General features: G+C 69.6%; 52 protein-coding genes (2 of these 52 running past the window's edge). 21 read left to right on the forward strand and 31 right to left on the reverse strand.

The genetic code is table 11. The features are described from left to right. The 5 genes in view from ASG62_RS01680 to ASG62_RS01700 are tightly spaced (at most 8 nt apart) and all read right to left on the reverse strand, a layout consistent with a single transcriptional unit that may run on beyond the window. Positions 1-654 carry the 5' portion of a branched-chain amino acid ABC transporter permease gene (locus ASG62_RS01680; protein ID WP_056694424.1) on the reverse strand. 336 nt of this gene lie to the left of the window's left edge, so only the first 654 of its 990 coding nucleotides appear in the window; its start codon is at positions 652-654; the stop codon falls past the left edge of the window. Continuing rightward, positions 651-1,538: a branched-chain amino acid ABC transporter permease gene (locus ASG62_RS01685; RefSeq protein WP_056694422.1), complete on the reverse strand. Its 888-nt coding sequence runs from the start codon at positions 1,536-1,538 to the stop codon at positions 651-653. Before ASG62_RS01685 ends, ASG62_RS01680 begins: the two co-directional genes overlap by 4 nt. Before the next feature lie 5 nt (positions 1,539-1,543). Beyond that, on the reverse strand, positions 1,544-2,257 hold the full coding sequence (locus ASG62_RS01690) for an ABC transporter ATP-binding protein (protein ID WP_056694420.1): 714 nt from the start codon (positions 2,255-2,257) through the stop codon (positions 1,544-1,546). Further along, positions 2,250-3,083, reverse strand: coding sequence for an ABC transporter ATP-binding protein (locus tag ASG62_RS01695; RefSeq protein WP_056694418.1), 834 nt, complete (start codon positions 3,081-3,083; stop codon positions 2,250-2,252). Before ASG62_RS01695 ends, ASG62_RS01690 begins: the two co-directional genes overlap by 8 nt. A gap of 8 nt (positions 3,084-3,091) precedes the next feature. After that, the gene (locus ASG62_RS01700; protein ID WP_056694955.1) at positions 3,092-4,297 is read right to left on the reverse strand and encodes an ABC transporter substrate-binding protein; all 1,206 of its coding nucleotides are present in this window, start codon (positions 4,295-4,297) and stop codon (positions 3,092-3,094) included. Positions 4,298-4,625: 328 nt separating this feature from the next. On the opposite strand from ASG62_RS01700, the gene ASG62_RS01705 reads away from it, so the two are divergent. Next, positions 4,626-5,537 (forward strand): LysR family transcriptional regulator, encoded by a 912-nt coding sequence (locus ASG62_RS01705; protein WP_056694416.1) that lies wholly within the window; start codon positions 4,626-4,628, stop codon positions 5,535-5,537. A 100-nt stretch (positions 5,538-5,637) separates the two neighbouring features. On the opposite strand, the gene ASG62_RS01710 is transcribed toward ASG62_RS01705, so the two are convergent. The 18 genes from ASG62_RS01710 to ASG62_RS01795 form a co-directional block, all read right to left on the reverse strand. Next, the gene (locus ASG62_RS01710; protein ID WP_056694414.1) at positions 5,638-6,300 is read right to left on the reverse strand and encodes a hypothetical protein; all 663 of its coding nucleotides are present in this window, start codon (positions 6,298-6,300) and stop codon (positions 5,638-5,640) included. Continuing rightward, on the reverse strand, positions 6,297-7,010 hold the full coding sequence (locus tag ASG62_RS01715; RefSeq protein ID WP_082537176.1) for a S1 family peptidase: 714 nt from the start codon (positions 7,008-7,010) through the stop codon (positions 6,297-6,299). Before ASG62_RS01715 ends, ASG62_RS01710 begins: the two co-directional genes overlap by 4 nt. Positions 7,011-7,027: 17 nt before the next feature. Further along, the gene (locus ASG62_RS01720) at positions 7,028-7,561 is read right to left on the reverse strand and encodes an RT0821/Lpp0805 family surface protein (RefSeq protein WP_056694409.1); all 534 of its coding nucleotides are present in this window, start codon (positions 7,559-7,561) and stop codon (positions 7,028-7,030) included. A gap of 55 nt (positions 7,562-7,616) precedes the next feature. Next, a complete protein-coding gene (locus tag ASG62_RS01725; RefSeq protein WP_056694407.1) occupies positions 7,617-11,318 on the reverse strand; it encodes a tubulin-like doman-containing protein in 3,702 nt (1,233 codons plus the stop codon). Positions 11,319-11,534: 216 nt separating this feature from the next. Then, entirely contained in the window at positions 11,535-12,014 is a 480-nt protein-coding gene (locus ASG62_RS01730) for a hypothetical protein (RefSeq protein ID WP_156381914.1), read from the reverse strand. Between the two features lie 43 nt (positions 12,015-12,057). After that, entirely contained in the window at positions 12,058-13,551 is a 1,494-nt protein-coding gene (locus tag ASG62_RS01735; protein ID WP_056694404.1) for a hypothetical protein, read from the reverse strand. Continuing rightward, positions 13,551-14,948 (reverse strand): hypothetical protein, encoded by a 1,398-nt coding sequence (locus tag ASG62_RS01740; RefSeq protein ID WP_056694401.1) that lies wholly within the window; start codon positions 14,946-14,948, stop codon positions 13,551-13,553. Before ASG62_RS01740 ends, ASG62_RS01735 begins: the two co-directional genes overlap by 1 nt. A 1-nt stretch (position 14,949) precedes the next feature. Then, positions 14,950-15,399 carry a hypothetical protein gene (locus ASG62_RS01745; RefSeq protein ID WP_156381915.1) on the reverse strand — a complete coding sequence of 150 codons (450 nt, stop codon included), beginning with the start codon at positions 15,397-15,399 and terminating at the stop codon, positions 14,950-14,952. A 766-nt stretch (positions 15,400-16,165) separates the two neighbouring features. Further along, the gene (locus tag ASG62_RS01750; protein ID WP_056694397.1) at positions 16,166-16,624 is read right to left on the reverse strand and encodes a YeeE/YedE family protein; all 459 of its coding nucleotides are present in this window, start codon (positions 16,622-16,624) and stop codon (positions 16,166-16,168) included. A gap of 3 nt (positions 16,625-16,627) precedes the next feature. Then, positions 16,628-17,053, reverse strand: coding sequence for a YeeE/YedE family protein (locus ASG62_RS01755; RefSeq protein ID WP_056694953.1), 426 nt, complete (start codon positions 17,051-17,053; stop codon positions 16,628-16,630). 2 nt (positions 17,054-17,055) lie between these two features. Continuing rightward, positions 17,056-17,481: an ArsR/SmtB family transcription factor gene (locus ASG62_RS01760; protein ID WP_056694395.1), complete on the reverse strand. Its 426-nt coding sequence runs from the start codon at positions 17,479-17,481 to the stop codon at positions 17,056-17,058. Between the two features lie 102 nt (positions 17,482-17,583). Beyond that, positions 17,584-19,017 carry an NAD(P)(+) transhydrogenase (Re/Si-specific) subunit beta gene (locus ASG62_RS01765; protein ID WP_056694393.1) on the reverse strand — a complete coding sequence of 478 codons (1,434 nt, stop codon included), beginning with the start codon at positions 19,015-19,017 and terminating at the stop codon, positions 17,584-17,586. A 14-nt stretch (positions 19,018-19,031) separates the two neighbouring features. After that, positions 19,032-20,600, reverse strand: a complete 1,569-nt coding sequence (locus tag ASG62_RS01770) for a Re/Si-specific NAD(P)(+) transhydrogenase subunit alpha (RefSeq protein ID WP_056694391.1) — start codon at positions 20,598-20,600, stop codon at positions 19,032-19,034. 59 nt (positions 20,601-20,659) lie between these two features. Further along, complete coding sequence (locus tag ASG62_RS01775; RefSeq protein WP_056694389.1) at positions 20,660-21,583, reverse strand: sugar kinase; 924 nt, start codon at positions 21,581-21,583, stop codon at positions 20,660-20,662. A gap of 122 nt (positions 21,584-21,705) precedes the next feature. Further along, positions 21,706-22,716: a zinc-binding alcohol dehydrogenase family protein gene (locus ASG62_RS01780; protein ID WP_056694386.1), complete on the reverse strand. Its 1,011-nt coding sequence runs from the start codon at positions 22,714-22,716 to the stop codon at positions 21,706-21,708. Positions 22,717-22,904: 188 nt separating this feature from the next. Then, positions 22,905-23,939 carry an aldo/keto reductase gene (locus ASG62_RS01785; protein ID WP_056694385.1) on the reverse strand — a complete coding sequence of 345 codons (1,035 nt, stop codon included), beginning with the start codon at positions 23,937-23,939 and terminating at the stop codon, positions 22,905-22,907. A gap of 28 nt (positions 23,940-23,967) precedes the next feature. Then, a complete protein-coding gene (locus tag ASG62_RS01790; protein ID WP_082537175.1) occupies positions 23,968-25,305 on the reverse strand; it encodes an MFS transporter in 1,338 nt (445 codons plus the stop codon). 133 nt (positions 25,306-25,438) lie between these two features. Continuing rightward, positions 25,439-25,837 carry a MarR family winged helix-turn-helix transcriptional regulator gene (locus ASG62_RS01795; protein ID WP_156381916.1) on the reverse strand — a complete coding sequence of 133 codons (399 nt, stop codon included), beginning with the start codon at positions 25,835-25,837 and terminating at the stop codon, positions 25,439-25,441. 148 nt (positions 25,838-25,985) lie between these two features. On the opposite strand from ASG62_RS01795, the gene ASG62_RS01800 reads away from it, so the two are divergent. Next, positions 25,986-26,573, forward strand: coding sequence for a MarR family winged helix-turn-helix transcriptional regulator (locus ASG62_RS01800; RefSeq protein ID WP_156381917.1), 588 nt, complete (start codon positions 25,986-25,988; stop codon positions 26,571-26,573). Beyond that, a complete protein-coding gene (locus ASG62_RS01805; protein WP_056694383.1) occupies positions 26,566-27,282 on the forward strand; it encodes a haloacid dehalogenase type II in 717 nt (238 codons plus the stop codon). Before ASG62_RS01800 ends, ASG62_RS01805 begins: the two co-directional genes overlap by 8 nt. Before the next feature lie 97 nt (positions 27,283-27,379). Here ASG62_RS01805 and ASG62_RS01810 read toward each other — a convergent pair whose 3' ends face one another. From ASG62_RS01810 to ASG62_RS01820, 3 genes are all read right to left on the reverse strand, one after another. Further along, positions 27,380-28,879, reverse strand: a complete 1,500-nt coding sequence (locus ASG62_RS01810; protein ID WP_056694382.1) for a tripartite tricarboxylate transporter permease — start codon at positions 28,877-28,879, stop codon at positions 27,380-27,382. Positions 28,880-28,889: 10 nt separating this feature from the next. Further along, positions 28,890-29,363 carry a tripartite tricarboxylate transporter TctB family protein gene (locus tag ASG62_RS01815; RefSeq protein WP_056694380.1) on the reverse strand — a complete coding sequence of 158 codons (474 nt, stop codon included), beginning with the start codon at positions 29,361-29,363 and terminating at the stop codon, positions 28,890-28,892. Positions 29,364-29,427: 64 nt separating this feature from the next. Further along, entirely contained in the window at positions 29,428-30,408 is a 981-nt protein-coding gene (locus ASG62_RS01820) for a Bug family tripartite tricarboxylate transporter substrate binding protein (protein ID WP_056694378.1), read from the reverse strand. Between the two features lie 368 nt (positions 30,409-30,776). On the opposite strand from ASG62_RS01820, the gene ASG62_RS01825 reads away from it, so the two are divergent. From ASG62_RS01825 to ASG62_RS25210, 7 genes are all read left to right on the forward strand, one after another. After that, on the forward strand, positions 30,777-32,255 hold the full coding sequence (locus tag ASG62_RS01825; RefSeq protein WP_056694376.1) for a sugar ABC transporter ATP-binding protein: 1,479 nt from the start codon (positions 30,777-30,779) through the stop codon (positions 32,253-32,255). A gap of 74 nt (positions 32,256-32,329) precedes the next feature. Next, a complete protein-coding gene (locus ASG62_RS01830) occupies positions 32,330-33,334 on the forward strand; it encodes an ABC transporter permease (RefSeq protein ID WP_413814167.1) in 1,005 nt (334 codons plus the stop codon). Positions 33,335-33,443: 109 nt separating this feature from the next. Continuing rightward, on the forward strand, positions 33,444-34,427 hold the full coding sequence (locus tag ASG62_RS01835) for a substrate-binding domain-containing protein (protein WP_056694372.1): 984 nt from the start codon (positions 33,444-33,446) through the stop codon (positions 34,425-34,427). Positions 34,428-34,521: 94 nt separating this feature from the next. Continuing rightward, the gene (locus ASG62_RS01840) at positions 34,522-35,295 is read left to right on the forward strand and encodes a GolD/DthD family dehydrogenase (protein WP_056694370.1); all 774 of its coding nucleotides are present in this window, start codon (positions 34,522-34,524) and stop codon (positions 35,293-35,295) included. 156 nt (positions 35,296-35,451) lie between these two features. Further along, positions 35,452-36,447: a dihydroxyacetone kinase subunit DhaK gene (locus ASG62_RS01845; RefSeq protein ID WP_056694368.1), complete on the forward strand. Its 996-nt coding sequence runs from the start codon at positions 35,452-35,454 to the stop codon at positions 36,445-36,447. Positions 36,448-36,461: 14 nt separating this feature from the next. Next, a complete protein-coding gene (dhaL, locus tag ASG62_RS01850; RefSeq protein WP_056694366.1) occupies positions 36,462-37,109 on the forward strand; it encodes a dihydroxyacetone kinase subunit DhaL in 648 nt (215 codons plus the stop codon). A gap of 105 nt (positions 37,110-37,214) precedes the next feature. Then, entirely contained in the window at positions 37,215-39,326 is a 2,112-nt protein-coding gene (locus ASG62_RS25210; RefSeq protein ID WP_082537173.1) for a bifunctional sugar-binding transcriptional regulator/dihydroxyacetone kinase subunit DhaK, read from the forward strand. A gap of 105 nt (positions 39,327-39,431) precedes the next feature. Here the strand turns inward: ASG62_RS25210 and ASG62_RS01860 are convergent, their stop codons facing one another. Genes ASG62_RS01860 through ASG62_RS01870 form a run of 3 tightly spaced genes read right to left on the reverse strand, consistent with a single transcriptional unit; the run spans position 39,432 to position 41,580 of the window. Continuing rightward, entirely contained in the window at positions 39,432-39,914 is a 483-nt protein-coding gene (locus tag ASG62_RS01860; protein ID WP_056694364.1) for a hypothetical protein, read from the reverse strand. Beyond that, a complete protein-coding gene (gspM, locus tag ASG62_RS01865) occupies positions 39,911-40,477 on the reverse strand; it encodes a type II secretion system protein GspM (protein ID WP_056694363.1) in 567 nt (188 codons plus the stop codon). The genes ASG62_RS01860 and gspM overlap by 4 nt, the downstream gene beginning before the upstream one ends. Next, the gene (locus tag ASG62_RS01870) at positions 40,474-41,580 is read right to left on the reverse strand and encodes a hypothetical protein (RefSeq protein WP_056694361.1); all 1,107 of its coding nucleotides are present in this window, start codon (positions 41,578-41,580) and stop codon (positions 40,474-40,476) included. The genes gspM and ASG62_RS01870 overlap by 4 nt, the downstream gene beginning before the upstream one ends. Positions 41,581-41,771: 191 nt before the next feature. Here ASG62_RS01870 and ASG62_RS01875 point away from each other — a divergent pair, with 191 nt between their 5' ends. The 7 genes from ASG62_RS01875 to ASG62_RS01905 all read left to right on the forward strand — a co-directional run bounded on the left by ASG62_RS01875 (position 41,772) and on the right by ASG62_RS01905 (position 49,466). Then, a complete protein-coding gene (locus tag ASG62_RS01875) occupies positions 41,772-43,487 on the forward strand; it encodes a GspE/PulE family protein (RefSeq protein ID WP_056694359.1) in 1,716 nt (571 codons plus the stop codon). Then, positions 43,484-44,698, forward strand: coding sequence for a type II secretion system F family protein (locus ASG62_RS01880; protein WP_056694357.1), 1,215 nt, complete (start codon positions 43,484-43,486; stop codon positions 44,696-44,698). The genes ASG62_RS01875 and ASG62_RS01880 overlap by 4 nt, the downstream gene beginning before the upstream one ends. Continuing rightward, positions 44,695-45,138 carry a GspH/FimT family pseudopilin gene (locus ASG62_RS26920; protein WP_056694356.1) on the forward strand — a complete coding sequence of 148 codons (444 nt, stop codon included), beginning with the start codon at positions 44,695-44,697 and terminating at the stop codon, positions 45,136-45,138. The genes ASG62_RS01880 and ASG62_RS26920 overlap by 4 nt, the downstream gene beginning before the upstream one ends. Then, the gene (locus ASG62_RS26925) at positions 45,135-45,515 is read left to right on the forward strand and encodes a prepilin-type N-terminal cleavage/methylation domain-containing protein (protein WP_056694354.1); all 381 of its coding nucleotides are present in this window, start codon (positions 45,135-45,137) and stop codon (positions 45,513-45,515) included. Before ASG62_RS26920 ends, ASG62_RS26925 begins: the two co-directional genes overlap by 4 nt. A gap of 1 nt (position 45,516) precedes the next feature. After that, a complete protein-coding gene (locus tag ASG62_RS01895) occupies positions 45,517-46,182 on the forward strand; it encodes a hypothetical protein (RefSeq protein ID WP_056694352.1) in 666 nt (221 codons plus the stop codon). A 175-nt stretch (positions 46,183-46,357) separates the two neighbouring features. Further along, positions 46,358-48,436: a type II secretion system secretin GspD gene (gspD, locus tag ASG62_RS01900; protein ID WP_156381919.1), complete on the forward strand. Its 2,079-nt coding sequence runs from the start codon at positions 46,358-46,360 to the stop codon at positions 48,434-48,436. A 4-nt stretch (positions 48,437-48,440) separates the two neighbouring features. Continuing rightward, positions 48,441-49,466 carry a type II secretion system protein GspK gene (locus tag ASG62_RS01905; protein ID WP_056694348.1) on the forward strand — a complete coding sequence of 342 codons (1,026 nt, stop codon included), beginning with the start codon at positions 48,441-48,443 and terminating at the stop codon, positions 49,464-49,466. Here the strand turns inward: ASG62_RS01905 and ASG62_RS01910 are convergent. Continuing rightward, positions 49,463-49,936, reverse strand: a complete 474-nt coding sequence (locus tag ASG62_RS01910) for a prepilin peptidase (protein WP_056694346.1) — start codon at positions 49,934-49,936, stop codon at positions 49,463-49,465. The genes ASG62_RS01905 and ASG62_RS01910 overlap by 4 nt on opposite strands. 131 nt (positions 49,937-50,067) lie before the next feature. On the opposite strand from ASG62_RS01910, the gene gspG reads away from it, so the two are divergent. From gspG to ASG62_RS01925, 3 genes are all read left to right on the forward strand, one after another. Next, positions 50,068-50,511 carry a type II secretion system major pseudopilin GspG gene (gspG, locus tag ASG62_RS01915; RefSeq protein WP_056694345.1) on the forward strand — a complete coding sequence of 148 codons (444 nt, stop codon included), beginning with the start codon at positions 50,068-50,070 and terminating at the stop codon, positions 50,509-50,511. 214 nt (positions 50,512-50,725) lie between these two features. Then, a complete protein-coding gene (locus ASG62_RS01920) occupies positions 50,726-53,980 on the forward strand; it encodes a ricin-type beta-trefoil lectin domain protein (RefSeq protein ID WP_056694344.1) in 3,255 nt (1,084 codons plus the stop codon). A 152-nt stretch (positions 53,981-54,132) separates the two neighbouring features. Then, positions 54,133-54,723 (forward strand): SCO family protein, encoded by a 591-nt coding sequence (locus ASG62_RS01925; protein WP_056694342.1) that lies wholly within the window; start codon positions 54,133-54,135, stop codon positions 54,721-54,723. Between the two features lie 23 nt (positions 54,724-54,746). Here ASG62_RS01925 and hutC read toward each other — a convergent pair whose 3' ends face one another. Then, positions 54,747-55,475, reverse strand: a complete 729-nt coding sequence (gene hutC, locus ASG62_RS01930; RefSeq protein ID WP_056694340.1) for a histidine utilization repressor — start codon at positions 55,473-55,475, stop codon at positions 54,747-54,749. Between the two features lie 145 nt (positions 55,476-55,620). On the opposite strand from hutC, the gene hutF reads away from it, so the two are divergent. Next, positions 55,621-56,186, forward strand: partial view of a formimidoylglutamate deiminase gene (hutF, locus tag ASG62_RS01935; RefSeq protein ID WP_056694339.1) — the beginning only. 805 nt of this gene lie beyond the right edge of the window; 566 of the gene's 1,371 nt are visible here — the first part of the coding sequence; it begins with the start codon at positions 55,621-55,623; its stop codon lies off the right edge, out of view.

Consider the following 56,186-nt stretch of genomic DNA (forward strand, 5'->3'; position numbering starts at 1 on the left):
GAGCTTGTAGGCGTTGACGGAATAGCCGAGCGAGATGGCGCGGCTCTCGTTCTCGCGGATCGAGCGCAGGATCGTGCCGAAGGGCGAGTTGACGATCCGGTAGATCGCGAAGATCGCGGCGAGGAAGGTCGCGAGCACGAAGAAGTACATGGCGATCGGGTCGGCCAGATCGACGAGGCCGAGGAAGCGCCCGCGCGGCACGCCCTGCAGCCCGTCCTCGCCGCCGGTGAAGGGCGCCTGAAGGCAGAAGAAGAACACCATCTGCGAGAGGGCGAGCGTGATCATGGCGAAGTAGATGCCCTGCCGCCGGATCGCCAGCGCACCGATGACGAGGCCGAGGGCGGCCGCGGCCGCGGCGCCCACGACGACGCCGAGTTCCGGCGTCAGCCCCCATTCCTTGACCGTGTAGGCGGTGACGTAGGCCGCGCTGCCGAAGAAGGCGGCATGGCCGAAGGAGAGAAGGCCGGTATAGCCCAGAAGCAGGTTGAAGGCCGCCGCGAAGAGGGCGAAGCAGAGGATCTTCATGAGGAAGATCGGGTAGAAGAAGAAGGGCGCCGCCGCGAGCAGCCCGACCGCGACGAGGAGAAGCCCGAGCCTCAACCCGTTCGAGGCCGGACGCTCCCGCACCGCGCCGGTTGCCGCAACGCTCGTCATGCCGTCCTCCCGAACAGGCCGGCCGGGCGGATGAGAAGCACCACGGCCATGATCACGAAGACGACGATGTTGGACGCCTCGGGATAGAAGACCTTGGTCAGCCCCTCGCAGAGGCCGAGCAGATAGCCGGTCGCGATGGCGCCGCCGATCGAACCCATGCCGCCGATGACGACGACCGCGAAGACCGTGATGATGATGTTGGTGCCCATGAGCGGGCTCACCTGATAGATCGGCGCCGCCAGGATGCCGGCGAGCCCGGCAAGGCCCGAGCCGAACCCGTAGGTCAGCGTCAGGAGCAGCGGCACGTTGATGCCGAAGGCGCGCACCAGCTGCGGGTTCTCGGTCGCGGCGCGCAGGTAGGCGCCGAGCCGCGTTTTCTCGATCAGCGCCCAGGTGACGAGGCAGACGAGAAGCGAGGCGACGACGATGAAGCCGCGATAGTTCGGCAGGAACATGAAGCCGAGATTGGTGCCGCCGGACAGAAGCTGGGGCGGCGCGTAGGGCTGGCCGGAGGCGCCGTAATAATAGCGGAACGTGCCCTCGATCACGAGCGCGAGGCCGAAGGTGAAGAGAAGGCCGTAGAGCGGATCGAGATCGTAGAGCCGGCGCAGCGCGACTCGCTCCACCACCGCGCCGATCAGGCCGACGACGAGCGGCGCGAGGATCAGCGAGGGCCAGAAGCCGATGCCCGTCACCGAGAGGAAGAGATAGCCGACGAAGGCGCCCAGCATGTACTGCGCCCCATGGGCGAAGTTGATGATGCGCAGGAGCCCGAAGATGATGGCAAGGCCCAGACTCAGCATCGCGTAGAAGGAGCCGTTGATCAGCCCGACGAGAAGCTGCCCCAGAAAGGCCTGGACGGGAACGCCGAAGATCATCGTCATCCCGGTCAAACTCCCAGCGTTTCGGTCATCTGCGTCATCCGGCTCGGCAGCTCGCCGACGGGGAAGCCGTCCAGCACGCGCCCGTGGTCCATGAGGTAGAAGCGGTCCGCGACCTTGGCGGCGAAGCGGAAGTTCTGCTCGACGAGCAGCACCGTCATGCCGCGCGCCTTCAGCACCTGGAGAATCTCGCCGATGCGCTGGACGATGACCGGCGCGAGCCCTTCTGTCGGCTCGTCGAGAAGCAGGAGCTTGACGCCCGAGCGCAGGATGCGCGCGATGGCGAGCATCTGCTGCTCGCCGCCGGATAGCTGCATGCCGCCGCTCTGGCGCCGCTCCTTCAGATTGGGAAAGAGCGTGTAGATTTCCTCCACGCTCATGCCGCCCGGCGCCACGATCGGCGGCAGCATGAGGTTTTCCTCGACGGAGAGGCTGGCGAAGATGCCGCGCTCCTCCGGCACGAAGCCCATGCCGAGCTTGGCCACGCGGTGGAGCGGAACCTTCAGGAGATCGCGGCCCTCGAAGAGGAGCGTGCCGCTGCGCTTGGAGAGAAGCCCCATGATGGCGCGCAGCGTCGTCGTCTTGCCGACGCCGTTGCGCCCGAGCAGCGTCACGGTCTCGCCGGGAAAGATGTCGAGATCGACGCCGTGCAGCGCCTGGCTCTCGCCATACCAGGCATTGAGGCCGCGAACGGCGAGAAGCGGCTTGCCGCCGTCAGACATGGTCGGTTCCCATATAGGCCGTGCGCACGCGCTGGTCGGTGGAGACGGTGCGATAGTCGCCCGCCGCCAGAATCTCGCCGCGCTGGAGCACGGTGACGCGGTCGCAGAGATCGGCGACGACCTTCAGATTGTGCTCCACCATCAGCACCGCATGGCTCTTGGCGACCTCCCGGATGATGGCGGCGATGACCTCCACGTCCTCGTGCCCCATGCCCGCCATCGGCTCGTCAAGGAGCAGAACCTTGGGTTCGAGCGCCAGCGTCGTCGCGATCTCGAGGACGCGCTTGCGCCCGTAGGAGAGGCTGGCCGCCGGGCGGTCGCGCGCTTCCGTGAGACCCACGGCCTCGATCAGTTCCATCGCGCGCGCGTTCAACCGGTCGAGGCTCGAGAGCGGGCGCCAGAATTGGACGGCGAGCCCGCTCTGCCGCTGGAGCGCGACGCGGACGTTTTCGAGGATGGTCAGATGCGGAAATGTCGCCGAGATCTGGAAGGAGCGCACCAGCCCCATGCGCGCGACCTTGGCCGGCGCCGTCTTCGTGATGTCCTCGCCCATCAGCGAGATCGTGCCGGAGGTCGGCTGCAGGAATTTCGTCAGAAGGTTGAAGACGGTCGTCTTGCCCGCCCCGTTCGGCCCGATCAGCGCATGGACCTCGGCATGCCCGACGTCGAGATCGACCTTGTTGACCGCGGTGAAGGCGCCGAAGTCGCGCCGGAGCCCCCGGCAGGACAGGACGGCCTCGCCCTTGGCGAGCGTCCGGCCGGGCTCGGCGGCCCCGGCGGCCCTTGCCAGGACGCCGGGGCTTGCAGATGGGATGGCGGTGCTCATGCCGGCGCTTACGGAGTGACCAGCGGGCAGTTGCTCTTGGCGGGGTCGAGATAGGCCGTGTCGCCGGGCACGGTCGCCAGAACCTTGAAATAGTCCCAGGGCTTGGTGCTCTCGGACGGCTTCTTCACCTCGAGAAGATACATGTCGTAGATCATGCGGCCGTTCTTGGCGACCTTGCCGCCGCGCGCGAGGACGTCGTCGACGGGCATCTCGTGGAGAGCGGCGGCGACCGGCTCGGTCGCGTCGGTCTTGGCCTTGTCGATCGCCTTGAGATACTGCAGCACCGCCGAATAGGTGCCGGTATGGATCATGTTCGGCATGCGCTGCGTGCGCTCGAAGAAGCGCTGGCCGAAAGCACGCGATTCATCGTCCCGGTCCCAGTAGAACCCTTCCGTCAGCGACAGGCCCTGCGCGGCTTCGAGGCCGAGCCCGTGGACCTCGGACAGGGTGAAGAGGAGCGCGGCGAGCCGCTGGCCGCCCGCCACGATGCCGAACTCCGCCGCCTGCTTCACCGCATTGGCCGTGTCGAGGCCGGCATTGGCCATGCCGATCACCTTGGCGCCCGAGGACTGGGCCTGGAGCAGGAAGGAGGAGAAGTCGGTGTTCGACAGCGGATGGCGGACGGAGCCGAGAACCGTGCCGCCGCTTTCCTTGACGAAGTTCGAGGTCTGCTCCTCCAGCGAATAGCCGAAGGCGTAGTCGGCGGTGAGGAAGAACCAGGTGTCGCCGCCCTGCTTCACCAGCGCCCCGCCGGTGCCGACGGCCAGCGCGTGCGTGTCGTAGGCCCAGTGGAAGCCGTAGGGGCTGCAGGCCTTGCCGGTCAGGTCGATCGTCGCGGCGCCCGTGACGATGTTGATCTTCTTCTTCTCCTTCGACAGGCCCTGCACGGCCAGCGCCACGGAGGAGGTCGTCAGTTCCATGATGGCATCCACCTGTTCGGTGTCGTACCACTGGCGCGCGATGTTGGAGGCGATGTCGGGCTTGTTCTGGTGATCGGCGGTGATCACCTCGATCTTCTTGCCGAGCACCGTGCCGCCGAAATCCTCGACCGCCATCTTGGCGGCCTCGAAGGACCAGCGGCCGCCGAAATCGGCGTAGACGCCGGACTGGTCGTTCAGGATGCCGATCTTGACGATATCGTCGGAGACCTCCTGCGCCGCGGCAGGCATCGCCGCGGCCGCCGCCAGCGCGGTGGCCGCGCCTGCCAGGAACATGCCCTTCAGTCTGCCGGAAATCGTCATCGCTCTCCCTTTCGCCCAATCCATCGATCGCGTCTCGGGACGTCGCAGGGCCGGCATCGTCTCCGCGCCCCCGTCCTGCGATCCGCAAGGGTCAAGGCGGCATCGGATGGACCGGCCGTGATCGTCCTCCCCGCTTTTCCGCCCGTCGTTCGCGCGCGTTAAAAGCCCTCGCCGCCCTTCGGCCTCCCAGCGGAACGGCGGCGACAGGGAAAGGCTAACACCAAGGAAGATGCATCAGAATGGCGTTTTTCGTACAGCCATTGTACGAAAATGCACAGGGACACGATGCTGAGGACGCCGTATGCGGTTCGACTGGGACGACCTGCGCCACTTCCTGGCCGTGGCCCGCACGAGCCAGCTCTCGGCCGCCGCGCGCCGGCTGCGCAGCAACCATGTCACCGTGTCCCGCCGGATCGACCGGCTGGAGCAGGCGCTGTCCATGCGCCTTTTCGAGCGCTCCTCGCGCGGCTACACGCTGACCGTTCTCGGCGAGCGCCTCGTCGCCCATGCCGAGCGCATGGAGCGGGAGGTGGAAAGCTTCGGGGAGACGATGCTCGGCGCCGGCGAATGGGCGCGCGGCGTCGCCCGGCTCTCGACGCCGGAGGGCTTCGGCAATTTCTTCCTGGCCGAACGCCTGCCCTCCTTCGCCCGCGCCCATCCCGGTCTTCTCGTGGAGTTCGTGACGATCCAGCAGATCGTCTCCCTATCGCGCCGCGAGGCCGACCTTTCCGTGACGCTGCACGTGCCGAGCGCCGGCCCCTACACGAGCGAGCGCGTCGCGGGCTACCGCCTCTTTCTCTACGCCTCGCGCGACTATCTCGCCCGGCACGGTCCGATCGGCACGCGGGCGGAGGTGAACCTCCATCCGCTCATCGGCTATGTCGAGGACATGATCTTCACGCCGGGCCTCGACTATCTGTCCGAGATCCTGCCGGGCATGCGCGCGGGCTATCAGAGCTCCAGCATCCAGGCCCAGCTTCAGGCGACCCTGGCCGGTTTCGGCATCGGCATCCTGCCCTTCTTCATCGCATCCCGTCACGCCGATCTCGTGCCCATCCTGCCGCGCGAGCTTCATCTGGAGCGCGACTACTGGATGAGCGTCCACGAAGACCTCGCCGCCGCCCCCCGCATCCGCATCCTGGCGGACTTCATCCGGCGTCAGGCAGCGGAATTCGGCCCCCGATTCCGGGGAGAGGCGCTGCTCGGCACCTGACGGCGGCGGCGCTCTTTCCCGTCGGTGGAATGGCATCGGCCGCCGCCATGCCATGTCGGTTGGCGCGGGAGGCCAGCGGTCCTTGTCGGGGCCGCTTGTCTCAGAACGACGAGGACCCGCAGGCGGCGAAGCGCGTTCTAGGCTCGGCGGCACAGGTGCCTGTGCGGTTCGATCGCTCCACCGTGGTGCGCAGGGCGCCGATATCGGCGGGCGTGATGTCGCCGTTGTCGGCCTGCTGCGTCTGCGCGTCGCGGCGGAACTCGCTAAGGGCCGCCATCGTCCTGTCGGCATCGGGCGTGCCGAACTCGTCCGGCAGATAGGCGAGCGCGGCGAGGTAGGAGGCCGCGCGCTGGATGAGATCGGGATCGGGCCCGGAGCGCCGCACACGATCGAGCGAGATCGAGCCGTCGGAGCGCCAAGTCGAGAAATCGGCGGAGCTGGCGCAGCGCCGGCCGGAATATTCGTAGATCGCCCGCCCGTCGTCTCGCGTGACCGTCAGCTCGAAACCGCGGCAGGGATCGTAGCAGCCTGCGCCGCAGATCTCCCCGGTCGACCGGGACACCGCCTTCTGCGGAACGACGTTGATGGCGACGTCGCGCCCGAAGGAGCGGGAATTGTCCGATCCCGACCGCGCGGTGCTCAGCGTCTGGTCGACGAAACCGACGACATCGCTCCACTGGTCCGACGTCAGTTCCTCCTCGGCCCGCACCGTCGAGGCAGAGAAAAGGAAGAGAAAAGCGGCAAGGCAGCGAAGCGCGGTCATTGGCAGCGGATCTTCACGACGGCATCCTCCGGGCTCGACGCCTGCAATGCTGTTCCAAGGTCTGGCGCGCCCGTCGGCGGCTGCGCGAAGAAGCGCCGCATCCGGTCGGAAAGGCCGGTGTGGGAAAGCGCCACGACATCGCGCGGCGGCCTGTCGAGACGGCCGACGACGATACCGGCAAGCCGGCGTTCCTTGTCGAAGACCGGAGCGCCGGAAGCGCCGGCCACGATATCGGCATCGAGCTCCAAGACCGGAATGCCGGCCTCGTCGAGCGTCGCGCCGTGAAACGTGGCGGCATAGGTGACGGGCCGCCGGCCGCCGACGCGATCGACGGGAAAGCCGACGATGGTCATTCCGTCTCCCGGCCGCGGCGCGGGCGCCCGGCCGAGGACGAGATGGCGCGACGCCGCCCCCTCGACGATGAGGACGGCGGAGTCGCGGCGCGGCTCCGAAGCTTCCAGCCTCGCGTTCATCGTTCCGATCCGGCCGTTGGTGACGGCGAAGTTCCTGCATCCGACGAGGACATGAGCACTGGTCAGAACATGGTTCGGCGAGATGAAGAACCCGCTTCCGACAGCCGACGAGCCCTTCTCCATGGGAGCCCGCTCGACCGCACGGACCATGTCCTGCAGGGAGGGCGCGCGCTCGGCCGCTCCAGCCTCGCCAAGCCCGGCGAGACAAAATCCCGCCAAGCCTGCCAGCCCTCTCATGAGCCTCGTCGTCTGCCTCACTTCCAGCTGCCGTCGGCCTGGCGGCAGAGCTTCGTCTCGTCGGAGATCGGCTCGCCGTCCTTGAAGTAGGTCTCCTTCATGACCTTGCACTCTTTGTTCTTCACGACGCCGCGCAGCGGCGTGATCGTGCCGCGATTGCCGGTGTCGGGATTGTTCCAGGCGACCTGCTTGGGCGCGGCGCGCGGGGCGGCGCGATTCTGGCCTCCGATGCTCGAGCGCGCGGCCTGCTGGTCCTGGTATTCCTCGTCGCGGATCGCCTCCATCAGGGCGGCCTGACGGCGCTCGCGATCGCGCGCGTCGATCTGCGCGCCGATCGTGCCGCCGACGACGGCGCCGGCCGCCGTGATGAGCGCGCACTGGGTGGCATTTCCGCCGGCCAGCGCGCAGCCGACCCCACCGATCAGCGCGCCGGCGCCGGCGCCGACGACGGTGTTCTGCCCGACCCCCTGGCCCGTCTGGCAGGCACTGAGCGTGGCAAGGGACATGGCGAGGGCCGTGATGCGAAGGAACGATGCGCGATGAGCCAGCATGGGTCGGATCTCTGTTGGGTTGCGAAATGGAAGGCGGACGAAACTTACGACCCTGTCAGGGTCGCGGAGGCGGCGGAGGCGGCGGAGGCGGTGCGACCGAAGCGCCGGCGGCGCTCGGCAGGAGACGGGCGAGCTGTGGAACGCCGGCGGCGGAGACCCAGGCGGAGCTGCCCTCGGGACAGACCATCATCTCGCTCTTCAGCTGGCCGAGCTGCGCCAGCATCTCGAAGGCGGAGAGATCGTAGGGGCCGACGACCTGGCCCTCCGAGTTGAAGAGCCAGAACCGCCCGCTTGCGACGGGTGGCGGCGGCGGGAAGCCGGCGGGCGCCGCCGGTGCGAACGACGCCGGCTGGATCGCCGAGGGGATCGAAGCCGCCGCTGCCGGAACGCTCTCGCCGGCGATCAGCGAGCGAAGGGACGCATCCGAGAAGGCCGGCCAGTTCAGCGTCCGCTTGTGCGTCGCGCGCAGATCGGCGGGATCGTCGGGATTGCGGCCGACCTCGGTATCCTCGACATCCCCGATCGTGCCGAAGATCGTCGTGGTCCAGCGCTCGATCGTCTTGAAGACGCGGTCCGCGGCCTCGTCCTCGGCAACGCCCAGCGGCACCTCGCCCGCCGTGCGCCGAGCGCGCTGCAGGAACTCGGCCTCCATCCGCAGGCAGACATGGTTGCCGATGCCGCCCCGGCGGATGGTCGGCCCCCGCTCGGTGGATTCGAAGCGCCTCGGCGTGTAGACGCGCTCGGCGAACCAACGCGCCAGCGCCGCGAGCCCGACATATTGAGCCGAGGTCAGCCCGTCCTCGACGCGCGCGATGCTGTCGAGCAGCTTGGACTGCTGCCCCGTCTGGAAGCCCCTGCGCCGCAGGTGCTTCTCGTCGCCGACCGGGTCCCAGTGATTGCGGCCGATCTCGATCTCGTAGGCTCCGCGTCTCTCGTTGAAGCGCAGGGCACCGAAGAAGACGCCCTTGAGGAACAGTTCGATCCGTTCGCGCAGGAGGTCGAGCTCGGCATTGGTCGGCACGAGCGGATCGGGAAACCTCAGATCGTCCTTGTGATTGTGGAGCGGGAGCCCGTCCGGCTTGTTCTGCTCGCGCAGATAGGACGGCCGCCATTCCGAACGGATCGGCGCGATGGCATCGAGCGGAAAGCCGGACAGCTCGCAATAGCAGACGATCCGCCCCGGAACGCCCGACTCCTCGTAGGAGACCGAGGTGAGGCCCGACTGTCCGGGCAGGCGCGACAGCACCACGCTGTTGAACTCCTCCCGAAAGCCCTCGACGCCATCGACGGCGATGAACATCTTGTAGCGCTCGTTTTCGGGGCGAAAGCCGCGGCTGAAATCGGTGTAGATCCAAGGCATCGCGCGAACGATCAGGAGATCGAGCAGCCGGCGCTGCTCCATCTGCGGCAACTGGCGAAGCGCATCCGTGACGGAGGGAATGCGCGCGCGCTGGCCGCCGAGCCGGCGGTTCGTGACCGCCCGGAGCAGGCCGAGGATCTCGATGCGCCCGTCGTCGGTCTCGAGCTTGGCGAAGATCTCCCGCGAGCCGCCGACGCTCTCGAAGGCCTCGCGCGCCCATGCGATGTGATTCTGGGTGCTCTCCTGCGCCAGCTCGATGCCGGAATCCTTGAGGACGAAGAACGTGCCGCCGTCGCCGCGCTTCAGCGCGTCCTGAAGCTTGGCCGTGTCGGCGTCGATGACGGCGACGAGGCCGCGCACGCGCTTGCGCCCGGTCTGGAACTCGCCGATGAGCCCTGTCCAGATCGTCTCGCCGGCATCGTCGATGCCCTGCTGGTCGCCGAGGAAGGCCGAGGCGGTCCGCAGGAGCGTGATCGCCTCCTTGCAGGCGATCGAGCGCAGGCGCGCCTGGAGGGCGGCGGTCAGATCCTCGCGGACCTGGTTGAGATAGCGCTCGCTGGCCTTGCGCCCGCCGCCGGTGAGGATGTTCCCCGAGGCGGCCTGCTGGAGGCGGTCGATCGAGGCTTGGACCTGCTGCGAGGTCAGTCGGTTGGCGCGCTGGGCATAGGCCTCCTCGGCGAGCGTCAACCGGGCAATCGAACCCTGGCCGGGCTCGTCCAGCCGCCGCTTGATCTCGCTGACGAGGCCGATCGTGTATTCGAGGCCGCCGCGCTCCTGATCGTCGAGAATCTGGTAGAGCGTGGCGCGCAGGCTCCCGTCCTGCACGCCCTTGGCGAGGAGAAAGGTCTCCAGCCGCTCGCGCGCCTTGGCGATCTCGGCCCCCTTCGGCCCGTAGGTCCCGCTCTGGCCGACGCGCCCGTCCACGTCCCGCACGCGCAGCTCGACGATCCGGCGAAGCTCAGCCTCCCAGGCCTTATGGTCGGGAATGCGCGCCTGGATGCCGACAAAATCCTGCTCGATCTCGAGCGCCAGCATGTCGGCGATGGAGCTCTTGTCCTCGCGGCGCGACAGGAGATCGACGAGTTCGAAATCGGCGATCGGCGCCTGCTCGAAGGAGGCCCGCCGGTCGTAGTCGTCGACGAAGGCCTTGAGCTTGACGCCGAGCCGATCGCGGAGGAAGGCGTCGCGCTCCTCGGTCGTCGGCTGGCGCGCGCCGCCGCCGGCCAGCGCCATGCCGAAGAAGCTCTTCACCATGGCCGCGTTGTTGCGCGACAGGTGCTCCTCCACCTGCACGCTCGCCTTCGACATCAGCGTCGTCTGCCCGATCGCGGAATAGCCGCGCGAGAAGAAGAGGCCGTCCTTCAGCCAGCCCGGCAGGTTCGGCACGTAGCTGCCGAGCTTGTGCTGCTGCTGGTTGACGGCAACGGACCGCTTGCGGCGCGCGAAGTCGCTGGAGCCGAAATCCTCGAAGAGAATGTCGGCGACCATATCGAAAATGTCGTTCTTCTCGCCCGTCTGCTGGCCGGCGATGTTCTGGCGGTCGAAGAGGAAGACGTCGTTATAGGGCGTCTTCACCTCCGGCAGGGGCTTGTCGTAATCCGTCCAGCGCTGGGTATAGGCCGGATCGCTCGTGCCGCGCATGGCGTATTCGAGCTCCGACAGAGCCGCGTAGGTGTTGGCGAAGACGCGGTCCTTGTTGGCGTCGCGATAGCCGCCGGGCAGCATGAGGAAGAGGTCGAGCTGGTCGATCTTCGGCGTGCGCAGCGACCGCAGCGCGTAGCCCGCGTCGATGAAGGCGCCCGAGCCGGTGCCGCCCGCGCTGGAGGCGACGACGACGACGCGCAGCTTCGTGCCGGTCTTCAACCCGAGGCTGCGCAGGATGGATTCGTTCGTGACGTTCTGCGTGACCCGGTCCGCCTGCGTGCGCACCAGATTGATGAAGTTGGTGTATTCGTCGAAGAACAGGAGCCGGGAGATCGAACGGATCTGGCCTGCACCCTTTTCCGTGTCGATCCGGTGGAGGTCGCCCTGCGGCAACCATTCCCGGATGATCGGGTAGTTCTCGATCTCCGTCATGTAGTGGCCGACATCGACCTTTTTCTGAATGGTCTCGCCGCCCTTCGAGAAGGCGACGCGCGCCGCCATGATGTCCGTCGCCCCGGCCCGGCCGCTTTCGCGCGCCTCGGCCGTGTCGGTGTCGAAGTAGACGAAGCGGGCCGGCGGAAACTCGTCGAGGCTCGAAATGCTGCGTCCCGACCAGTCCGCCTGAAGGATGCGGCGGCGCAGGCGCAGAAGTATCTCCATGCCCGTGCCCCCGAGGGCCACGAAGACCGTCGGCATGACGTCGAGGAGCGTATCGGGCTTGCGCGGCCCTTCGGCGGTGGCAGTCTCGCTCATCGCGTCATCCTTTGGCGGTCGGCAGGTATCGATGCGGCGCGCCGTCGGGCGATCGACGGGCGCGGGTCCGGGGCAGGTCCTGGGCGGCGGGCGGGCCCGGTCCCGAAGGACGGAGCTAGAGTTTGTCAGGGATAAGTGGGAACCGGTTATCCCGAAAAGACAAACGAAAACAAAGGAGTCTAGAGTCTGTCTGGTTCAGTGTGAACCTGACAGACTCTAGCGGCGCGTCTTCAGCGCGACGCTGCGCTTGCGCAGGAAGAGGACGAGAAGAAGCAGCGAGACGACGCCGGCCGGGCCGATCAGCACGAAGCGCGTCCAGAGCGTTCCGATGAAGGCGGCGATGAGAACGAGACTGGTGAAGGCGAGGAAGGCGAAGAGAAGCCACCCCGCTTCCGAAGCCGGACCGGGCGCGGCGTAGCGCGCCTGAAGCCCGCGCGTGACCGAGAGCTTCACGGCGAAGAACACGCCGAGGAGAAGGACGAACACGACGCCGCCGGCGACGAGCGCGTTCGTGGAGACGTCGCGCGGCAGGAGAAACGGCGGAAGAGCCGTGCCGACCTCGGTCCGCGCTTCGGGCTGCGTCGCCTGCGGCTGCACGGACGCAGGCGGGGCGGCCGGCGCGCTCGACGGCGCCGGCGCGGCCCTGGCGGCGCCCTGGGGCGCGGGGATGCTGAAGTCGGCCTGGGCCAATCTCATCGGCGCGTTCGTCATCGTCGAGGGTTCCAATCGAAGCGGCAGGTCAGGTCGAGGGGTGGATGGACGGGGCGCCGAAAAGCCTGCCCGTGACGCGGTGGCGGCTGCCGTCCAGCCCTTCGACCGTCACCGCCTGCCCCGATCTCAACAGGAGGCGATGGGAGCTTCCGCCGGCTGCCACCGTGTAGGTCCGGGCTCTTGTCGCGAGCCAGACGAGGGCGCCGACGGCGGCGAGGAGAGCCAGAAGCGCGCCGGCCGCGAGATAGAGGGGCAGCGAGGAGAAGCGCACGACGAGCCTCATCGGGACGTCGGTCACGGCGCTGTCGATCGCCTCGTAGTCGAAGAAGATGCGCGGCAGCTGCTCCTCGACGAGCTGGCGCTGCCCATCCCCGAGAAGGCTGCCGCCGAAGACGGCCGCGGCCTTTTCCACGAAGGCGTCGTCGAGATCGTATGAAAGATCGTTCAGCGCGATCCTGAGCCGTCCGTCGATGACGGCCTCCGTCTCGAAGAGACCGGCAAGACCGGGCGGGCGCTCGAAGGGCGGCAGCGAGAGGGTGAGCGCGACGGGCGCGGAGATCGCCCCGGCCGCAAGGTCCTGGATCTGGGGCGGATCGGCGCTGGCCTGCGGCCCGTTCTCGGCGGCCCCGCTATCCCAGCGCGTCGTGACGGTCGCGCTGACGATCTTCTTGGGATAGGCGACGTTGCGAACCTGCCCGCGCACCGTGAGGACCCGGCCCGCCTCGGCCGCCAGATCGTCGACCACGACGATGCCGTCCTGCATGCGGGCCGTGACGCCGTCTCCCAAACTCTGCGCGTCGAGGATCAGCTCGACCGCCTCGGGCGCGACGGGCTTCAACGAAACCGGCGGATCGGCGAAGAGACTGCGAATGGGCGTGCCCGGCGCGATCACGACATCGAGCGCGCGCGCCGCCGTCTCGCCGTAGGCGATGGCATAGATGATGAAGCCGTTCTCGGAGAAGTTCGGCCCGACGACGCGCATGCGCAAGGGAAAGGAGACGATGCGCGTGATGAAGTCGGACTGGCGCAGGAGATCGTAGAAGCCCCGCGTGTTCTCCATGACGTTCTGGCTGTTGTCGGGCGAGTTCTTGTTGTTCGTGACCATCCAGATCACGCCCTCCTGCCCCTGCAGGATGGTACCGAGCGTGCTCTTGAGAGCGCCCAGGAAGTCCGCGTCGGCATAGCGACCATTGGCTCTGCGCGGCACGTCGATGCGCGACACCGCCTCGAAGGCCGCATCCGACACGGCGCCTTCGAAGACGACGTCGGGCGAGCGACGCCCCTCGATCTGCCCGTCCTGATTGAAGCTCGCGATGGTGATAGGAACGCCGGTCAACTCGCTGGACCGCACCAGATGGGTGACGAGGTTGAGGAACTGCGAGGTCTCGTCCTTGTAGAACGGCTCCATCCAGCCGGAATTCTGAACGAGATAGACCTGCCGCACCGTGCCTTGGGCGGCGGCGGAGGAGATCCAGCCGAAGAGGGCGAAGACCGTGGCGAGCAGGAACGCGGCAGGACGCATCACTCGAGTTCCCATCTGTAGAAGGCGCCGTTGACCGCGCTGCCGACGATGAGATGACGATCGGTGCGATAGGCGAGGATGTCGAAGCGGTTGCGCAGCTGTGCGCTGGCCTTCAGAGAGATGACGCGCGCGCCGGACTGCCAATGAAGCGTCGAGGTGCGGATGCGCTCGGCGCTCGTGCTGAAGAGCCCGGCAATGTCGCCGTCGTCCACCAGCGCGACGAGCGTTCCCAGATTCTTGCCGTTGGCGCCCTGGTCGTAAGCCAGCGGGAGGAGGATACGGCCGGCGCCGGCTTCGATCTGGAAGGAGACCGGGTCCTCGTCCCACGGCGTTTCGAACACGCTCCGGCTGAAGAAGCTCTGCTGCCCGGCACTGACATGCGGCCCGCTGAGCGGCGTCGTGCGCGGCGAGCGCGTCAGGCTTCGATAGGCGAAATGGGACTGCGTCTCGACGAGGACATGCAACGTGTTGCTGCTGTCGCGCAGCGGCCGCGGGCCGAGCACGGCCTGGACTCCATCGGGGAACGGTCGCACCTCGCAGGTGCGCTCCCCGTAATCGGAGCTCATCAGGATGTAGGAATGCGCTCCCACCCAATACGTGTCGGGCAGTTGCGAGGGCACCTGCACCGGAACGGAGAAGGCGAAATCCGAAGCGTTCGGGACGCCCGCGACCTCCATCGTCCCCCAGCGCCGTTCACGGGACCAGAAGACCTCGATCGAAATGCGCCCTTCGACGAGCATCGGAAACGCGATGCCGCCGTTTTCGATCGCGACCGGCGAGCCACAAGGCCGCCCTTTGGGAGCCGGCGGCGAATGGAGAACCATCCGGGGCAGCGAGCCGGACATCTCGCAGACGACGAGCCGCTGGCCGAAGACGCCGGCAAATCCGTCGCGCGTGGCGACGACGGAAAACGCATGGGCGGGCAGGTCGGGCGGCGCCAGCCGGTCCAGCTCGATCCAGGCGCCGGTCCGGCACTGGAAGAAGAGAACGCCCTGCGCCGTCAGGCAGAAGAGCGTCGTCGGATCTCCGCACGCGAAGAGGGCGACGATTCCCGCCGGCATGGCGACCGGCGCACGGGACTCGACATCGGGCGAACGTCCGCCGAGATCGAGATCGGGAAGCCCGTCCGCTCGCAGATACGGCGCGCCGAAGGGCGCATCGAGCCCGGCACGCCGGACGAGAGGCCGTCCGGTCTCGGGATCGAAGCGGAAATGCGGCGGGAAGACCCGCCCTGTCCGCTCGTCGAGTTGGAGGTCGAGAAGATCGAAGGAAGCATCGCTCGCCTCGACCATCTGGTCGCCGGATCGCAGGCCCACCAGCGATCCGCCGTCGAACGACCATTCCAGATCGTCCGCGCCCGACCGCGCCTGCCGCCAGATGCCGTTCTCGACGACCATCTCAGTTTCCCACCAGGCTGCGATTTCGGGCGGAGACGATATCGACGGTCGTCGGATCGGCGACCGCCCGCAGATCGACCTCGGAAAGCCCGCGAAGATCCAGCTCGACAGGGGTCGATCCGTTCACGACGTAGAGCTTGCGGCCGGCGCGGATGCGGAACGGGCCTTTACCTTCGAAGGAAACGGACGCTCGCTCGCCGCCGGCGCCGAGGCTGACCGTCTTCCACGCCTTCGTCAGGCGGACGGACGAGCGCGACGGCTCGGCCGGCGACGAAGGCTTGGCGGCCGGAACGGAACTGCGCGCCGTCGGCGCAGGCACCGAGGCCGGAGCGGCGGGAAGAGCGGGCGCGGCGGCACCCGACGGGCTTCCGGCGACGTCCCTCACCCGCGAATCGGTCGAAGTCGAGGGCGAGTGCCGGGAGAACAGGGCCGCGGCGATGATTGCGATCACGACCAACGCCGCGAACCGCCGCTTGGCTTTCCCGCCCTTTTGCGCCGGAACCGTATTGTCCGGACCGGAAGGACGGGAAGCGTCGCGAGCGGGCTCGACCGTCCCGCCCGCATCCGGCGCGGATACGGCGACAAAGGACGGCACCGCAGCCGATACGGCGCTTGGTGCCGGAGACGAGGGAGAGCGGGGAGACGAAGGAGCCGGAACGGCCGCGCGCAGCTCCTTCGACCAATCGACATCGTCGAGAAGGTTCGAAACGTCGGGCGCCGCCGCTACGACTTGCGGAGCGCTGCAGAAGGGACAGAAATCGACCTGAAGCTGCAGGTTTTCCCGGCACGAGGAACAGACCGACGGAGGACGCGATGCCGATCCCTTCGGCTCTCCTGCGTCACCGCCCGACATGGAAAATCCCCGCCTTGGCGGCAGGCCCCGGCATCGACGATCGAGAGCGAAGACGTAAGGTTTTCGGCGTGGATTCGAGACAGATGCTTCCGGCTTCCGGGGCGCGGCCTACACACCGTGCGAGCTTCGTCGCACCGTCTCCGCGAAGGGCTTCACCCGTGCCGATCATCAACCCTCAAACCACGCCGTACGCTCGATCGTCAGCACACGCCGATCGCCCCGACGAGTTTGCTAGCATACGCCTTAAGATTGTCAATATTCTGGTTGTGCACTCCATCTCATTGTTCGACCTATGGTCATGTTGTGTGACTTTATGGCCTTAGCGGCGGCGGCGGGCGCGACCGTGCCGCGCCGAGCCGGCCGCTCACGCGTCGGCGGTTCGGGACGTGGAGGCGGGTCCCGGCGCGGGTTTCGGGGCGGGGAGGAGGCGGAAGAGGACCATGCCGGCGGCCATCGCGGCGACGAAGACGACGACCTCGCCCGGCACGAAGCCGAGGCTGGCGAGCGCCGGGCCGGGGCAGAGGCCGACGAGGCCCCAGCCGATGCCGAAGAGCGCAGCGCCCGAGAGAAGCCGCGCATCCACGTCGCGCCGGGTCGGCCATTCGAAGCGGGGCGCGAGGACCGGGGCGCCCATGCGGCGGGCGAGCGCGAAGGCCGGCGCCGTGACGAGGATCGCGCCGCCCATGACGAAGGCAAGGCTCGGGTCCCAGTCGCCCGCGACGTCGAGGAAGCCGAGCACCTTGGCGGGATCGACCATCTGCGAGACGACGAGGCCGGCGCCGAAGACGAGGCCGGCGAAGAGAGCGAGGAGGATGCGGCTCATGGCTCAGGCTCCGACGACATGGCGGGCGAGGAAGACGGTGGCCGCCGCCGCCGCCATGAAGGTGACGGTCGCGACGATCGAGCGCCCCGAGCCGCGGCCGATGCCGCAGACGCCGTGGCCGCTCGTGCAGCCGGAGCCGAGCCGCGTGCCGAAACCGACGAGAAGCCCGCCGGCGACGACGACCGGCAGCGCCGCATCGACCGAGACGGCCGGCATCTCGTAGCCCGAAAGGACGAGAAGCGGCGCTGCCGCGAGGAGCCCGACGAGGAAGGCGATCTGCCAGCCGAACTCGCCCGCCGCCGGCCGCAGCGCGCCGCCGAGAATGCCGCTGATCCCGGCGATGCGGCCGTTCATCAGGAAGAGGATGGCGGCGGACAGGCCGATCAGGAGACCGCCGGAAAGCGCGGATACGGGTGTGAAATGCTCCATCGTCATCGATCCTCGTTCTGGGCGCGGGCGTTTTCCCGGGCGCGGGGCTTCGTTTCAGCCGGGACCGGCGCCGGCGGACGGGCGGCTTCCGCGGGTGGGTGAAGCGGGGGCGGGCAGAACAGGCCGTGCAGCGTCGCGAACAGGGCCTCGATGCGCGGATCGCAGACGCGATACCAGAGCGTCTGCCCCTCCCGGCGATAGGCGACGATGCCCTTCTCGCGTAGCACGGTCAGATGCTGCGAGAGCGCCGATTGCGACAGGCCCACGGCCTCCGCCAGAGTGCCGACGCTCCCCTCGCCCCATTCCACGAGCTTGCAGAGGAGCATGAGGCGGCGCTCGTTCGCGACCGCCTTCAGGATCGCCGCCACTTCGCCGGCCTTGTCCTCGAAGGCCTGCAGGTTCTCCGTTCCGAATTCGTCCAGCTTCATCAGAGAAGTCTAATATAGAGTTCTCTAATATAAAAGCCCAAAAAGAAGGTCCCGCGAGGATCGGCCGCCATGGGCCGGCCCCGCGGGACCTTCGACGCGATCTCAGATGAGCTTGAGGATCTGGTCGATCGAGGCCTTGGCGTCGCCGTAGAGCATCCGCGTGTTCTCCTTGAAGAAGAGCGGGTTCTCGATGCCGGAATAGCCGGTGCCCTGCCCGCGCTTGGAGACGAAGACCTGCTTGGCCTTCCAGACCTCGATCACCGGCATGCCGGCGATCGGCGAGTTCGGGTCTTCCTGTGCCGCCGGATTGACGATGTCGTTGGAGCCGACCACGATCGCCACGTCCGTCGAGGGGAAGTCCTCGTTGATCTCGTCCATTTCCAGGACGATGTCGTAGGGCACCTTGGCCTCGGCGAGGAGCACGTTCATGTGCCCGGGCAGGCGGCCGGCCACGGGGTGGATGGCGAAGCGCACCGTCTTGCCCTTGGCGCGCAGGCGCTTGGTGAGTTCCGAGATCGAGCCTTGGGCCTGCGCCACCGCCATGCCGTAGCCTGGCACGATGACGATCGAGTCCGCATCGTCCAGCGCCTGGGCGACGCCCTCGACGTCGATCGCGACCTGCTCGCCGGTGATCTCGGCCGCCGGTCCCGTCGTGCCGCCCCAGCCGCCGAGAATGACCGAGACGAAGTTCCGGTTCATCGCCCGGCACATGATGTAGGACAGGATCGCGCCGGAGGAGCCGACCAGCGCGCCCGTGACGATCAGGAGATCGTTCGAGAGCGTGAAGCCGATCGCCGCCGCCGCCCAGCCGGAATAGCTGTTCAGCATGGAGACGACGACGGGCATGTCCGCCCCGCCGATCGCCATGATGAGATGCCAGCCGAGCGCGCCCGCCAGAACCGCGACGAGGACCAGCGTCCAGATGCCCGCGCCGTTGAAATAGGCGATGCCGAGGATCAGCGCGACGACGAGGCCGGCGAGGTTGATCGCATGGCGCTGCGGCAGGACGAGCGGCTTGGAGCCGATCCGGCCGGACAGCTTGCCATAGGCGACGACCGAGCCGGTGAAAGTCACCGCGCCGATGAAGACGCCGAGGAAGACCTCGACGCGCATGATGGAAAGCTCCACCGGCAGCTTGTGGGCGAGCGTCGCGGCAAAGCCCGTCAGCGTCTCGCCGGTGCCCGAGGCGAGCGCCGCGGCCGCGCGGGCGGCCTCGATATCGGCGTTGAAGCCGATGAAGATCGCGGCCAGACCCACGAAGGAATGGAGCGCGGCGACGAGTTCGGGCATCTGCGTCATCTGCACGCGGCCGGCGAGCCAGCCGCCGGCGAACGCGCCGAGGACGATCATCGGGACGATCAGCCAATGCGCGCCGACGCCGGGCGCACCGATGGTGGCGACCACGGCGAGCGCCATGCCGGCGATGCCGTACCAGACGGCGCGCTTGGCGCTTTCCTGGTTGGACAGGCCGCCCAGCGAGAGGATGAAGAGGATGGAGGCGACGATATACGCCGCGCTGACGAGACCTTGGCTCATGGTGGTGATCCCGCTCAGCTCTTCTGGAACATCTTCAGCATCCGGCGCGTCACCATGAAGCCGCCGAAGATGTTGACCGATGCGATGAGGATGGAAAGGGCGCCGAGCACCGCGACGATCCAGCTGGACGAGCCGACCTGCAGGAGCGCGCCGAGGATGATGATGGACGACACCGCGTTGGTGACGGCCATCAGCGGCGTGTGCAGCGCGTGGGAGACGTTCCAGATGACGTGATAGCCGACGAAGCAGGCGAGCGCGAAGACCACCAGATGCTGGAGGAAGCTTGGCGGCGCGACGAGTCCGATGAGGAGCAGCAGAAGCGCGCCCCCGGCGAGAAGCCCGATCTGCTGGCGGCCGGCCTTGCGGGCGGCGAGCGTCTGGCGCGCGGCCTTCTGCTCCTGCGTCTCCTCCACGACCTTCTTGACCGGTTGCCTGGCGATCGCTGCGATCTTGGGCGGCGGCGGCGGGAAGGTGATCGCGCCCTCGTGCGTCGCGGTCGCGCCGCGAATGACGTCGTCCTCCATGTTGACGACGACGACACCGTCCTTCTTCGGCGTCAGGTCGTCCATCATGTGGCGGATGTTCGTCGCGTAGAGCGTCGAGGACTGCGTGGCCATGCGGCTCGGATAGTCCGTATAGCCGATGATCTTGACGCCGTTCTCCGTCTCGATCGCCTCGTCGGGAACGGTGAGGTCGCAATTGCCGCCGCGCTCGGCGGCTAGATCGACGACGACGGAGCCGGGCTTCATCGCGGCCACCATGTCGGCCAGCCAGAGCTTGGGCGCGTCGCGGCCGGGGATCAGCGCCGTCGTGATGACGATGTCGACCTCTGCGGCCTGGGCCCGGAAGAGCTCGAGCTGCTTCTCGCGGAATTCGGGGCTGGAGGGCGCGGCATAGCCGCCCGTCGCCGCGCCGTCGGCCGTGTCGGCGAAGTCGAGGAAGAGGAACTCCGCGCCCATGGACTGGATCTGCTCGGCCACCTCGGGGCGCACGTCGAAGGCGCGCACCTGCGCGCCCAGCGACTGCGCCGCGCCGATGGCGGCAAGGCCCGCGACGCCCGCGCCGATGACGAGAACCTTGGCCGGCGGCACCTTGCCGGCGGCCGTGATCTGCCCGGTGAAGAAGCGTCCGAAATGGTTGCCGGCCTCGATCACCGCGCGATAGCCCGCGATGTTCGCCATAGAGGACAGAGCGTCCATCTTCTGCGCGCGGCTGATGCGCGGCACCATGTCCATCGCGATCGCGGTGACGCCGCGATCCTTGAGGCTGGACAGAAGATCCGGGCTCTGCGCGGGGTAGAGGAAGGAGATCAGCACCTGGCCCGAATGCGACAGCTCGACCTCGGAGGGCTCGGGCGGGCGCACCTTCGCCACGATGTCGGCCTCGCGCCAGAGCGCATCGGCGTCGGGCACCACGCGCGCGCCGGCTTCGGCATAGGACGCGTCCGAGAAGCGCGCGGCCTCGCCGGCCCCGGCCTCGACCAGGCAGTCATAGCCGAGCTTGCGAAGCCGTCCGACGCTTTCGGGCGTCAGCGCGACGCGCTTTTCGCCCGCGCGAACCTCCTTGGGCACACCGAACTTCATGATGCTTCCTCACTCTTGCGGCCCGTTTCGGGCTTGTCGTTATCGGATATCCCCGCCGGTCAGGCGTCGGCGGACAGGAGGTTCTCGCGCTCGACCAGCGCGCCGTGGTGACTGATGACGCGCGCCGCGATCCCGGCGGCGAAGGCGGCTGCGGCCTTCGGGTCGCCGGTCCGGGCGAGATGGGCGAGATAGGCGCCGTTGAAGCTGTCGCCTGCGCTGGTCGTATCGACGACCTCGGCGACCGGCGCGGAGGGCACGAAATGCGACGTGCCGTCGTCGAGCGCGATCGTGACGCCGTTCCCGCCATCCTTCACGACGACGCTTTTCGCCCCGTGCGCGCGATAGCGCCGGATCGTCTCCTCGATCGAGCCGTCGCCGAAATGGGTCGTCTCGTCCTCGAAGCTCGGCATGACGATCGTCGCGACCTCGGCGCCGGCCGAGATCGCCTCGCGCATGCGATCCGCCTCGTCCCAGAGGCGCGGGCGGATGTTGGGATCGAAGACCACGGTCTTGCCGGCGCTGCGGGCCCGGCCGAGCTCGGAAAGAAGCGTGGCCAAGGCGTCGGGCGAAAGGATCGCGAGCGTGATGCCGGAGAAGACGATCACGTCGCTCGCCGCCATCGCCTCTCGCAGATGCGAGGGATCGTCCGCGAGGGCCTTGGCGGCCGAGGCGGATCGCCAATAGGAGAAGCTGCGCTCGCCGCCGTCGAGATGGATCATGTAGAGCCCGACGGTCCGGCCCTCGATCCGGCGGACGAAGTCGGTTCCGACTCCGACGCTGCGCATGAAGTCGAGGCTCTCGTCGGAGACGCGATCGGTCCCGACCGCCGAGAGATAGTCGACGCTCCAGCTTTCGGGCAGAAACATCCGGGCATAATAGGCGGCGTTGAAGCTGTCGCCGGCATAGCCCTTGGCAAAGAGACCGGCCCCGGCCTGCCTCAGCTCGACCATGCACTCGCCGATGGAAAGAAGTCTGCCGCTCATACCGTCTCTGCTTGCCGAGACCACCTTGCCGACGCCCCTCGGCATCGACCTTCCGCGTCTCTTTCCGAAACATCGCCGGCGAATACGACAAGCATTCCTTATGAAATCGCCGGTCGAACCGCTTAGAGTTCCAGGATCGCCTTTATCACGCCCGCCTCGGGACGCAACCACTCGCTCATGAGGCGCGGGGCGTCGGCCAGCGCGCCCTTATGGGTGTTCAGCGCCCGCGTGGGCACCCGGCCCGCGCCCATCTGCGCGACGACCTCCGCGAAATCATCGGCTTGGGCGTTTCGGCTGGCGAGAAGCGTCATCTCGCGCTTGTGGAATTCCGGATCGGAAAAGGTGATGTCCTGCCGCACCACGCTGACGAGAATATAGCGCCCGGCATGGGCGACGAGGCCGAATCCCCGCTGCATGGCGCCGGCATTTCCGGTCGCGTCGATCACGACGTCGAAGAAGTCGCCGCCGGTGATGCGCCCGGCCTCGGCCTCGGCGGTCTCGTCGGCGAGCAGCGTGCGGTCGGCGGCGAGCTGATCGACGGTGAAGGCCAGCCGGTCCGCCCGCGTGTCCATGACCGTGACGTCCGCGCCCCGCGCCTTGGCGAAGATGATCGCCGACATGCCGATCGGCCCCGATCCGACGACGAGCACGCGGTCCGAAGCCGTGATGGCGCCGCGCTTCACGCCATGGGCACCGATGGCGAGGAACTCGATCATCGCGGCCTCGTCCAGCGAGGCCGTGCCGGCCGGCACGACGTTCTGCTCGGGCACGCAGATGAACTCCGACATGCCGCCGTCGCGATGGACGCCGAGCACGGAGATCGATTGGCAGGCATTGGTGACGCCGCGCCTGCAGGCCACGCAATGGCCGCAGGAGAGATAGGGCACGATGTAGACGGTCTCGCCGGCGGAGAGCCGCGCCGATCCGTTGGCGTCCTCGACCGTGCCGGACAGTTCGTGGCCCATGACGCGGGGATATTCGAGGAAGGGATGCTTGCCCTGGAAGATGTGGAAGTCGGTTCCGCAGATGCCGACGCGCCGGATGCGCACCAGCACCTCGCCGGCCGCGGGCCGGGGCACGTCCCGCTCGATGAGGGACAGCTTGCCCGGCTCGTCGCAGATCAACGCTCGCATGGATCACCCTTCGCCTGACGGAGGGAAATTTCGCCGCGTTCCCATCGGGATCGATCGGCCGAGCCTCTTTGCGAAGACGCCCCCCGCGCCCCCGGCCCATCTAGAGCAGGGAGGAAGGCGCGTTCAAGATGCGCAGGGCGATGCCGCCGCAAAAAGCGCCGGGTCGGGCCCGGCGCGTCTCATAGCCGTCAGCGGATGCCGAAGCTTGCCACGTCGGTGTCGCCGAGCTTCTTGGCGAAGAGCGCGCCGCGCCGTCCCGCCACGAGATCGTGCGGGAAGCCGAGGGGAACGGCGCTCGCCCGGTCGAGCCTTGCGATCTGCTCCGCCGAAAGCGCCACCGCGGCTGCGCCGAGATTGTCCGTAAGCTGCTCGACCGTGCGCGGGCCGATGATGGGCAGGACGCCCTTGGACAGGACCCAGGCGATGGCGACCTGCCCCGGCGAGACGCCGGCCTCCTCGGCGACGGCGAGGACGGCGTCCACCACCGCCACCTTGCGCTCGTCGTCCTCGGAATGGATCACGGCGCCCAGCCCCTGCGCCCGGCCCGTCTCGCCCTTGCGGTACTTGCCCGTCAGGAGCCCGCCGCCGAGCGGCGACCAGGCGACGGTGCCGAGCCCGAACGCGGCCGCCATCGGCAGAAGCTCGCGCTCCGGCGTGCGCTCGACGAGGCTGTATTCGATCTGCAGAGCGCCGAGCGGCAGCGTGCCGCGAAGCTCGGCGATCGTGGCGGCCGTCGCGACCCGCCAGGCGGGAAAGTCGGAGAGGCCGGCATAGAGGATCTTGCCCGCGCGGGCGAGATCGTCGAGGCCGCGCAGGATCTCCTCGATCGGCGTCACGCCGTCGGGCATGTGCACCCAGAGAAGATCGATGCGGTCGGTCTTCAGCCGCTTGAGACTCGCCTCCACCGACTGGCGCATGGTCTTGCGGCTGTTGCCCGTCGCCTGGAGCCCGGCATCGGGCGCCGCGCCCAGCGCGAACTTCGTGGCGAGCACGATGTCGTCGCGGTCGTTGCCGATGAACTCGCCGAGAAACGTCTCGGACTGGCCGAACTGGTAGCTGTCGGCCGTGTCGATGAAATTGCCGCCGGCGCCGCGATAGGCGTCGTAGATCGCGCGCGCCGCCGACGCCTCGGTGCCGTAGCCCCAGCCGGTGCCGAAGACGCCGGTGCCGAGCGAAAGGGTGGAGACGCGAAGGCCCGTTCGGCCGAAGAGACGATAGCGCATGGCGATGATCCTCTGAAAGACGGCAGGCTCAGGCGGGAACGGGCTCGGTCTTGGCGGCGCTGAGCGCGAGAAGGCCGGCGAGCAGGCACAGCGTGCCGGCGGCGTAGATGGCCGGCATGTAGGAGGCGAGCTCCGTGCGCGAGGCGCCCGCCGCCATGGCGGCCGAGGCCGCGCCGAGCTGGTGGCCCGTGAAGATCCAGCCGAAGACCATGCCCGCCTTCTCCCGGCCGAAGCGCTCGGCGGCGAGGCGCACCGTCGGCGGCACGGTCGCCACCCAGTCGAGCCCGTAGAACACGGCGAAGAGGCCTATGCTGTAGAAGGAGAAGTCGGAGAAGGGCAGGTAGAGGAGCGAGAGGCCGCGCAGCGTATAGTAGACGAAGAGAAGACGGCGGTTGTCGAACCGATCGGACAGCCAGCCCGATCCGACCGTGCCGACGAGATCGAAGAGGCCGATCACCGCGAGCGTGCCGGCCGCCGCCACCGGCGCCACGCCGAAATCGCCGCACAGCGTGATCCAGTGCGTCTGGATCAGACCGTTGGTCGAGAAGCCGCAGACGAAGAAGGTCAGGAAGAGAACCCAGAACGTGTTCGATCCCGCCGCCTCCTTCAGGACGATCAGCGGCGACATGAGAAGCGCGCCCATCGAACTCGGAACGGCGACATGCGGCAGGACGGCCGCTTCGCCATAGGGCGGCAGTCCGACATCGGACGGCCGGTCGCGCATGACGAAGGCGACGAGCAGCAGCGCGGCCAGGAGCACGGCGACGACGAAGGTCAGCGCCGCCCGCCAGCCGATCGCCTCGGTGAGGCCGGCGAGCATCGGCAGGAAGACGAGCTGGCCCGTCGCGTTGCTCGCGGTGAGAAGGCCGACGACGAGGCCCCGCCGGGCCGAGAACCAGCGCGCGGCGACGGTGGCGCCCAGCACCAGCGCCGTCATGCCCGTGCCGATTCCGATGACGACGCCCCAGAGCAGCACGAGGTGCCAGAGCTGCGTCATGAAGAGCGAGCCGACGATGCCCGATACGATCAGCCCGATCGCGAAGGCGACGACCCGGCGGATGCCGAAGCGGTTCATGAAGGCGGCGGCGAAGGGCGCCATCAGGCCGAAGAGCACCAGACGCAGCGCCATGGCGGCCGAGACGTCGGCGTTCGACCAGCCGAACTCGGCCTGGAGCGGCGCCAGCATGACGCCGGGCGCCCCCATGGCGGCCGCGGTGGCCAGCATGGCGGCGAAGGTGCAGGCGACGACGGCCCAGCCGTAATGGATGCCGCGCGCAGCAAACGCCCGCACGAGCCGCCCCTTCGGCGCGGCGCCGGCAAAGGGCGGCGCGCCGGCGGCTTTCGCCGAATCAAACGATGCGGTCATGCGACCTCCGATCCGGGGATCGCCCCGCTGCAGTCATGGCGCCCTCGAGGGCCTTCGCCGGCCCGAACGGTGCGCCCGTTCGCCCGGCACCCGCCCATCGCGGCCGATGGTCCCGACGGGCTTCGGGCGGATGTCAAAGCGTGGCCGCCAGGGATCGGAGCGTGGCGGCGGTCTCGGTGCCGATCCGCGCCTCGATCGCCTCCTGCGCCACGCGCCACGCGCCACCGGCGGCGTCGAGCACCGTCCGGCCCTCGTCCGAGAGGCTCACCTTCGCCTCGCGCTGGTCCTCGCCCGAGGCCGAGCCGACGAGGCCCATGGCCTCCAAGACCCGCACGTTCCGCCCGACCGTCGACCGGTCGAGTTCCGCGCTTCGGCCAAGCTCGGTCAGCGACGTCGTTCCGGCCCGGCCGATCCGGCGGAGCAGACCGTATTGCGCGATCGTGATCCCGAACGGGGAGAGCGCGTCGTCGTAGACGGCGGTCACCTTCCGCGACACGGCTCGAAGGGCGATGCAGGTGCATTCGGTCAACATGAATGCGGGCATATACCCGCATCAAAATTCGGTCAAGCCGGCGACGGGCTGTCTGCCGAAAGCTTGAACGCGGGGCACGACAAAAACCCTTTGCAATGGTGCGGCCCTCAACTACCCTAACGGCATGCGCAAGACGGTAGATGACGAGATGATCGGCGAAGCGGGCTCTGAGGGCAGGTTCGAGGACTTGGTTCTGGTCTGCACCAACGACGCGCTGCGCCGCGCGACGCGGCAGCTCGGAATGCTCTACGACGAGACCTTCGCGCCGAGCGGTCTGAAGGCGACCCAGTTCGGGCTGCTGATCCGGATCGAGCAAGGGGCGGATGGAGAAGGCCCGACGCTCCAGACCGTCGCCGATCGTCTGGGCGTCGGCATTTCGGCTCTGACCCACGCCCTCCGCCCCCTCGTCCGCGACGATCTCGTGGCCCTGCAGCCGGATGCGCGCGACAAGCGCGCCAAGCGTGCGACCCTCACGCCCCTCGGCCACCAGAGGCTGCAGGAAGGCCGGCTTCTCTGGGCGGAGGCGCACCGGCGGGTCGAAACGCTGCTCGGCAGCGAAGGCGCGCAGCACTTGCGGACGCTGGCCGAGCGCCTCTCGTCGGACGCCTTCGCCTGCGCCTTCAAGGCCGAGCTATCCACGCAGGCCGGCGGACAAGCCGCGCCGACGGTGGTGGACCTCTCGGCGTCGCCCGACATGACCGAGCCGATGCCCGCGGAATCGAAGGCCGATGCCTGAGGTGAAGGCGCTTCTCTTCGACGTGTTCGGCACCGTGGTGGACTGGCGCGCCGGCGTCGCGCGCGGTCTCGCACCCTTTCTGGCCCGCCATGCCGTCGCGGCCGACGCCCATGCGCTCGCCGATGCCTGGCGCCGCCGCTATCAGCCCGCGATGGAAGAGGTCCGCAGCGGACGCCGGCCCTTCGTGAAGCTCGACACGCTCCACCGCGAGAACCTCCAGGAGGTTCTGCGCGAAATCGGGCTCGAGCCCTCCGCCGTCCCGCCGGACGAGATCGACGATCTCGTCCTGTCCTGGCATCGGCTCGATCCCTGGCCGGACGCGGTCGAGGGGCTGCGCCGCCTGAAGACCCGCCACATCGTGGCGCCGCTCTCGAACGGCAATGTCTCGCTGATGGTCGATCTCGCCAGATGGGGCGGCCTGCCCTGGGACGTCATTCTCGGCGCCGAGATCGCGGGCGCCTACAAGCCATCGCCGGAGGCCTATCTGCGCAGCGTGGCGCTTCTCGATCTGGCGCCGCACGAAGCCTGCCTCGTCGCCGCCCACAATGGCGACCTCGCCGCCGCCCGCGCCTGCGGCCTTCGCACGGCCTTCGTCCCCCGCCCGGGCGAGCACGGCCCCGGACAGACCGAGGACCTCCATCCCGAGGCGGACTGGGACATTGTCGCGCAAGATTTCGGCGCCCTCGCCGACCGCCTGGGCGCGCCGTAGCGCCGCGCCTCGCAGCCAAACACCCGACATGCAAACGACCCCGCTTGGGGGCCGTTTGCCATGCTTCCATCGAGAGAGTGGGGACCGTTCCGCCGCCTCAGTCTTCCTGCTGCTGGAAGCGCTCGAGCCCCTTGAGGATGAACGGCGCGATCAGCGCTAGGGCGGCGATGCCGAGCAGCGTGGCCGAGCCCGGATTCTCCAGGAGGATCATCGGATCGCCGAGGCTCATCTGGAGCGAGCGGCGCAGCTGCGCGTCGGCCATCGGCCCGAGGATCAGGCCGACGACGGCCGGTGCGACCGGATAGTCGTAGCGGCGCATGAAGAAGCCGATGAAGCCGAAGGCGACGAGGATGCCGAGTTCGACAGCCGAGGGATTGGCCGCGACCGTGCCCATGGCCGCGAAGACCAGGATGCCGGCATAGAGCCAGGGCAGCGGCACCGCGAGGAGACGCACCCAGAGCCCGATCAGCGGCAAGTTCAGGATCACCAGCATGACATTGGCGATGAAGAGGCTGGCGATGAGGCCCCAGACCAGATCCGGCGAGGTCGCGAAGAGGAGCGGACCCGGCTGGAGGCCGTATTGCTGGAAGCCGGCCAGCATGATCGCCGCGGTCGCCGAGGTCGGCAGGCCGAGCGTCAGGAGCGGCACGAGCGTGCCCGCGGCGGAGGCGTTGTTGGCGGCCTCCGGCCCCGCGACGCCCTCGATCGCACCATGGCCGAACTCTTCCGGGTTCTTCGACAGGCGGCGCTCGGTCGCGTAGGACAGGAAGGTCGGGATCTCGGCGCCGCCCGCGGGCAGCGCGCCGATGGGGAAGCCGAAGGCGGTGCCGCGCAGCCAGGGCTTCCACGACCGCTTCCAGTCCTCCTTGGTCATCCAGAGCGAGCCCTTGATCGGGATCGGCTTTTCCGGGCTGTGGAGATGGCGCGAGGCCACATAGAGCGCCTCGCCGATGGCGAAGAGACCGACGGCGAGCGTCGTCACTTCGATGCCGTCGAGAAGCTGCGGCACGCCGAAGGTCATGCGCGCCTGCCCCGTCAACTGATCGATGCCCATGAGGCCGAGCAGGAGACCGAAGGCGAGACTCGTGAGGCCCCGGAGCGGCGAGGAGCCGAAGGTCGCCGCCACCGTCACGAAGGCGAGGATCATCAGCGCGAAATAGTCCCAGGGACCGAAGCCGACCGCGATCTTGACGAGGAGGGGCGCCAGGAAGGCGAGGCCGAGCGTCGCGAGCGTGCCGGCGACGAAGGAGCCGATCGCAGCCGTGGCGAGTGCCGGGCCGCCGCGTCCCGCGCGCGCCATCCGGTTGCCTTCGAGCGCAGTGACGACCGAGGCGCTTTCACCCGGCGTGTTCAGAAGGATCGCGGTCGTCGACCCGCCATACATGCCGCCATAGTAGATGCCGGCGAACATGATGATCGAGCCGCCGGGATCGAGCTTGAAGGTGACCGGCAGGAGCAGCGCGACGGTCAGCGCCGGGCCGATGCCGGGCAGGACGCCGACGAGCGTGCCGAGCAGGACGCCGATCGTGGCGAAGAGGAGGTTGGTCGGCTCGAGGGCGACCAGAAAGCCGTTGCCGAGGGCGAAGAAGGACTCCATCGCGGGCGCCTCAGAGAAGCCGCTCGAGCGGGCCCTGCGGCAGGGTCAGCGAGAGAAGGTTGTTGAAGAGGAGGAAGACGACGAAGGCGATGGCGAAGCCGATCGCCATGTCCGTCGGGAAGGCGCGGCGGCCGAAGGCGCGCGCGGTCATCGCGAAGAGCAGCATGGCGCCGAGAATGAACCCGCCGCCGAGCGCGATGACGGCGATCAGCGCGAAGAGCCCGCCGGCGACCCAGCCGAAGCCTTTCCAGTCCGCCTCGTCCGGCACGGGCAGTCCGCCGCGGAAGGCGGTGACGAAATGGGCGAGCGCGAGGCCCCCGAAGAAGACGACGAGCACGCGCGGCATGGCGGTCGGCCCGATCCCGTAGGTCGCGCCCTTCGACATGTGGCTCGCATCGTAGAAGATCAGCGCGGCCACACCCAGGAGGATGAGGCCGATGATCGCGGCGGGGCGGTCGAAGGACCGCGTCTTCACTGTCGGCATCTCGGCCTCCCCCCAGATAAGGAAACGGCGCGGAATGCCATCCCGCGCCGCTTCTCGATTCGTGTCAGTCGGCGAGGCCGATGGTCTTCAGGACGTCGTGGACGCGGGTGTTCTCGGACGTGACGAACGTCGCGAACTCGTCCGCGTTCGCATAGTAGTCGCTCCAGCCGCGCGCCTTCAGCACCTCGGCCCACTCCGGCGACTTCACGGCCTTCTCGACGACGCCGGACAGCTTGGCCTTGTCCTCGGCCGAGATGTTGGGGCCGGCGAAGAGGCCGCGCCAGTTCACGACCTCGACGTCGATGCCCTGCTCCTTCAGCGTGGGAACGTCGACGCCGGCGAAACGCTCGGGCGAGGAGACCGCGAGCGCGCGAAGATCGCCCGACTTGATCTGGCCCTCGAACTCGCCATAGCCGGAAATGCCCGCCGTGACGCGCCCGCCGAGCATGGCGGCCAGCGCCTCGCCGCCGCCGGAAAAGGCGACGTAGTTGATCTGCGCAGGATCAGCCCCGGCGGCCTTGGCGAAGAGCGCGGCGAGGATGTGGTCGGCACCGCCCGCCGAGCCGCCGGCCCAGAGCGTGCCCGCCGTGTTGTCCTTCACCGCCTTGGCGAGATCCTGAATGGTCTTCAGCTCGGAATCCTTCGGCACCACGATGACGAGCGGATCGCCCGTGAGGCGCGCAAGCGGCGTGACCTGAGAGAGATTGACCGGCGACTTGTTGGAGATGATCGCGCCGACCATCACGAGGCCGCCGACCATCACGTCGCTGCCGCTGCCGTCGGCGGAGTTGACGAACTGGGCGAGGCCCACCGTTCCGCCGGCGCCGGCGACGTTCGTCACCTGCACGCTGCGCACGGCGCCGGTCTGCGTCAGAACCTGCTGGAGCGAGCGGGCGGCGGAATCCCAGCCGCCGCCGGCCGCGGCGGGCGCCAGGATCTTCAGCTCCGGCAGGACCTCCTGCGCGAAGGCCGAGAGCGGGGTCGACGCCAAGAGGGCGGCCGCACCGAAGGCCGCGATGACACGGCGGCGATTGAGTTCGAACATGCGAGATCCTCCCGAGGATGGTCCGGTCGGCCGACCTCCCGCCGGCCCTTCATTCCCGACCTTCTAGAGACAGGACAAACCGGTGCCAATGCCGGAAAGCGCCCATCCCCTCATGATTTAGGCCTATGCGATCGAGGATTGCATTGGAAGAGACGCGAAAGCAACGCCTCGGCCGCCCGGATCGGCCCGATTCCGGGAATCGCGGACGGCGCCGATCCACAGCCTCGGAGCCGTCCGCCAAGCTTATGGTTGACATATGTCGGGCAGGCGTCGAAACTTGTCGAATTGAGCGCGGGCCTTCGGGAGAGGACGGCGCCAGACATCGCAGCGTCGGCTCAGCCGGCGCGCCGTCCGGGAGGGTCGGTCATTTGGAATCCTTGCTGAAGGTCGAGGGGCTGAAGAAGTCCTTCGGCGGCGTTGCCGCCCTTCGAGACGGGCGTTTCGAGCTGGCGCCGGGCTCGGTCCATGCGCTGTGCGGCGGCAACGGCGCGGGCAAGTCCACCTTCCTCTCGATCGTCATGGGCATTCAGAAGCGCGACGCCGGCACGATCTGGCGGCGCGGGCGCGAGGTCGAGTTCGCCAGCCCCGCCGAGGCGCTGGCCTCCGGCATCGCGATCATCGAGCAGGAGCTGAGCCCGGTTCCGCACATGACCGTCGCCGAGAACATCTATCTCGGCCGCGAGCCCTCCGGCCGCTTCGGCGGCATCGACTTCAAGGCCATGAACCGCGCGGCGCAGGACGTGCTCGACGATCTCGAATTCGACATCCACGCGGACCAGCCGATGGCGCGCCTCTCGGTCGCGCAGATGCAGCTCGTCGAGATCGCCAAGGCGCTCAGCCACGACGCCGAAGTGATCTTCATGGACGAGCCGACCTCGGCCATCGGCGAGCGCGAGGCCCAGCACCTCTTCTCCGCCATTGAGCGGCTGAAGGCCCAGGGGCGCGGCATCGTCTACGTCTCGCACCGCCTGTCGGAAATCTTCCAGATCGCCGACAGCTTCACGGTCTTTCGCGACGGCGCCTATGTCGAGAGCGGCGCGCTGAAGGACGTGGCGCGGCCCGATCTCATCCGCATGATCGTCGGACGCGAGCTCGGCGAGGAGTACATCAAGACCAACGCACCCACCGAGACCGTCGGCCTCGAGGTCGAGAAGCTCGGCAGCCGCGGCAAGATCGAGGACATTTCCTTCCAAGTCCGCAAGGGCGAGATCCTCGGCATCTACGGCCTGATGGGCTCCGGCCGCACGGAGATTTTCGACTGCCTCTTCGGCCTCGACCGCCGCGCGGAGGGGCGCATCCTTCTGGAGGGACGGGAGGTCGCCATCGCCAAGCCCGCCGACGCGATGCGCGAAGGGCTTGCCCTCGTCACCGAGGATCGCAAGCAGACCGGCCTCAACCTCTCCGACAGCGTGCGCGGCAATATCGCGCTGGCGAGCCTGCCGGAGATGAGCCCGGCCTTCGTCATGCGCGGGCGCGACGAGGCCGAGGCGAGCCGCTCGATGATCGAGCGCTTCGCCATCAAGGCCGCGCGCGACACGATGCCGGTCTCGGGCCTTTCGGGCGGAAACCAGCAGAAGGTCGTGCTCGGCAAGTGGTTTCTGCGCAACCCGCGCGTGCTCCTTCTCGACGAGCCGACGCGCGGCGTCGATGTCGGCGCCAAGCGCGAGATCTACCGGGTCATCTGCGACTTCGCGGCCGGCGGCGGCACCGTCGTCATGATCTCGTCGGAGATCGACGAGGTGCTCGGGCTGAGCGACCGCATTCTGGTGATGCGGGCGGGGCGCTCGGCCGGCATCCTCGACCGCGCCGAGGCGAGCGCCCAGTCGCTCGTCCATCTTTCGACCTGACGCTTCGATCGCCGCGCCTCCCGCGAAGGGAGCAGCGCCGGCAGACTTCATCCGACATGCAGCGGGAGACAAGCGTGTCCAATATCGAAACCAAGGCCGGACCGGGCTGGCTCGGCGCCGAGAGGCGCCGCCTCCTGATCCAGGAATACGGCATCTTTCTCGCCTTCCTGATCCTCGTCGTCATCCTCGCCTTTTCCAACGAGTATTTCCTGACCGCGGGCAATATCTCGAACGTCCTCCTGCAGACCTCGATCAACGGCATCCTCGCGATCGGCATGACCTTCGTGATCCTGACGCGCGGCATCGATCTCTCGGTCGGCTCCGTCGTGGCGCTGGCGGGCATGGTCAGTGCCAGCTTCGTCACGACCTCGGCGACGGCCGGCGTCGCGGGCGGGCCCTATCCGGTGATCCTGGCGCTCGCCATCGGCATTCTCGTCGGCGTGGCGAGCGGCGCGATCGTCGGGCTCATCGTCTCGCGCTTCTCCGTCCCCGCCTTCGTCGCGACGCTCGGCATGCTCTCGGCGGCGCGCGGGATGACGCTGATCTACGGCGGCGGCAAGCCGGTGCCGGGCCTCGTGCCCGCCTTCCGCTGGATCGGCACGGGCAACGTCTTCGGCATTCCGATGCCGGTCGTCATCCTCGCCGCCGTCTTCGCTCTGTCCTGGTGGGTCCTGACGCGCACGCGCTTCGGCCGCTACATCTATGCCGTCGGCGGCAATCCGCATGCGGCCAAGACGTCCGGCATCGACGTCGGGCGCATCCGCTTCCTCGTCTACGTCATTTCCGGAGCGCTCTCGGGCCTTGCCGGCATGATCCTTTCGGCGCGCACGGGCTCGGCCCTGCCCCAGGCCGGCATCGCCTACGAGCTCGACGCGATCGCGGCCGTCGTCATCGGCGGAACCAGCCTGTCCGGCGGCGTCGGCCGCGTCACGGGAACGCTGATCGGCGCGCTCATCATCGGCGTGATGAACAACGGGCTCGATCTCCTCGGCATGCAATCCTACTACCAGCAGATCCTGAAGGGCGCCCTCATCGTCGGCGCGGTCATGCTGGACCAGAAGCGAAATCACGGCGGCTGAACCCAAAGGGTTCGCGCGCCGCGACGCATTCGGGCCGGCGGGGAGCCGGCCGGAAACACCGGGAGCCGCCATGACGGCGGCACCCGATTCAACGGGAGGACTGACATCCATGAAGAAGCTCATGCTCGCATTCGCGATGGCCTCGGCGCTCTACGCGCCCTCCGCCATCGCCCAGGAGAAGCTGAAGATCGGCGCGACCGTCTACGGCCTCAACGCCGAGTTCATGCAGATCTGGACCGCGGCGCTCCAGAAGCACCCGGCGGTGGCCAGCGGCGAAGTCGAAGTGACCGTGTTCGACGGCCGCTACGACGCGCTCGTCCAGCAGGAACAGTTCAACACGATGATCACGCAGAAGTATAACGCGATCATCTTCGTGCCCATGGACGTGGAAGCCGGCGCCGCCCCCGTCCAGGCCGCCGTCGATGCCGGCATTCCGGTCGTCGGCTCCAACGCCCGCGTCAATTCCGACGTGCTCACCGCCTATGTCGGCTCCAACGACGTCGAGGCCGGCGAGCTGGAGGCCAAGGCCGTGCTCGACAAGCTCGGCTGCAAGGGCAACATCGTCATCATCGAGGGCCCGATCGGCCAGTCCGGCCAGATCCAGCGCCTCGAAGGCAACCAGAAGGCGCTCGCCAACTGCCCCGACGTGAAGGTGCTGGAGCAGCAGACCGGCAACTGGTCCAGAGCCGAGGCGCAGACGCTGATGGAGAACTGGCTGACCTCGCATCCCGGCCAGATCAACGGCGTGATCGGCCAGAACGACGAGATGGCGCTCGGCGCGATCGAGGCGATCAAGGCGGCCGGCCTCAAGGTCGAGGACTTCGCCATCGCCGGCGTCGATGGCGTGACGGATGCGATCACGGCGGTGAAGGAAGGCCAGATGGCCTCGATCCTGCAGGACGCGAACGCCCAGGCGCAAGGCGCGCTCGACATCGCCATCAAGGCCGCCAAGCCCGACTACGAGCCGCAGTCCCCCATCTGGAAGCAGTATCCCTCCATGCAATGGGCGGACGGCAAGGCCAAGGACTACCTCGTTCCCTGGACCCCCGTGACGACCGCCAACGCGGACCAGCTCCTCGAATCCCGCAAGTAAGAGCTAAAGCGCGGGGCGGCCCGTCCGCCCCGCACCCTCTCCCCCCTCCGACCAAGGCGCATCCGCGCCCGACACGTTCAAGGACGGCACCGACATGAGCGACAGCGCACCCACGGTGGATCTCGACTTCTCGCTGGCCGGCAAGGTGGCCCTCGTCACCGGCGGCGGCTCCGGCATCGGCGCGGCCATCGCCTCGGCCTATGCCAGGAAGGGCGCCAGGGTCGCCGTCCTCGACATCCAGACCGACCTCGCCGAAGCCCATGCGCGCTCGATCGGCGGCGGCGCCAAGGCCTTCCGCTGCGACGTCTCCGACAAGGCCTCCGTCGATGCGGCCGTCGCCGGCGTGGTGGAGGATTTCGAGCGGATCGACATCGCGGTGAACAGCGCTGGCATCGTCGCGCTCGCCCCGGCCGAGGATCTCGGCCTCGACGCCTGGACGAAGACCATCGCCATCAACCTCACCGGCACGTTCCTCGTCTGCCAGGCCGTCGGCCGCGTGATGATCGCGGCGGGCCGGGGCGGCAAGATCGTCAACCTCGCCTCGCAGGCCGGCACGGTGGCGATCGACGAGCACGCGGCCTACTGCGCCTCGAAGTTCGGCGTCATCGGCCTGACGAAGACGCTCGCCGCCGAATGGGGCCGCCACAAGATCACCGTCAATTCCATTTCGCCGACGATCGTCCTCACCGATCTCGGCCGCAAGGCCTGGGCCGGCGAGAAGGGCGAGGCCGCCAAGGCCCGCATTCCGATGGGCCGCTTCGCCTATCCGGAAGAGATCGCCGCCTCCGCCGTGTTCCTCGCCTCCAACGGCGCCGACATGATCAACGGGGCCGACCTCCTCGTCGACGGCGGCTACACGATCCTCTGAGACCGACGGCCGAGGATGCCGACGCATCCGGCCGTTGAAGACATTGCGAATGTCTCAGCTTCATCAGAGGCTTGAGCCATCCGCAAACGGAATGCCGCAAGTCGTTTTCAATGCCTCTCGTATGACCTCTCCCCTTCCAGCGCCCGGGATTCCATCATGCAGCGTTTCATCAACAATCCCGACGAGGTCGTCGAGGACACCGTCAAGGGCTTCGTGAAGGCCCACCGGGACCTCGTGCGCCTTTCGGAGCGCAACCCGCGCGTCGTCGCCTCCGCCTTCGCCCCCGTCTCCGGCAAGGTCGGCGTCGTGACGGGCGGCGGATCGGGCCACGAGCCCGCCTTCATCGGCTATACCGGCCGCAACATGCTGGACGCGGTGGCCGTCGGCGAACTCTTCTCCTCGCCGACCGCCCGCAGCTTCCACGACGCGATCAAGGAAGCCGACGGCGGCGCGGGCGTCGTCTGCCTCTACGGCAATTATGCCGGCGACAACATGAACGTGAAGATGGCGAAGAAGCTCGCCGAGAAGGACGGGATCGCGGTCGCGACCGTCGTCGCCAACGACGACGTCTGCTCGGCCGGGCCGGAGGAGCGCGAGAAGCGCCGGGGCGTGGCGGGCGAGATCTTCCTCTGGAAGATCGGCGGCGCGAAGGCCGCGGAGGGCGCGTCCCTCGAAGAGGTCCGCGCCACCGCCCAGCGCGCGATCGACGCCTGCCGCTCCATCGGCGTCGGCCTCGGCCCCTGCACCCTGCCGGCCGTCGGCCACCCCAACTTCCAGATCGAGCCTGGCACGATGGAGGTCGGCATCGGCCATCACGGCGAGCCCGGCATCCGCGTGGAGCCTTTGAAGACGGCCGCCGAGGTGGCGCGCGACATGGCGAAGATCGTCCTCGACGACCACGCCCTGCCCGCGGGCACCGAGGTCGCCGTCCTCGTCTCGGGCCTCGGCGCGACGCCGCTGAACGAGCTCTACATTCTGAACGACACGATCGAGACCGAGATCGTCGCGCGCGGCCTTTCGATCCACCGCACCTATGTCGGCAACTACTTCACCTCGCTGGAAATGGTCGGCGCGACGCTGACGGTTCTGGCCCTCGACGACGAGCTGAAGCGCCTCTTGGATGCCGAGGCGCGCTGCCCGGCCATGGCATGACCGGGGAAACCACCATGCAGCACCTTCCCAATGCCGGCTCCGGCGGCATCGTCACCGCGATGGCCGAGCGGATCGTCGCCAACAAGGCCTATCTCTCCGAGATCGACGGCAAGATCGGCGACGGCGACCACGGCGTGAACATGGCCAAGGGCTTCGGCATGGCCGCCGAGCGCCTCGCCGGCAAGGACGCCTCGCTGGGGCAAGCCTTCGCGGCCTTGAGCGAAGTCCTGATGGGCGAGATCGGCGGCTCCATGGGGCCGCTCTACGGCATGATGTTCACTGAATTCTCCGATGCGATCGAGGGCAAGGACGCGATCGATCCGCAGACCTTCGGCGCCATGCTGCGCGCGGGGCTGGAGGGCGTGCAGTCCATCGGCTCGGCCAAGCTCGGCGACAAGACCATGCTCGACGCCTTCATTCCCGCCAGCGAGGCCTTCGACGCGACGATCGAAAGCGGCGCCTCCTTCGCCGATGCGCTCGCCGCGATGGAGTCCGCCGCCGAGACCGGCCGTGATTCCACGATCGATCTCGTGGCGAAGATCGGCCGCGCCGCCCGGCTCGGCGAGCGCTCGCGCGGCGTGCTCGATGCAGGCGCCACCTCCTGCGCGCTGATCCTGAAGACGCTCGGCGAGGGCGCCGCGAGCCGGCTGACCGATGGCTGAACGCCGGCGCGGAGCCCGGCGGAAGGCTTGACGCGGGGCGGCCGGGCCGGTTTCTGAAGCGAGCCGCTCGAGCCTTCGAGCCGGAGGAGCACCACGCTGGCCAAGATCGTCGCAGGGGAGAAGGTCGAAGCCGCGCCGGCGCCGGCCAGGAGCCGGTCCAGGACGGCCGGCGGCGATGCGGCCGGGTCGGTCCCGCTGCGCTTCGGCGACGATCCGCAGCTCTGGGCCTCCTGGCTCTACTACGAGGACGGCCTCACCCAGAACGAGATCGCCGAGGCCATGGGCCTGTCGCGCGCCACGGTCAACGCGACGCTGGCCGAGGCACGCGAGCGCGGCGTCGTCACGATCGCCATCGATCCGCAGAGCCTCTCCGCGCTCGACCTCGCGGAAGGCGTGAAGCGCCATTTCGGCCTCTTCGACTGTCTCGTCGTGCCGAGCGGCGGCCCGCCTGGACAGCTCATCGAACGGCTCGGCACCGCCGGGGGCCTTGCGCTCCGCCGCTTCGTGCGCTCGGGCGACACGGTCGCGGTCGCCTGGGGGCGCACGGTCCTCGCCATCGCCCGCGCGCTGCGCATTCCCGGCCTGCAGGATGTCCGCGTCGTGCAGGCGACGGGCGCCATGGCCTCCGGCGCGCCCTTCTCGCCGGAGCTTTGCGCAGGCGCCCTGGCCGAGGCGCTCGGCGCCTCGCATGTGCCCATCACCGCGCCGAGCGTCGTCTCGTCGGCCGCCATGCGCGACATGCTGCTCGCCGAGCCCCTTCTGCAGGCGCAGTTCGCCGCGCTGGACGGCGCGAACCGGGCGGTCTTCGGCATCTCCTCGCTCCGGCCGAACTCCACGATCCAGTCGAGCGGCCTCTTCGATTCCGTCTCGATCCAGGACTATCTCGCGCGCAATGCCGTCGGCGTCGTCGCCGGCCGCTTCGTCAACGCGCAGGGCAAGCCCGTCGCCGGCCCGCTCGACGAGCGCACGATCGGCCTCTCGCTGGAAAAGCTGCGCACCATCGAGCGGCGGATCGCGGTGGCCGGCGGCTTCGACAAGGTCCCGGCCATCCTCGCGGCCCTGCGCGGCGGCCTCGCCGACGTTCTGGTGACGGATGCCGCGACCGCCAAGGGCCTGCTCGACGCAGACGGCGCGGCGCCCCTCCCCGCGCGCCGGCCGAACCGGGCGCCCCTGCCCACGAGCCCTCCCGTCGAGGCCGGCTCGACGCGCCGGCAGGTCAAGAAGTTCCTGAACGATCCGAACGACGTCGTGGACGAGATGCTGGACGGGGCGCTGCGCGCGCACCGCCGGCACATCGCCCTCGTGCCCGGCACGCACCGCGCGGTGATGGCGCGGGAGACGCCCGCGCCCGGTCAGGTCGCGCTCGTCGTCGGCGGCGGGTCCGGCCACGAGCCCTGCTTCCTCGGCTATGTCGGGTCGGGACTGGCGGCGGCGGCGGTCGTCGGCAACATCTTCTCCTGCCCGCCGCCGGACCCGATCCTGAAGGCGGCGCAAGCGGTCTCGACCGGGAAAGGCGTCCTCTTCGTCTACGGCAACTATGCCGGCGACACGATGAACTTCGAGATGGCCGCCGATCTCGCAACGGAAGCCGGCCTTGCCGTGCGCACGGTGGTCACGACCGACGACGTCGCCTCCTCCTCCCCGGAGGATCGGGACGGGCGCCGGGGCGTCGCGGGCAATGTCTTCGTCTTCAAGGTGGCGGGCGCGGCCTGCGCGGCCGGCCTCTCGCTCGACGACTGCGCCCGGCTCGCCGCCAAGGCCAACCGGCGGTCCTATACGATGGGCGTCGCGCTGGAGCCCTGCTCGATGCCCCAGAGCCGGCGCACCAGCTTCGCGCTCGGACCCGACGACATGGAGGTCGGCGTCGGCATCCATGGCGAGCCCGGCGTCGCGCGCGAGCCCCTGCGCCCCGCCGATTCCGTGGTCGACGCCATGATGGACCGCATCCTCGGCGAGATGCCGTCGAAATCGGGCGACCGGGTCGCCGTCCTCGTCAACTCCTTCGGCGGCACGCCGCTGATGGAGCTCTACGTCCTCTATCGCCGCGTCGAGCAGCGCCTCGCCGCGCGCGGCGTCGCGGTCGAGCGGAGCCTCATTGGGCACTACTGCACCGCGCTCGACATGACGGGCGCCTCGATCTCGCTCCTCCATCTCGACGAGGAGCTGACGCGCCTTCTCGACGCGCCCTGCGACGCGCCCTTCCTGCGGATCGGGTAAGAGGCCTTTACGCCGGACGAAGTCCGGCAAGAGGCTCAAGCGCCGCTCGGGCTTGGCATACGTTTCCACCGGGATTCTCCCGGTGGAGACGTATGGCCCTTGCGATCACTGCGGCAGCAGCGCGTCCCGCGACCGGAGGACCAGCGTCTCGCCGCCCCGGCGCAGCGTCACGCGCTGCGGCTCGATGGCGCTCACCGTCCAGCCACCGATTGCGCTGCCGATGCCCTGCCAACCCTCGCCGCCGGCGAACATGACCTTGCGCGCCGATCCTCCGACGAGAATGCCGGCGATCCGCGCCGGCGCCTCCGCGACGGGCGCGAGATCGACGACAGGTTCCACACCGCTCGGCAGGACGGCCGTCTCGTCGACCGGGCGATGCTGCACGTCGAAAGGCGAGGCCCGGCGATAGGCGCCCTCGACGGCGGAGCCGGGCGGCGTCGGCAGAGCGACGCCCGCGCGCCCCGCCCCGTCGGAGCGGCCGGGCACGACCGGCACGAGCGCGGCAGCGGCGATCGCGAGGAGGCCGAGGGCGAGCGTCGCGGCGGCGAAGCGGTCGGAGCGGCGCGACTGCGACAGGCGTATCGTCATGGCGATGCCGTCGGAAAGGGCACGGCGGAGAGGATCGCCGTGCCGCGGGCCACGCGCACGGAGCCGTCGAGCGCGCTCTTCACGGAGAGCTCGCGCACGCGCACGAAGGGCGGCCGCGTCTCGAGATCGGCGAGGAAGGCGTAGAGCCCGCTCTCGGTCGCGGAAAAGCCGAGCTGGACCTCCACCGGGGCGCCCGGCTTCTCCTTGGGCGTCCCCGGCCGTTCATCCCGAGGTAAAGGAGCGAGGCTTTCGATCCGCAACCTGTCTGGCGCGACCACGCCGGAAAGCCGCGCCTGCAGCGCCTCCAGCGCCGCGCCGGCATCGGCCGCGACGAGGAAGGGCGGGTTAGCGACGGCGGCGAGCGAGGCGAGGGACGCGCGCCGCGCCTCCAGCCGGTCGAGGCGCTCGAGCAGCGCGGCCTCCGTCTCGATCGCCTCGGCGCGCTCGCCGAACCCCGTAAAGGGCGAGACGAGAAGCGGCACCGAGAGGACGAGGAGAAGCGCCAGAATCGCCAGCGCCGCGAGGCGGCGGGCGAGCGGCGAGCGGGCGAAAAGCTCCGTCATGCGCCGGGCCCCGGCAGCGCCCCGCGCGGGGACGGCGCGGGAAGGGTCAGGACCAGCGTTCCGACCGCGCCCTCCATGGCCTCGACGCTTGCGAAGAAGGGGCTGGCGGCGAGCGCGGCCCGCGTCTTCGCCGCATCGCCGCCCTCCGTCGACAGGACGAACTGCCCCTTGCCGAGCGGCCCGGCGCCGAACTGGAACCGCGTCAGATGCACGTTGGACGGCAGTCGCGTTGCGATGTCGTCGAGGAGATAGGCGACGGGAACCTGCCGCCCGAAGCTCTCCAGCGCATCCGCGACGGCGGAGGCGGCGCGCGCGGCCGCGCCGGGCGAAAGGGCCACGGCCCGCTCGAGGGACAGCTCGGCCAGCGCCGCCTCCTGGCGGGCGGCCACGACGAAGGGCGCGGCGAGGACGAGAAGCGCGGCCAGCGCCACGACCGCCTTCGACCGGCGCGGCAGCCGCGCCAGAAAAGCGCCGAGCGTCGGATCGCGCCCGTCCATCAGATCGACCGGCATCATGCGCCCCTCGGCCTCGCCGACGGTCAGCCGCGTCAGGGTCAGGCCCGCCCCGCCCAGCAGCTCCGCGACGCCGGCGATGCGCGAGCGCGCCAGGACGACCTGCACCAGCTGCAGCTCGCGCGTCGCGGGGTCCTCGGCCTCGACATACCAGTCGGAGAGAAGATCGGCGGCGGCGAGCGGCATCAGCTCCTCGATCTCGGCCTTCAGGATCGCGCCCGCATGGGAGAGCGCCCGACCCGGAATGCGCGTGCGCCTGACGAGGCAGAGCGAGACCGGCACGGAGAGCCGCACGCTGCGCCGGCCGGTGCTGCCGACGAGCGCCGCCACATGGGCCGCGAGCAACTCGGACGGCGCCATCGCCTCCGCCTCGCCCGGCAGAGGCGCCTTGGCATGGGTAAGCCTTGCGAAGGCGATGCTCCCGTCCTCGAAGAGCGAGCAGCCGAAGGCGGCGGGCGCGGCGACCGTTCGCGCCTTCAGGCTGTCCGGCACGAGGCCGCGCAGTTCGGCAAGCCACCAGCGCGGCAGCGAACCGAGCGTGTCGCCGACACTTCCGCCTCCCGCCCCGCCGCTGCCCCGCCCCTCGACCACCCGTCAAGCTCCCGTCCGATCTTTCGTCCATCAATGCTCACGAAACCTCTACGGATTACTGAAGACGCTCGCGGACCCTGCCGGGAGCCCCCTCGCAAGGCTCGTCGGAGGCGTGGCCCCCCTGTCGGGCAAGACGGGCAAGAGAGGAACCGATGCGCGTCTGGGGATCGAAGAGGCGTCCGGCCGCCCCGATGGCCGACCGCAGACTGGCCGTCCGGGGCTCGGCCATGCCGACCGCCGAGGACTTCCTCGCCCATCTCGTCGCGACCGGTCTTCTGGAGGTCGGCGCCGCCGACCGGGCCCGCGCCGCCGCCGAGACGCTGCCCTCGCTGCCGAACGTCCTCACCGAACTCGGTCTTCTCGACGAGGCCGATCTCGTCGCCGCTCTCGCCGCTTTCACCGGCCTTGCCGCCGCCGCGCCGGAGGCGCTGCCGGCCGAGCCCATCCTTGTCGAGGCGATCTCGGCCGACTACTGCCGCCGGGCCCGCATCCTGCCGCTCGCCGCCGATCCGTCCCCGGTGCTCGCCGTCGTCGATCCGTTCCGCACCGAGCGCATCGAGGCGCTTCTCTATGCGCTCGGCGGCGCCGAGCTCCGCCTGATCGGGCCGAACGCCTTCGAGACCGCCTGCCGAAGGCTCTACGGCGAGGAGGGCGCGGCGGCGGAAGCCGAGGCGGACCACCCGGTTCTCGGCGGCGACATGGAGCGGCTGGAGGATGCGGCGCGCCAGGCGCCCATCATCCGCCTCGCCAACACGCTCTTTCGCATCGCCTTCGAGCTCGGCGCCTCCGACATCCACATCGAGCCCGGCGAGAGTGAGCTCGTCGCGCGGTTTCGCGTGGACGGCGTGCTCGTTCGCCCGGAAGTCCTGCCGAAATCGGCACAGACGGGCCTCGCCACCCGCATCAAGATCCTCTCCGAGCTGAACATCGCCGAGCGGCGCCTGCCGCAGGACGGGCGCATGAAGCTGGTCGATCGCGGCCGCGAGGTGGACGTTCGCGTCTCCGTCCTGCCGACTGCCCATGGCGAGGCGCTGGTCCTGCGCCTTCTCGGCCAGTCGAAGAAGCCCGGCGGCTACGAGGCGCTGGGCTTTCCGAGCGATCTCGCCGGTCGCATCGACGCCATGGCGGCGCGGCCGAACGGCATCTTCCTCGTCACCGGCCCGACCGGATCGGGCAAGACGACGACGCTCTACACGCTCCTCCAGCGCCTGAACGACGGGCGCAACAAGATCGTGACCGTGGAGGACCCCGTCGAGTACCGCGTCTCCGGCGTGACGCAGGTCCAGACCCATTCCGCCATCGGGCTCGATTTCGCCGCGGCGCTCCGCTCCATCCTGCGCCAGGACCCCGACATCGTCATGGTCGGCGAGATCCGCGACCGGGAGACCGCAGAGATCGCGGTCCAGGCCGCGCTGACGGGCCATCTCGTCCTCTCCACGCTCCACACCAATTCGGCCGCCGCCGCCGTCACGCGCCTCGTGGACATGGGCGTCGAGCCCTATCTCCTCGCCGCCGTCCTGAATGGCGTCCTCGCCCAGCGCCTCCTCCGCCTCCTCTGCACGGACTGCCGCACGGTCGCGGTCGCCACGCCCGCCGAACGCGCCATCCTGCGGCGCCACCGGCCCGCTCTCGCCGGGGCGGAGGGCGTGCTCCTCGCCCATGCCAAAGGCTGTCCCGCCTGCAACGGCACGGGCTATCGCGGCCGGACCGTCGTCGCGGAAGGGCTGGAGATCGATCGCGCGCTCTCGGCCCTCGTCTCCTCGGGCGCCGGCGAGCGCGCCCTCGAGGATGCGGCGCGGGGCAAGGGCATGGAGACGCTCGCCGCCCACGGCATCGCCAAGGCGCTGGCGCTGGAGACGAGCCTGGAAGAGGTGCTGCGGCACCTGGGCGGCGGAGACGCCGCGTGAGCCGCTATCGCTACGAGGGCATCGACCGCGCCGGGCTTCTGCGCCGCGGCCGCGTCGAGGCCGAGACCCGCGCCAAGGCGCTGGCGCTGGCGGGCGCGGGGGGTCTTCGCGTCACGAGTCTCGAGGCGCTCGGCACGCGGGAGAGCATCTGGACGCGCGATCTCTTCGGCTCCGGCAAGGTCGCCGAGGCCGACGTGCTGACCGTGGTGAAGGACCTCTCGACGCTGATCGCGGCCGATCTCACGATCGACCGGACGCTCCGCCTCGTCATCCGGCAGGCGCCCAAGAGCATGGTGCCGATCCTGGAGGCGGTCCTGTCCGACGTGCTGGCCGGCCTGCCCCTCTCCCGGGCGCTCGCCAAACATCCCAAGGCCTTTCCGCGCGACGTGGTGGAGGTCGCGGCGGCCGGGGAGCTGACCGGCACGCTCGGCCGCGTCCTCGCCGATCTCGCCACCTCCATGTCCCGCGCCCAGGAGATCCGGCGCACCATCGTCTCCGCCCTCATCTATCCGAGCCTTCTCCTCATCCTCGCGCTCGGCATCGTCGGGCTCGTCGTCGGCGTGCTCGTGCCCGCGCTGGAGCCGCTCTTCGACCAGCCCGGCGTCGAGCCGCCGGCCGTGATCGCGCTGACGCGAAGCGTGGAAGCCGTGCTCGGCGCCTATTGGCCCGTCATCCTCGCCGCGCTCGCCCTCGCCCTCGCGACCCTCGCCGCCGCCTGGCGCCGGCCGCGCTTCGCGGAGGCGCGCGAGCGGCTGCTCCTGCGCCTGCCCCTGCTCGGGCCCGTCCTCGTCGGCATCGAGGCCGGGCGGATCTGCCGGACGCTCGGCACGCTGCTCGGCGCGAGCGTGCCGGTGCCGGCAGCGCTGGCCGCGACGCGCCTCGTGCCCCGCCGCCTCGTCTTCCGCCGGGCCGTGGACGAGGCCGCGCGCCGCGTGCCCGAGGGTGCCCGGCTGGCAAGCGCCCTCTCCGGGCTCGAACGCCTCTCGCCGCTGACGCTGCGGATGATCGCCACGGGCGAGGAGGTGAACCGCGTGCCCGACATGCTGATGCGCGCCGCCGAACTGCACGAGGAGGAGGTGCGCCTTCGCCTCGACCGCCTCTTCACCGCCATGACGCCGATCATCACCGCCGGCCTCGGCCTCGTCATCGGCGGGCTCATTCTCTCCATCATGAGCGCCATCCTCTCCGTCAACGATCTGGCCCTGCGATGAGCCGGACCGGCGACGAGGACGGTTTCACCCTGGCCGAGATGCTGGTCGTGCTGGCCATCCTCTCGCTCGTCGCGGGGGCATCCGGCCTTGCGCTGGCCTCCGGCCGGACGGCCCGCGAGCTGCCCCGCACGGTCGAGCGCCTCGCCGACGATCTCAGACGCACGCGCATCGACGCGATCCGCTCGGGCCGCATGCGCAGCCTCGCCTTCGATCTTCCCGCGCGGCTCTGGCGCCGCGAGACCGCCGAGCCCGTCGCGATCCCGCCCTCCGTGACTCTGGACCTCACCACGGCGCGCGAGGCGAACGAGGGCGCGGCCGCCATCGCCTTCCTGCCGAACGGCCGCTCGACCGGCGGGCGCGTCGATCTCGGCAACGGCATCGGGCGGCGCAGCCTCGTCGTGGACTGGCTGACCGGGGCGGTGCGCGAGGTCGCGCCGTGAGCGGGCCGTCCGACGAGGAGGGCTTCGCGCTGGCCGAGGTGCTCGTCGCCTTCGCGATCCTCGCGCTCGTCATGCTCGCCATGATGCGCGCCTTCGCCGGCACGACCGCGACCCTTCGCGCCACGGCCGCCGGCGAGGCTCGGCTGGAGCTGGCCGAGCGCATCGTCGCGGAGCGCCGGGCCGAACCCGGCCTTTCGCCGGGCCGGCGCGAAGGCGTGGAGGAGGGCCTCGCCTGGACCTCGGTGGTGGAGCCCGTCGACGGCGCCGAGCCGAGGCCGGGCTTCCCGCGACTGCTCCGGCTCGTCGTCGCGGTCGGCCGGTCGGCTGGCGAGCCCGCGCAGCCCGTCCTCGCCACGCTCGTGCTGGCCGGCGGCTGACATGGCCGATGTCTCGACGTTTCCCGAACCCGACGATCCCGAAGGCGGCACGACGCTCGTCGAACTTCTCGTCGCGCTCGCTCTCCTCGCGCTGATCGCGCTCTTCATCGGCGAGGGCATAGCCTCGCTTCGGGCCATGGCGCCGGTGGCGCGGCGGATCGAGGCGGCCGGCGACGTCGCCCTCGTGCGCGACCATCTCCGGCAGACGCTCGGCGAGGCGCTGGCGAACCTGCCCGGCGGGGACGCGCCCTTTCGCGGACGGGCGCAGAGGCTCGCCTTCCTGGCGCCGGGCGATCCGTTTCTCGAAGTCGGCGGCGTCAGCCAGATCCTGATCACGATCGAGCCCGGCGCCTCCGGGCTGGATCTGGTGGAGACGCGGCGCGTCCAGCGCGGCACCGGGGCCGAGCCCGGCGCGCGCACGCTCCTCCTCTCCGGCATCGAGAGCGCGGGCTTCTCCTATGCCCCGCCGATCACCGGCGATGCGCCGGACTGGCGGCCGGACTGGGACGCGGCGGGCGCTCCGCCCGCGCTCGTCCGCCTCGATCTCACGATGAAGGACGGCGCCCGCCCACTGCCGCCGCTCGTCGTCCATCCCGGCAATGCCGGGTCCGGCGGGGAGCACCGGCCCGCGCCGAAACCGGACGACGCCCCTTCGCCGGCCGGCTGAGGCGGGGCGCGGCGGACGCTGCGGAAGGTCAGCCACGGACCACGTTGGCTTTCTACGGTCGTGCCGACGTTCGAATCGGGTGCGGATCATGGTGTCGCCGCGAAAGCCCGGCTGTCGGTGGATATCGCGTTCGATGAAGTGGCAGCCCGTTTCAAGCGTCGGAGTGAAGGCCCGCATGCGCGCCCTGACCGCCACGCTGCTCGGCGCGTCCATCGCCCTCACCGCCTGCACCCCGCCGGAGGGCGGCACGCCCCTGCGCAGCGGCCTCGAAGCCACGCGATCGCTGGGCGAGCCCCGCAGCGCGGACGGGCGGACCACCCTCTTCGGCTCGCCGAGAGCCCGTCCCGGCGAGATCGCCCTCTCCCGCAGCGCCGAGCGCCGCGCGGCACCGCTCTATCTCGACCAGGGCGAGGGAGTGACGCTGAACCTCGTCGAGGTGCCGATCGCGGTGGCGGCGAACGCGATCTTCGTCGACATCCTCCATTCCAGCGTCGTCGTCGGCGACGACGTGACGGGAACGATCACCCTCCAGACCTCCGAGCCCGTTCCCAAACAGGCGCTGGTGGACAGCTTCCAGTCTGTGCTCTCCGCCAAGGGGCTCACGGTCTCCAGGGTCGGCGCGGGCTACCGCATCTCTGCCGGGCTCGACCAGGTGAACACCGGCAGCCTCTCCTTCGCGAGGCGGGCGGACGGCGTGCAGGTCGGCTCCGGCGCGCGCCTCGTGCCGCTGCGCAACATCTCGGCGACCGAGATGGCGCGCGTCCTCGCGCCGATCGCGCCCTCCGGCGTCCTTCGCGCCGATCCCGTGCGCAACGTCCTCATCCTCACCGGCACGGCCGAGCAGATCCGCTCCATGCAGGAGGCGGTGCAGCTCTTCGACGTCGACTGGATGCGCGGGCGCTCCGTCTCGATCTTTCCCCTCTCGACGGGCGCCGACCCTTCGGCCATCGCCAAGCAGCTCGAAGAGGTCTTCGGCGGCGCGAACGGCCCCTCGGAGGGCAATGTGCGCTTCGTGCCGAGCCGCGAGCTGAACTCGATCATGGTCATCGCCACCAATCCGCGCCATCTCGACCGCGCGCGCAGCTACATCGCGCAGTTCGACGGCCTCGCCTCCGCCAATTCCACGCAGACCTTCGTCTACAAGGTCGAGAACCGGCCCGCCAAGGAACTGGCCTCCATCGTTCAGGGCATGGTGTCGGGCGAGGGCGAGACCGGCCTCGGCAGCGGGCTCTCGGCCCTGCGCGGCTCGACCGACGCGGCCACCGAAGGGGACGCGGGCGCCTCGGCCGCCGATGCGGTGGCGGCGAGCCCGGCCAGCTCCTTCTCGGCGGGCCGCATGAAGGTCGTGGCCGACGAGCCGAACAACGCGCTGATCATCGTCGCGACCAAGGCGCAGTACGACAAGCTCCTGCCGATCCTCACCTCCTCCGACCGCATGGCGAACCAGGTGCTGATCGAGGCCGTGATCGCCGAGGTCACGCTGAACGACGAGCTGAAGTTCGGCCTTCGCTGGTTCTTCGAGAACGGCGAGAGCGGCGTGAAGCACCGCTCGCTTCTGTCGGACGCGGCCAACGGCGCGGTGGCCGCCGCCGTGCCCGGCTTCTCCTACTTCTTCTCCGACGTGAACTTTCAGGTCGTGCTCAACGCGCTGGCCAGCGTCACCAACGTCAAGGTCATCTCCTCGCCGACCCTCACCGTCCTCGACAATCGCACCGCCCGCCTGCAGATCGGCGATCAGGTGCCCGTCGTCACGCAGACCGCGACCTCCACGACGGCGACGATCAACGCGCCGATCGTCAACCAGGTCGAGATGAAGGACACCGGCGTTATCCTCTCGGTGACGCCGCGCGTGAACTCCAACGGCCACGTCCTCCTCAACATCGAGCAGGAGGTCAGCGACGTCGTGCGCACCACGACGTCCGGCATCGATTCGCCGACCATCCGCCAGCGCAAGGTCTCCACCACCGTCGTCGTGGACGACGGGCAGAGCATCGCGCTCGGCGGCCTCGTGCAGGAGACCAAGGACAAGGGCACCGATCAGGTGCCGGTGCTCGGCGACCTGCCCGTCGTCGGCGCGGCCTTCCGCAACCGCAAGGACGTGAAGCGCCGCACCGAGCTCGTGATCTTCATCCGCCCGCGCGTCATGCGCAACGGATCGGAGGCGGAAAGCGTGACGCGCGAGTTCCGCGACGGCCTCGCCCGCCTCGGGCTCGGCGGCGCCGACCGCACCACCCTCCAGCGCATCGCCGACTGAGCCGATGATGCCGGCGCCGGACGGAACGGCCGAGGACCGCGAAGCCGGCTTCGTCCTCCTCTCCGTCCTTCTCGCCGTCGCGCTCTTCATGGCGGCGGCGGCAAGCTTCGCGATCAAGTCGCATCTCGCCGCCCTTCAGGCCGGCAACCGCCTGGAACAGGCGCGGGCCCGCGCGCTCGCCGACGGCGCCGTTCTCTTCGCGGCCGACGCGCTCGCCGCCGCGCAAGCCGAGGCCGGTCCGCCGAAGGCACCCGGCGGAACGGCTCCGCCCGCTCCGGCCAAGCTGCGGCCCCTGCCCTTCGCCGCCGACGGCTCGCCGCTCGCCTGCGCCCTGTCGGACGGGCGGGCGATCGAGATCGTCGTGATCGACCAAGGCGGGCTTCTCGATCTCAACGCCGCCCCGCCCGAGATGATCGCCGATCTCCTGCGCCGGACCGGGCTCGACGGCGAGCGCGCGCTGCAGGCGGCGGCGGGGATCGTGGACTTCCGCGACGAGAACGACCTGCCGGAAGCGGGAGGCCCCAGCGAGGCGGCGGCCTATCGCGAAGCCGGCAAGCCCTGGGGGCCGCGCAACGGCGCCTTTCTCGATGCCGCCGAGATCGCGCAGCTCCCCGCCTTCCCGCCCGATCTCGCAACCCGCCTCCAGCCGCTCTTCACCGTCCACAACGGCGCGGCCGGACTCGACGTCTCGGTCATGGACCGCCGGGCCCGCGCGCTCCTGCCGAAAGAGATCGAGGAATCCAGCGACCTCGAGCGCTGGCGCACGCCCAGCCGACGCCGCGCCTTCGCCCTCGATGCGGCGCTCCGGCGCGAAGACGGCACGGTCGCGGCGGCCCGCCACGGCCTCGTCACCTTCGGCGAGACCGGGCCGGAGGCGCCCGCCGACGAGGCCGGCACGCCCCATCCCCCACGCATCCAAGAGTGGCGCGAGACCCTCGTTCCGCCGAGCGCCGAGCGCCTGCCGGCATCGGCCTCGCCCCTTTGCGAGCGACTGCGCCGCGCGCTGGAAGGCACGCCCGGCGCGGGCTAGATGCCCGCCAACCATGGCTCCGAGAGCACCGTCAGGAGAAGCGCCGCGGCGAGATAGGGGCCGAAGCGCAGGCGCGTCGTCCAGCCGAGACCGCCGCGGCGAAGGCCGGCGAGGCCCACCCCGAGAAGCGCGGCGAGCGAAGCGCCGAGCAGGAGAAAGGGCAGGCCCGCAAGGCCCGTCCAGAGCGTCGCGGCGGCGAGGAACTTCACGTCGCCGAGGCCGAGACCCTGCCGTCCGCGCAGGCGCCGATAGGCCGAGCGCAGGAGGAGAAGCAGGCAGGCGACGATCGCGCCGTCGAGGAGGCGCTCCGCCGCCATGCTCGGCCCCGCCACGAGCGCACGTGCGAGCCCGAGCCCGAAGACGGCCGCGTTGGCCGCATCGGGAATGCGCCCGGTCCGCGCATCGACGATCCCGACTGCGAGAAGCGGCGGGAGGAGAAGGGCGGGAAAGAGCCAGTCGGCAATCGGCATCCGGCTCCGAGGGGTTCTGCTGAGCGCCGGCGAAACGCGGACGCTCTTAACGGCCTTTCAGTCTCCCTAGCATAGGGTGCCCGCCAGCATAGCGTGCTCGGCAAGACAGTCGGCCGTTCAGGAGAGTTCGGATGACAATGCGTGCCAGGAAAGGCCTCACCGGGACCGAAGGCGCAGAAGAGGGCTTCACCCTCGTCGAGCTTCTCGTCGTCCTCGCCATCATCGCGCTGATCGGCACGCTCGTCGGCCCCCGCGTGCTCGGCTATATCGGCACGGCCAAGGCCGAGACGGCGACGACGCAGATCCGCAATCTCGGCAATGCGGTCGAGCTCTACTATCTCGACGTCGGCGCCTATCCGGCCGCCGACCGGGGCCTCTCCGCGCTCGTCCAGTCCGACGGCGCGGCCGGCTGGAACGGGCCCTACATCAAGTCCGCGACGGGCCTCGACGATCCCTGGGGCCGCCCCTACGCCTACGAGGCGGCGCCCGGCGGCTTCAAGATCCGCTCCCTCGGCCGCGACGGGGCGGCCGGCGGCACCGGCGAGGACGCCGACCTGGAATCGGCGGCGAACTGATCGCACCGGTCACGGCCGCGCCGCATGAAACGCGAGGCATCCTCGAAAGAGATCCGAAGTCGCCTCGTTTTCGATTCGAGTTTTAATCAATATAATTTTCGAGATTAACCCGATCGATACTAGCGGGAGACGGAAGCTTAAAGCTCATGCTATAGGCTGCCATCAACTGAAATTGAACGCGCGGCACATCGTCATGGCACCATCGAAGGTCTGGATGGCAGTTCTGCTGTCCGCGTTTCTCTCGGCGGCCTCTCTCGTCTCTCCGGCATCGGCCGACGCGCTTCCGCCCGCCGGGGCCGCGAAACTGACCTTCGGCACGGGCGGCCAGTGCCTTGCCAGCGCCTCCGCCACGCCCGCCAACGGGTCGGCCGCCACCGTCGCCGCCTGCGCATCCGCCTCGGACTTCACCTTCACCGCTGTGACCGGCGGCTACCGCATCAAGACGGGCGCGGTCTGCCTCGACGCCGGTGCCAACGGCGCGGCGCCCGAGTTCTGGACCTGCGACGGCTCCGCCGAGCAGGTCTGGGCGCTCTCGGCGAACGGCACGGGCTCGGCCGTCAAGAACAGCCGCTTCGCCAAGTGCATCCAAGGCGGCACCACGCCGACGCTCGCCACCTGCGCCCTGACGGCCGCCCAGAGCTGGTCGAGCCCCTCGGCGACGGGCACGGGCGGCGGCACTGGATCGGGCACCGGCACGACCAGCGCCTTGCCGCCCGCCACCGCTTCCAAGTTGACCTTCGGCACGGGCGGCCAGTGCCTCGCCAGCGCCTCCGCGACGCCCGCCAACGGGTCGGCCGCGACCATCGCCGCCTGCGCGTCCGGCACCAGCTTCACCTTCACCGCCGTCACCGGCGGCTACAGGATCGCGACCGGCTCGGTCTGCCTCGACGGCGGCGCCAACGGCACGGCGCCCGAATTCTGGACCTGCGACGGCTCCGCCGAACAGATCTGGGCGCTTTCGGCGAACGGCACGGGTTCGGCCCTCAAGAACAGCCGCTTCGCCAAGTGCATCCAGGGCGGCACCGCGCCGACCCTCGCCACCTGCGCCCTGACGACCGCACAGGCCTGGACCGCCTACACGGCGACCGGCACCGGTGGCGGCACCGGCGGCACGGGCGGCGGAACCGGCACGACCGGCGCCTTGCCGCCCGCGACAGCCTCCAAGCTCACCTTCGGCACGGGCGGCCAGTGCCTCGGCTCCGCCTCCGCGACGCCCGCGAACGGCACGGCCGCCACCATCGCCGCCTGCGCATCCGGCTCGGACGTCACCTTCACCACTGTGACCGGCGGCTACAGGATCGCGACCGGCTCGGTCTGCCTCGACGCCGGCGCCAACGGCACCGCGCCCGAGTTCTGGACCTGCGACGGGTCCGCCGAGCAGATCTGGACGCTTTCGGCGAACGGCAGCGGCTCGGGCGTCAAGAACAGCCGCTTCGCCAAGTGCATTGAGGGCGGCACCGCACCGACCCTCGCCACCTGCGCTGCGACGACCGCGCAGGCCTGGAGCGCCTATACGGCGACCGGCACAGGTGGAGGCACCGGCGGCACGGGCGGCGGAACCGGCGGCGGGGGCACGAATCCCGGCACCGGCGGGGGCACCGCCCTGCCGCCCGGCGACGCCGCGCCCGAGGGCGATCTCCTCCTGGTGAACCGCCGCAGCGGAAGCTGCCTCGCCGTTCCCGGCGCGACTCCGGCCGCCGGCATCGCCCTGAAGCAGCTCACCTGCCTTGCCAATGCGGCGGACACCTGGCGCTTCGTCGCGACCGCCGAGGGCTATCAGATCCGCAACGTCGCGACCGGCGCCTGCGCCGCCGCCACCGGAACGAAGGACGGCTCGGCCCTCGGCCAGCAGCCCTGCTCGACGTCGAATCTCGCCGCACTCTGGCGCCTGACGAAGACCGACGCCTGGTACAGGATCGCCCCGCTGAACGGCGGCGGCTGCATGACGCCGACCGGCGCGAACGACAATCGCGACGTCGATGCCGCCATCGTCCTGTGGACCTGCGACAATGCCGATCCGCAGCGCTGGACGCTCTCCGCCGCGAAGGCCGTCTCCAGCTGGGGCCCCGTCGCCAAGCTCAGCCTCGTCCCGGTCTCGGCGGCGACCCTGCCCTCGGGCAAGCTCCTCCTCTGGTCCGCCGACACGCGAACCTCCTTCGCCGACGGCAACACGATCACCTACACGACGACCTTCGACCCCGCCACGAACACGGCCAGCGAGAAGCTCGTCGCGACCGTCGGCCACGACATGTTCTGCCCCGGCATCTCGACGCTGGCGGACGGGCGCCTTCTCATCGCCGGCGGCCAGACGGGCAATCGCAGCACGATCTACGACCCCGCCAACGACACCTGGAAGGCCGGCCCCGCGCTGAACGTCTCGCGCGGCTACAACGGCATGACCACGCTCTCCACCGGCGAGGCCATCACGGTCGGCGGCTCCTGGTACGGCGGAATCGGCGGCAAGGTGGCGGAGGTCTTCTCGCCGACGGCCAACACTTGGCGCAAGCTCGCCAACATCCCGAGCGAACGCCTGCAACAGCCGGGCATCGATCCCTATCGCGGCGACAACTACGCCTGGCTCTTCGCGCTCGCCGACGGCACGATCTTCCATGCCGGCCCGAGCCAGGACATGCACTGGCTGCGCACGGACGGACAAGGCACCGTCGTCGATGCCGGCCGGCGCGCCGACGACGTCTTCGCCATGAACGGCAATGCCGTCATGTACGACACGAACAAGATCGCGATCTTCGGCGGCGCGGCCGACCAGACCGACGTTCCCGGCCGCGACGGCGTCTTCACCATCGACATCTCGAAGGGCTACGGCATCGCCCCGACGGTGGCGCGCCGTGCGCCGATGGCCTTCCCCCGCGCCTTCGCCAACACGACCGTCCTGCCCTCCGGCGAGACGGTGACGATCGGCGGGCAGAACATGGCGCGCGAGTTCACCGACGAGCGCCCCGTCATGATCCCCGAACTCTGGTCGCCCGCGACCGGACAGTTCAAGCGCCTCGCCCCGCATGCCGTGCCGCGCAACTATCACAGCTGGTCGACGCTGCTTCTCGACGGGCGCATCGCGTCGGGCGGCGGCGGCCTCTGCGGCGGCTGCGACTTCAACCATCCCGACCTCCAGATCCTGACGCCGCCCTATCTGCTCGACGCTGCCGGACAGGCCGCCGCGCGCCCCGCGATCGTCACGGCGACGGCGAGCGCGAAGGCCGGCGGCACGCTCGCCGTCCAGACGGACCGGGCGGTGGAAAGCTTCGCCCTCGTGCGCATGTCCTCGGTCACGCACTCGACCAACAACGACCAGCGCCGCGTGCCGCTCGCCATCGCCGCGCGGGCGGGCACCTCCTATCAGCTGAGCCTGCCCGCGCCCGCGACCGGGCAGCTCCTGGCCGGTCCCTGGATGCTTTTCGCGATGGATGCGGACGGCGTTCCGAGCGTCGCCAAGATCGTCCGCATCCAGTGATCCGGCGCCTCGCTGGAGGCCCGCGCGGCGACGACAACGACGCGCCGCGCGGGCGATCCGCCAACACAATATCAACGGCGGCGTGCGATGAGATCACCGGCGCCCTCGTCGCTTCCAGAGGACCGCGCCCGCCCGCTCGAGGTTGAGAGACGATGACCCGCAGCCGCCTTGCCGCCCTCGCCCTCCTCCTCGGCCTCGCCGCGCCCGGCGCGGCCTTGGCCGAGACGCTCGCCCCGGCCGCCGAGGCGGCGGCCAATCTCGTCGCCGGCCATTTCCGGCTGACGACCGGCGACGGGACGGTGGTGGATTCCGACGAGCTGGTCGGCCGGCCCTACGGGCTCTTCTTCGGCTTCACCAACTGTCCCGACATCTGCCCGACGACCCTGTCCGACCTGACGCTCGCGCTGCGCAGCCTGCCGCCGGCGGCGGGGGCTCTGCGCATCTACTTCGTCTCCGTCGATCCCGCCGACACGGCGGAGACGCTGACGCGCTATGCCGCCTCGTTCGATCCGCGCATCGTGCCGCTCGGCGGCGGGCCCGATGCCGTTGCGGAGGCGATCTCGACCTTCGGCGTCACGGTGCAGAAGACCGATCTCGGCGGCGGGCGCACCGCCTTCGGCCACACCGCCTCGGTCTTCCTCGTGGATGGCGACGGGCTGATCGTCGATCGCACCAACATGCAGGACGGGCCGGAGGTCATGGCCGGCAAGCTCGCCCGCCTCGCCGGCATCCCGGCGCTCTGAACCCACCCTTGCCGGATGCCGCTTCAGGCGCTTTCCAGCCGGTAGCGGCTGCCGGGATAGACGAGGCGCACGGCCGAGACGAGGCCGGTCTGCGAGAAGGTGCGCCGGCGAACGAGGAGGCAGGGCTCGGTCCGCGCGATGGCGAGGAGCTTGCACTCCCAGGGCGTCGCCGTGATCGCCTCGATCTGCTGCTCCGCGCGCACGATCGGCGCGACGACGGAGAGATAGGCGTTCGGCGTCGTCGCCCCGAAATCCTGGGCGAGGTAATCGGGCGCGCTGGCCGGATTGACGAAGCGGTCCTCGATCTGCATCGGCAGATCGTCCTCGCTGTGCACGATGATCGAGTGGAACGCGGTGCCGCCGAGACCGAGATCGAGCTGGTCGGCGAGCTCCGGCCCGCAGGTCTCCGCCTGAAGGACGATGACGGCGGAAAGATGCGCGCCGCCGCGCTCGCGGATCTCGTCGGCGATGTTCGGCACGCTCTGGAACTGCGAGGAGCGCTTGCGGGCCGCCACGAAGGAGCCCTTGCCGCGCACGCGCACCACGAGCCCTTCCGCCGCCAGCTCCCGCAGCGCCCGGTTCGCCGTCATGCGGGAGACGCCGAGCATTTCGACCAGCTCGTTTTCGGAGGGGACGCGCTGGCCCGTCGTCCACTCGCCGGTCTCGACCCGGCTGCGCACGAAGGATTTCAGGCGCGCGTAGAGCGGCGCGGCGGGCGCCTCCGGCGCATCGCCCTCCTCCAACGCCTGCATCGAAGTTCCACGCTCAACCATCTGCCTCGTCTATAGCGCCAAATTCGATGGAATGCGCCTCCTTCCGATCGCCGATCGACAAGGTCGCGCTTGCCAATCCTCGCGGCTTGAGCAATGTTGTATAGGCAACTTTGTCGGAGCCGGCATGATCCCGCAAACGCGATCCCTCTTCGCCCGCCAAGCGCTGCTGCCCGATGGCTGGGCGAGCGACGTCGCGATCCGCCTCGACGAGGCCGGCCGCATCGCCTCGATCGAGACGGACGCCTCGCCCGAGGGCTGCGAGACGCTGGCGGGACCGGTCGTGCCGGCCCTCGCCAATCTCCACTCCCACGCCTTCCAGCGCGCCATGGCCGGCCTCGCCGAGACCGCCGGCAGCGGCGAGGACAGCTTCTGGACCTGGCGCGCCGAGATGTACCGCACGGTCGGCACCGTCTCGCCCGAGGATGTCGAGGCCATCGCCGCCAAGCTCTATGTCGAGATGCTGAAGGGCGGCTTCTCCCGCGTCGCCGAGTTCCACTATCTCCACCACGGTCCCGGCGGCACGCCTTACGCCGATCCCGCCGAGACCTCGCTGCGCATCCTCGCCGCCGCGCGCACGGCCGGCATCGGCCTCACGCATCTTCCCGTCTTCTACGCCCATTCGAACTTCGGCGGCGCGGCGCCCGGCGAGGGCCAGCGCCCCTTCCTGCACGATGTCGACGGCTTCCTCTC

Origin of the sequence: Aureimonas sp. Leaf427 (assembly GCF_001425485.1) — a bacterium.
Classification (GTDB): domain Bacteria; phylum Pseudomonadota; class Alphaproteobacteria; order Rhizobiales; family Rhizobiaceae; genus Plantimonas.

Excerpts from the sequence above, each read along its gene's own strand:
- ASG62_RS01685 (WP_056694422.1), bottom strand. The coding sequence starts at position 1,538 with ATGACGATGATCTTCGGCGTTCCCGTCCAGGCCTTTCTGGGGCAGCTT.
- ASG62_RS01690 (WP_056694420.1), bottom strand. The coding sequence starts at position 2,257 with ATGTCTGACGGCGGCAAGCCGCTTCTCGCCGTTCGCGGCCTCAATGCC.
- ASG62_RS01695 (WP_056694418.1), bottom strand. The coding sequence starts at position 3,083 with ATGAGCACCGCCATCCCATCTGCAAGCCCCGGCGTCCTGGCAAGGGCC.
- ASG62_RS01700 (WP_056694955.1), bottom strand. The coding sequence starts at position 4,297 with ATGTTCCTGGCAGGCGCGGCCACCGCGCTGGCGGCGGCCGCGGCGATG.
- ASG62_RS01705 (WP_056694416.1), top strand. The coding sequence starts at position 4,626 with ATGCGGTTCGACTGGGACGACCTGCGCCACTTCCTGGCCGTGGCCCGC.
- ASG62_RS01710 (WP_056694414.1), bottom strand. The coding sequence starts at position 6,300 with ATGACCGCGCTTCGCTGCCTTGCCGCTTTTCTCTTCCTTTTCTCTGCC.
- ASG62_RS01715 (WP_082537176.1), bottom strand. The coding sequence starts at position 7,010 with ATGAGAGGGCTGGCAGGCTTGGCGGGATTTTGTCTCGCCGGGCTTGGC.
- ASG62_RS01720 (WP_056694409.1), bottom strand. The coding sequence starts at position 7,561 with ATGCTGGCTCATCGCGCATCGTTCCTTCGCATCACGGCCCTCGCCATG.
- ASG62_RS01725 (WP_056694407.1), bottom strand. The coding sequence starts at position 11,318 with ATGAGCGAGACTGCCACCGCCGAAGGGCCGCGCAAGCCCGATACGCTC.
- ASG62_RS01730 (WP_156381914.1), bottom strand. The coding sequence starts at position 12,014 with ATGAGATTGGCCCAGGCCGACTTCAGCATCCCCGCGCCCCAGGGCGCC.
- ASG62_RS01735 (WP_056694404.1), bottom strand. The coding sequence starts at position 13,551 with ATGCGTCCTGCCGCGTTCCTGCTCGCCACGGTCTTCGCCCTCTTCGGC.
- ASG62_RS01740 (WP_056694401.1), bottom strand. The coding sequence starts at position 14,948 with ATGGTCGTCGAGAACGGCATCTGGCGGCAGGCGCGGTCGGGCGCGGAC.
- ASG62_RS01750 (WP_056694397.1), bottom strand. The coding sequence starts at position 16,624 with ATGAGCCGCATCCTCCTCGCTCTCTTCGCCGGCCTCGTCTTCGGCGCC.
- ASG62_RS01755 (WP_056694953.1), bottom strand. The coding sequence starts at position 17,053 with ATGGAGCATTTCACACCCGTATCCGCGCTTTCCGGCGGTCTCCTGATC.
- ASG62_RS01760 (WP_056694395.1), bottom strand. The coding sequence starts at position 17,481 with ATGAAGCTGGACGAATTCGGAACGGAGAACCTGCAGGCCTTCGAGGAC.
- ASG62_RS01765 (WP_056694393.1), bottom strand. The coding sequence starts at position 19,017 with ATGAGCCAAGGTCTCGTCAGCGCGGCGTATATCGTCGCCTCCATCCTC.
- ASG62_RS01770 (WP_056694391.1), bottom strand. The coding sequence starts at position 20,600 with ATGAAGTTCGGTGTGCCCAAGGAGGTTCGCGCGGGCGAAAAGCGCGTC.
- ASG62_RS01775 (WP_056694389.1), bottom strand. The coding sequence starts at position 21,583 with ATGAGCGGCAGACTTCTTTCCATCGGCGAGTGCATGGTCGAGCTGAGG.
- ASG62_RS01780 (WP_056694386.1), bottom strand. The coding sequence starts at position 22,716 with ATGCGAGCGTTGATCTGCGACGAGCCGGGCAAGCTGTCCCTCATCGAG.
- ASG62_RS01785 (WP_056694385.1), bottom strand. The coding sequence starts at position 23,939 with ATGCGCTATCGTCTCTTCGGCCGAACGGGCCTTCGCGTCTCCACCCTT.
- ASG62_RS01790 (WP_082537175.1), bottom strand. The coding sequence starts at position 25,305 with ATGACCGCATCGTTTGATTCGGCGAAAGCCGCCGGCGCGCCGCCCTTT.
- ASG62_RS01795 (WP_156381916.1), bottom strand. The coding sequence starts at position 25,837 with ATGTTGACCGAATGCACCTGCATCGCCCTTCGAGCCGTGTCGCGGAAG.
- ASG62_RS01800 (WP_156381917.1), top strand. The coding sequence starts at position 25,986 with ATGATCGGCGAAGCGGGCTCTGAGGGCAGGTTCGAGGACTTGGTTCTG.
- ASG62_RS01805 (WP_056694383.1), top strand. The coding sequence starts at position 26,566 with ATGCCTGAGGTGAAGGCGCTTCTCTTCGACGTGTTCGGCACCGTGGTG.
- ASG62_RS01810 (WP_056694382.1), bottom strand. The coding sequence starts at position 28,879 with ATGGAGTCCTTCTTCGCCCTCGGCAACGGCTTTCTGGTCGCCCTCGAG.
- ASG62_RS01815 (WP_056694380.1), bottom strand. The coding sequence starts at position 29,363 with ATGCCGACAGTGAAGACGCGGTCCTTCGACCGCCCCGCCGCGATCATC.
- ASG62_RS01820 (WP_056694378.1), bottom strand. The coding sequence starts at position 30,408 with ATGTTCGAACTCAATCGCCGCCGTGTCATCGCGGCCTTCGGTGCGGCC.
- ASG62_RS01835 (WP_056694372.1), top strand. The coding sequence starts at position 33,444 with ATGAAGAAGCTCATGCTCGCATTCGCGATGGCCTCGGCGCTCTACGCG.
- ASG62_RS01840 (WP_056694370.1), top strand. The coding sequence starts at position 34,522 with ATGAGCGACAGCGCACCCACGGTGGATCTCGACTTCTCGCTGGCCGGC.
- ASG62_RS01845 (WP_056694368.1), top strand. The coding sequence starts at position 35,452 with ATGCAGCGTTTCATCAACAATCCCGACGAGGTCGTCGAGGACACCGTC.
- dhaL (WP_056694366.1), top strand. The coding sequence starts at position 36,462 with ATGCAGCACCTTCCCAATGCCGGCTCCGGCGGCATCGTCACCGCGATG.
- ASG62_RS01860 (WP_056694364.1), bottom strand. The coding sequence starts at position 39,914 with ATGACGATACGCCTGTCGCAGTCGCGCCGCTCCGACCGCTTCGCCGCC.
- gspM (WP_056694363.1), bottom strand. The coding sequence starts at position 40,477 with ATGACGGAGCTTTTCGCCCGCTCGCCGCTCGCCCGCCGCCTCGCGGCG.
- ASG62_RS01875 (WP_056694359.1), top strand. The coding sequence starts at position 41,772 with ATGGCCGACCGCAGACTGGCCGTCCGGGGCTCGGCCATGCCGACCGCC.
- ASG62_RS26920 (WP_056694356.1), top strand. The coding sequence starts at position 44,695 with ATGAGCCGGACCGGCGACGAGGACGGTTTCACCCTGGCCGAGATGCTG.
- ASG62_RS01895 (WP_056694352.1), top strand. The coding sequence starts at position 45,517 with ATGGCCGATGTCTCGACGTTTCCCGAACCCGACGATCCCGAAGGCGGC.
- gspD (WP_156381919.1), top strand. The coding sequence starts at position 46,358 with ATGCGCGCCCTGACCGCCACGCTGCTCGGCGCGTCCATCGCCCTCACC.
- ASG62_RS01905 (WP_056694348.1), top strand. The coding sequence starts at position 48,441 with ATGATGCCGGCGCCGGACGGAACGGCCGAGGACCGCGAAGCCGGCTTC.
- ASG62_RS01910 (WP_056694346.1), bottom strand. The coding sequence starts at position 49,936 with ATGCCGATTGCCGACTGGCTCTTTCCCGCCCTTCTCCTCCCGCCGCTT.
- gspG (WP_056694345.1), top strand. The coding sequence starts at position 50,068 with ATGACAATGCGTGCCAGGAAAGGCCTCACCGGGACCGAAGGCGCAGAA.
- ASG62_RS01920 (WP_056694344.1), top strand. The coding sequence starts at position 50,726 with ATGGCAGTTCTGCTGTCCGCGTTTCTCTCGGCGGCCTCTCTCGTCTCT.
- ASG62_RS01925 (WP_056694342.1), top strand. The coding sequence starts at position 54,133 with ATGACCCGCAGCCGCCTTGCCGCCCTCGCCCTCCTCCTCGGCCTCGCC.
- hutC (WP_056694340.1), bottom strand. The coding sequence starts at position 55,475 with ATGCAGGCGTTGGAGGAGGGCGATGCGCCGGAGGCGCCCGCCGCGCCG.